Annotated in this window: 53 protein-coding genes (2 of these 53 cut by a window edge); 8 read left to right on the top strand and 45 right to left on the bottom strand. The window is 46.0% G+C overall.

Annotated features, from left to right (window positions below):
- Together BS614_RS16375 and BS614_RS16370 are read left to right on the top strand one after the other, a co-directional pair.
- A protein-coding gene (locus BS614_RS16375; RefSeq protein WP_036670584.1) for a Gfo/Idh/MocA family oxidoreductase crosses the window boundary here: on the top strand, nt 1-1158 show its 3' portion. Its footprint begins 132 nt before the window's first position; 1158 of the gene's 1290 nt are visible here — the last part of the coding sequence; its start codon lies beyond the left edge, outside the window; the stop codon is at nt 1156-1158.
- Between the two features lie 171 nt (nt 1159-1329).
- Complete coding sequence (locus BS614_RS16370; RefSeq protein WP_074094738.1) at nt 1330-2985, top strand: MGH1-like glycoside hydrolase domain-containing protein; 1656 nt, start codon at nt 1330-1332, stop codon at nt 2983-2985.
- Nucleotides 2986-3159: 174 nt separating this feature from the next.
- Here the strand turns inward: BS614_RS16370 and BS614_RS16365 are convergent, their stop codons facing one another.
- Nucleotides 3160-3504, bottom strand: coding sequence for a hypothetical protein (locus BS614_RS16365; protein ID WP_074094737.1), 345 nt, complete (start codon nt 3502-3504; stop codon nt 3160-3162).
- Between the two features lie 123 nt (nt 3505-3627).
- On the opposite strand from BS614_RS16365, the gene BS614_RS16360 reads away from it, so the two are divergent.
- Nucleotides 3628-4050 carry a hypothetical protein gene (locus BS614_RS16360; RefSeq protein ID WP_036608832.1) on the top strand — a complete coding sequence of 141 codons (423 nt, stop codon included), beginning with the start codon at nt 3628-3630 and terminating at the stop codon, nt 4048-4050.
- A 199-nt stretch (nt 4051-4249) separates the two neighbouring features.
- Here BS614_RS16360 and BS614_RS16355 read toward each other — a convergent pair whose 3' ends face one another.
- The 14 genes from BS614_RS16355 to BS614_RS16290 all read right to left on the bottom strand — a co-directional run bounded on the left by BS614_RS16355 (nt 4250) and on the right by BS614_RS16290 (nt 24324).
- Entirely contained in the window at nt 4250-7423 is a 3174-nt protein-coding gene (locus BS614_RS16355; protein WP_074094736.1) for a bifunctional cytochrome P450/NADPH--P450 reductase, read from the bottom strand.
- A gap of 298 nt (nt 7424-7721) precedes the next feature.
- The gene (locus BS614_RS16350) at nt 7722-8276 is read right to left on the bottom strand and encodes a glutathione peroxidase (RefSeq protein WP_074094735.1); all 555 of its coding nucleotides are present in this window, start codon (nt 8274-8276) and stop codon (nt 7722-7724) included.
- Between the two features lie 215 nt (nt 8277-8491).
- Nucleotides 8492-9217, bottom strand: a complete 726-nt coding sequence (locus BS614_RS16345; protein WP_074094734.1) for a LutC/YkgG family protein — start codon at nt 9215-9217, stop codon at nt 8492-8494.
- On the bottom strand, nt 9207-10727 hold the full coding sequence (locus BS614_RS16340) for a LutB/LldF family L-lactate oxidation iron-sulfur protein (RefSeq protein WP_074094733.1): 1521 nt from the start codon (nt 10725-10727) through the stop codon (nt 9207-9209). The genes BS614_RS16345 and BS614_RS16340 overlap by 11 nt, the downstream gene beginning before the upstream one ends.
- Nucleotides 10724-11452 carry a (Fe-S)-binding protein gene (locus BS614_RS16335; RefSeq protein ID WP_074094732.1) on the bottom strand — a complete coding sequence of 243 codons (729 nt, stop codon included), beginning with the start codon at nt 11450-11452 and terminating at the stop codon, nt 10724-10726. The genes BS614_RS16340 and BS614_RS16335 overlap by 4 nt, the downstream gene beginning before the upstream one ends.
- A gap of 232 nt (nt 11453-11684) precedes the next feature.
- Nucleotides 11685-12446 (bottom strand): DeoR/GlpR family DNA-binding transcription regulator, encoded by a 762-nt coding sequence (locus BS614_RS16330; RefSeq protein WP_074094731.1) that lies wholly within the window; start codon nt 12444-12446, stop codon nt 11685-11687.
- Between the two features lies 1 nt (nt 12447).
- Entirely contained in the window at nt 12448-13941 is a 1494-nt protein-coding gene (locus BS614_RS16325) for a rhamnulokinase (protein WP_074094730.1), read from the bottom strand.
- Between the two features lie 235 nt (nt 13942-14176).
- The gene (locus BS614_RS16320) at nt 14177-14692 is read right to left on the bottom strand and encodes a DUF2500 domain-containing protein (protein WP_244898143.1); all 516 of its coding nucleotides are present in this window, start codon (nt 14690-14692) and stop codon (nt 14177-14179) included.
- Between the two features lie 110 nt (nt 14693-14802).
- Nucleotides 14803-16605 (bottom strand): oligoendopeptidase F, encoded by a 1803-nt coding sequence (gene pepF / locus BS614_RS16315; RefSeq protein ID WP_074094729.1) that lies wholly within the window; start codon nt 16603-16605, stop codon nt 14803-14805.
- Nucleotides 16606-16925: 320 nt separating this feature from the next.
- Nucleotides 16926-17285, bottom strand: coding sequence for a winged helix-turn-helix transcriptional regulator (locus BS614_RS16310; RefSeq protein WP_036608849.1), 360 nt, complete (start codon nt 17283-17285; stop codon nt 16926-16928).
- Between the two features lie 267 nt (nt 17286-17552).
- Nucleotides 17553-18116, bottom strand: a complete 564-nt coding sequence (gene hxlB, locus BS614_RS16305) for a 6-phospho-3-hexuloisomerase (protein ID WP_074094728.1) — start codon at nt 18114-18116, stop codon at nt 17553-17555.
- Between the two features lie 4 nt (nt 18117-18120).
- Entirely contained in the window at nt 18121-18753 is a 633-nt protein-coding gene (hxlA, locus tag BS614_RS16300; RefSeq protein WP_036670570.1) for a 3-hexulose-6-phosphate synthase, read from the bottom strand.
- Nucleotides 18754-19125: 372 nt separating this feature from the next.
- Nucleotides 19126-22674: an S-layer homology domain-containing protein gene (locus BS614_RS16295; protein WP_074094727.1), complete on the bottom strand. Its 3549-nt coding sequence runs from the start codon at nt 22672-22674 to the stop codon at nt 19126-19128.
- Nucleotides 22675-23241: 567 nt separating this feature from the next.
- Nucleotides 23242-24324 (bottom strand): lactonase family protein, encoded by a 1083-nt coding sequence (locus BS614_RS16290; RefSeq protein ID WP_074094726.1) that lies wholly within the window; start codon nt 24322-24324, stop codon nt 23242-23244.
- A gap of 214 nt (nt 24325-24538) precedes the next feature.
- On the opposite strand from BS614_RS16290, the gene BS614_RS16285 reads away from it, so the two are divergent.
- Nucleotides 24539-25468: an AEC family transporter gene (locus BS614_RS16285; RefSeq protein WP_062833986.1), complete on the top strand. Its 930-nt coding sequence runs from the start codon at nt 24539-24541 to the stop codon at nt 25466-25468.
- On the opposite strand, the gene BS614_RS16280 is transcribed toward BS614_RS16285, so the two are convergent.
- The 5 genes from BS614_RS16280 to BS614_RS16260 all read right to left on the bottom strand — a co-directional run bounded on the left by BS614_RS16280 (nt 25446) and on the right by BS614_RS16260 (nt 29474).
- Entirely contained in the window at nt 25446-26036 is a 591-nt protein-coding gene (locus tag BS614_RS16280; protein WP_074094725.1) for a DUF2062 domain-containing protein, read from the bottom strand. The two genes, BS614_RS16285 and BS614_RS16280, sit on opposite strands and share 23 nt — an antisense overlap.
- A 58-nt stretch (nt 26037-26094) precedes the next feature.
- Complete coding sequence (locus BS614_RS16275) at nt 26095-26553, bottom strand: OsmC family protein (RefSeq protein WP_074094724.1); 459 nt, start codon at nt 26551-26553, stop codon at nt 26095-26097.
- Nucleotides 26554-26573: 20 nt separating this feature from the next.
- A complete protein-coding gene (locus BS614_RS16270; protein ID WP_036608860.1) occupies nt 26574-27341 on the bottom strand; it encodes a DeoR/GlpR family DNA-binding transcription regulator in 768 nt (255 codons plus the stop codon).
- A 137-nt stretch (nt 27342-27478) separates the two neighbouring features.
- Entirely contained in the window at nt 27479-28609 is a 1131-nt protein-coding gene (locus BS614_RS16265; RefSeq protein WP_074094723.1) for an NADH-dependent flavin oxidoreductase, read from the bottom strand.
- A 187-nt stretch (nt 28610-28796) separates the two neighbouring features.
- Nucleotides 28797-29474 carry an SOS response-associated peptidase gene (locus BS614_RS16260; protein WP_036608866.1) on the bottom strand — a complete coding sequence of 226 codons (678 nt, stop codon included), beginning with the start codon at nt 29472-29474 and terminating at the stop codon, nt 28797-28799.
- Nucleotides 29475-29702: 228 nt separating this feature from the next.
- Between BS614_RS16260 and BS614_RS16255 the strand changes: the two genes are divergently transcribed.
- Nucleotides 29703-30224, top strand: a complete 522-nt coding sequence (locus tag BS614_RS16255) for a zinc metalloprotease (protein WP_074094722.1) — start codon at nt 29703-29705, stop codon at nt 30222-30224.
- Nucleotides 30225-30268: 44 nt separating this feature from the next.
- A complete protein-coding gene (locus tag BS614_RS16250; RefSeq protein WP_074094721.1) occupies nt 30269-30940 on the top strand; it encodes a hypothetical protein in 672 nt (223 codons plus the stop codon).
- A gap of 138 nt (nt 30941-31078) precedes the next feature.
- On the opposite strand, the gene BS614_RS16245 is transcribed toward BS614_RS16250, so the two are convergent.
- The 10 genes from BS614_RS16245 to BS614_RS16200 all read right to left on the bottom strand — a co-directional run bounded on the left by BS614_RS16245 (nt 31079) and on the right by BS614_RS16200 (nt 43172).
- On the bottom strand, nt 31079-32989 hold the full coding sequence (locus BS614_RS16245) for an AraC family transcriptional regulator (protein WP_074094720.1): 1911 nt from the start codon (nt 32987-32989) through the stop codon (nt 31079-31081).
- Nucleotides 32990-33224: 235 nt separating this feature from the next.
- Entirely contained in the window at nt 33225-34313 is a 1089-nt protein-coding gene (gene msrB, locus BS614_RS16240; protein WP_074094719.1) for a peptide-methionine (R)-S-oxide reductase MsrB, read from the bottom strand.
- Nucleotides 34314-34329: 16 nt separating this feature from the next.
- Nucleotides 34330-34911 (bottom strand): redoxin family protein, encoded by a 582-nt coding sequence (locus BS614_RS16235; protein ID WP_074094718.1) that lies wholly within the window; start codon nt 34909-34911, stop codon nt 34330-34332.
- An 18-nt stretch (nt 34912-34929) separates the two neighbouring features.
- Nucleotides 34930-35655 carry a cytochrome c biogenesis CcdA family protein gene (locus tag BS614_RS16230; RefSeq protein ID WP_244898341.1) on the bottom strand — a complete coding sequence of 242 codons (726 nt, stop codon included), beginning with the start codon at nt 35653-35655 and terminating at the stop codon, nt 34930-34932.
- Between the two features lie 34 nt (nt 35656-35689).
- A complete protein-coding gene (locus tag BS614_RS16225; RefSeq protein ID WP_074094716.1) occupies nt 35690-36730 on the bottom strand; it encodes a sensor histidine kinase in 1041 nt (346 codons plus the stop codon).
- Nucleotides 36727-37431, bottom strand: a complete 705-nt coding sequence (locus BS614_RS16220; RefSeq protein WP_074094715.1) for a response regulator transcription factor — start codon at nt 37429-37431, stop codon at nt 36727-36729. Before BS614_RS16220 ends, BS614_RS16225 begins: the two co-directional genes overlap by 4 nt.
- 77 nt (nt 37432-37508) lie before the next feature.
- Complete coding sequence (locus BS614_RS16215) at nt 37509-38042, bottom strand: hypothetical protein (protein WP_074094714.1); 534 nt, start codon at nt 38040-38042, stop codon at nt 37509-37511.
- A gap of 166 nt (nt 38043-38208) precedes the next feature.
- The gene (locus BS614_RS16210) at nt 38209-40758 is read right to left on the bottom strand and encodes a beta-mannosidase (protein WP_074094713.1); all 2550 of its coding nucleotides are present in this window, start codon (nt 40756-40758) and stop codon (nt 38209-38211) included.
- Between the two features lie 246 nt (nt 40759-41004).
- Entirely contained in the window at nt 41005-42036 is a 1032-nt protein-coding gene (locus BS614_RS16205) for a LacI family DNA-binding transcriptional regulator (RefSeq protein WP_074094712.1), read from the bottom strand.
- Nucleotides 42037-42224: 188 nt separating this feature from the next.
- Complete coding sequence (locus BS614_RS16200; RefSeq protein WP_074094711.1) at nt 42225-43172, bottom strand: DMT family transporter; 948 nt, start codon at nt 43170-43172, stop codon at nt 42225-42227.
- Nucleotides 43173-43337: 165 nt separating this feature from the next.
- Here BS614_RS16200 and BS614_RS16195 point away from each other — a divergent pair, with 165 nt between their 5' ends.
- Nucleotides 43338-44213, top strand: a complete 876-nt coding sequence (locus BS614_RS16195; protein WP_074096866.1) for a LysR family transcriptional regulator — start codon at nt 43338-43340, stop codon at nt 44211-44213.
- 40 nt (nt 44214-44253) lie between these two features.
- On the opposite strand, the gene BS614_RS16190 is transcribed toward BS614_RS16195, so the two are convergent.
- The 6 genes from BS614_RS16190 to BS614_RS16165 form a co-directional block, all read right to left on the bottom strand.
- The gene (locus BS614_RS16190; RefSeq protein WP_074094710.1) at nt 44254-44451 is read right to left on the bottom strand and encodes a hypothetical protein; all 198 of its coding nucleotides are present in this window, start codon (nt 44449-44451) and stop codon (nt 44254-44256) included.
- Nucleotides 44452-44480: 29 nt separating this feature from the next.
- Nucleotides 44481-44963: a tetratricopeptide repeat protein gene (locus BS614_RS16185; RefSeq protein WP_074094709.1), complete on the bottom strand. Its 483-nt coding sequence runs from the start codon at nt 44961-44963 to the stop codon at nt 44481-44483.
- A gap of 196 nt (nt 44964-45159) precedes the next feature.
- Nucleotides 45160-46017, bottom strand: a complete 858-nt coding sequence (gene cyoE, locus BS614_RS16180; RefSeq protein ID WP_074094708.1) for a heme o synthase — start codon at nt 46015-46017, stop codon at nt 45160-45162.
- Between the two features lie 156 nt (nt 46018-46173).
- Nucleotides 46174-46740, bottom strand: coding sequence for a hypothetical protein (locus tag BS614_RS16175; RefSeq protein WP_083669781.1), 567 nt, complete (start codon nt 46738-46740; stop codon nt 46174-46176).
- Nucleotides 46741-47576: 836 nt separating this feature from the next.
- Nucleotides 47577-48695, bottom strand: a complete 1119-nt coding sequence (locus tag BS614_RS16170) for an IS110 family RNA-guided transposase (protein ID WP_074092907.1) — start codon at nt 48693-48695, stop codon at nt 47577-47579.
- A 241-nt stretch (nt 48696-48936) separates the two neighbouring features.
- Nucleotides 48937-49290, bottom strand: a complete 354-nt coding sequence (locus BS614_RS16165; protein ID WP_074094707.1) for a DUF3243 domain-containing protein — start codon at nt 49288-49290, stop codon at nt 48937-48939.
- Between the two features lie 246 nt (nt 49291-49536).
- On the opposite strand from BS614_RS16165, the gene BS614_RS16160 reads away from it, so the two are divergent.
- A complete protein-coding gene (locus BS614_RS16160) occupies nt 49537-49746 on the top strand; it encodes a hypothetical protein (protein ID WP_074094706.1) in 210 nt (69 codons plus the stop codon).
- Between the two features lie 121 nt (nt 49747-49867).
- Here the strand turns inward: BS614_RS16160 and BS614_RS16155 are convergent, their stop codons facing one another.
- The 9 genes from BS614_RS16155 to BS614_RS16115 all read right to left on the bottom strand — a co-directional run.
- Complete coding sequence (locus BS614_RS16155) at nt 49868-50785, bottom strand: NAD(P)/FAD-dependent oxidoreductase (protein ID WP_074094705.1); 918 nt, start codon at nt 50783-50785, stop codon at nt 49868-49870.
- Between the two features lie 388 nt (nt 50786-51173).
- Entirely contained in the window at nt 51174-52805 is a 1632-nt protein-coding gene (locus tag BS614_RS16150) for an S-layer homology domain-containing protein (RefSeq protein WP_244898142.1), read from the bottom strand.
- A 94-nt stretch (nt 52806-52899) separates the two neighbouring features.
- Nucleotides 52900-53499, bottom strand: a complete 600-nt coding sequence (locus tag BS614_RS16145; protein ID WP_074094703.1) for a nitroreductase family protein — start codon at nt 53497-53499, stop codon at nt 52900-52902.
- 148 nt (nt 53500-53647) lie between these two features.
- Nucleotides 53648-53902 carry a hypothetical protein gene (locus BS614_RS16140; RefSeq protein WP_036609033.1) on the bottom strand — a complete coding sequence of 85 codons (255 nt, stop codon included), beginning with the start codon at nt 53900-53902 and terminating at the stop codon, nt 53648-53650.
- 135 nt (nt 53903-54037) lie between these two features.
- Nucleotides 54038-54901, bottom strand: coding sequence for an AraC family transcriptional regulator (locus BS614_RS16135; RefSeq protein ID WP_244898141.1), 864 nt, complete (start codon nt 54899-54901; stop codon nt 54038-54040).
- Nucleotides 54902-54966: 65 nt separating this feature from the next.
- Nucleotides 54967-55515, bottom strand: a complete 549-nt coding sequence (locus BS614_RS16130; protein WP_074094702.1) for a glutathione peroxidase — start codon at nt 55513-55515, stop codon at nt 54967-54969.
- A 105-nt stretch (nt 55516-55620) separates the two neighbouring features.
- Nucleotides 55621-56100 carry a GyrI-like domain-containing protein gene (locus BS614_RS16125; RefSeq protein WP_074094701.1) on the bottom strand — a complete coding sequence of 160 codons (480 nt, stop codon included), beginning with the start codon at nt 56098-56100 and terminating at the stop codon, nt 55621-55623.
- A gap of 128 nt (nt 56101-56228) precedes the next feature.
- Nucleotides 56229-57125 carry a carbohydrate ABC transporter permease gene (locus BS614_RS16120; protein ID WP_244898140.1) on the bottom strand — a complete coding sequence of 299 codons (897 nt, stop codon included), beginning with the start codon at nt 57123-57125 and terminating at the stop codon, nt 56229-56231.
- 16 nt (nt 57126-57141) lie between these two features.
- Nucleotides 57142-57671: the 3' portion of a carbohydrate ABC transporter permease gene (locus BS614_RS16115; protein ID WP_074094700.1), read on the bottom strand. Its footprint extends 352 nt past the window's final position; 530 of the gene's 882 nt are visible here — the last part of the coding sequence; the start codon falls outside the window, past its right edge — the gene reads right to left on this strand; its stop codon occupies nt 57142-57144.

The following is a 57671-nucleotide window of genomic DNA, read 5'->3' as shown; positions in this document are numbered from 1 at the left end:
AACTACGCAAATCAACTATTGAAGGAAAAGTACGAGTATCCTGAGGTACCCACTTATCCTGCAGATCAGTTTGATCAGATGATTGAGAACGAGAAACCTGACTATGTCATTGTAACGAGCGTTGACCGCACCCATCACAAGTACATCATTCGTGCGATGGAACTGGGTTGTGACGTTGTCACCGAAAAACCGATGACCATCGATGAGGAGAAATGTCAGGAGATTCTGGATGCTGTCAAGCGGACTGGCCAGAACGTAAGAGTCACCTTTAACTACCGTTATGCACCGCACCATACTAAGATTCGAGAACTTATTCTGAATGATACCATCGGGAAAGTTACTTCCGTTCACTTTGAATGGCTGCTGAATACCCGCCATGGGGCAGATTATTTCCGCCGTTGGCATCGGGACAAGCGTAATAGCGGCGGACTGCTTGTGCACAAATCTACCCACCACTTTGACTTGGTGAATTTCTGGATTGGTTCGCAACCGGATACCGTGTTTGCATTTGGTGATCTGATGTATTACGGCAGAGAAAACGCAGAAGAACGCGGTGTAACGCAATTCTACAACCGGGCAACCGGCAACCCGATCGCAAAGGATGACCCTTTTGCACTGCATTTGGATTCAGACGCACATATGAAGTCCATGTATCTGGATGCCGAATCGGAAGATGGTTACCAGCGCGATCAGAGTGTATTTGGGGATGGCATCAACATTGAGGATACAATGGGTGTTCTTGTGAAGTATCGGAACAAAGCCATTCTGACCTACTCCCTCGTTGCCTACCAGCCATGGGAGGGTTATCGCATTGCCATTAATGGCACCAAAGGCCGGATTGAAATGAACATTGTGGAGCAATCCTATGTCAATTCATTGGGTGACAAAAGTAAAGAAGGTGCTTTAATCGGTAAAACGTTGCGGGTTCTTCCAATGTTTGATGCGCCATATGAGGTTGAAGTGGAAGAGAAAGCAGGTGGACATGGCGGAGGTGACCCGGTCCTGCTGAATGATCTGTTTGGAGAGCCTGTTGAAGATCCGTTCCATCGCGCTGCTAACCACGTGGACGGTGCCAGATCCATTCTGACGGGTATTGCTGCCAATCGCGCCATCGCCACGGGTTTGCCTGTCAATGTTAATAATCTGGTTCGTTTCTAAGTCTCCCAGGTCTGCACTACATTATTAATTTCATTTAAAGGCTGCGCATATCACGCAGTCTTTTTTTATATTTTTAACATTAATCTGCACACAAGCTGTCTCCGACTTCTATAACGGGACCGTTCGTATTTTTGAATCGAATCAATAAGCAGACGCTACAAGGAGGAACATATGACAGAAGAGATACTGAATCGGCTGCGCAACATTTCGATGATGGATCAAGTTCAGCCAGTTAAACCGGAAGATCAGCAGTTATTACAAGAATGGCATGCGTCGGGTATCCGGTTTGCGGCATCGGGCGGTCAAATGGAAGCTACGTATTATGCAGCTGTGGAGAAATTGCTTGCTTGCATCCTGCCCATAGGAGACAGCAATCCTATTTTACAAGAAGGTGGCATCTATCTCGGATGTTGGTTAGAGAGCACAGGTACCATCAATGCAGAGCTACTGTCTCGCCTGCTGCCTTCGGTATCCGAAACAACGTACCTCGCATTTGCCAAGCAGCAAAGAGATGATGGATTGTTCCCGTATAAACTCACGGCAAACGGGCCCTCTTTCCGGCAAATCCAGTTGGTCACTCCACTGGCACGCAGTGTATGGAACCACTATCAGCTTCATAGCAATCATGGCAAGCAGTCGCCTTTCCTGAACACGATGTATAAGGCTATGGTTCGTTACGATGAGTGGATTGCACACAACCGTAATACCCGAGGAACTGGCTGTGTAGAGGCCTTCAGTACGTTTGACACCGGACATGACTTATCCCCGCGTTTCTGGCATACTCCGGATACACCTTATATGAATGATGCTTCTGCCTATCATCCGGATTCTCCGATTCTGCCTTTTCTGGCACCGGATCTGACCGCCAATATCTATTGTCAGCGCATGTATCTGTCCCGTATGGCTGAAGAACTGGGAGTATCGGGAACGGATTGGAAAGCAAAAGCCGAGTCTAGCCTGGAAAGTCTTTTCCGTTATTGTTACGACGAACAGGATATGTTCTTCTATGATCGGGATCGCAATGACGAATTGGTCAGAGTCCAATCTGATGTGTTGCTCCGCGTAATGGCCTGCGAGGTGGGCGACCGTGAATTATTCGATAACCTACTGCGTCGGTACCTGTTAAATACAAGCAAGTTTTTCGCTAAATACCCGTTTACATCGATCTCAATGGATGATCCCAGATTCGATCCCTTTTCCTCCTATAACAGCTGGGGAGGGGCATCCAATTTCCTGAGTTTGATTCGGGCGCCACACGCATTCGAGTATCATCATCGATATGTGGAGCTAACCTGGGTAATGCAACCAATCTTGTCCGCTCTATCCAAAGATAAGCGATTTAGTCAGGTACTAAGCCCATGGACGGGAAAACAAGGTTTTACCGAGACGTACTCGCCCTCCATCCTCTGTCTCCTTGATTATGTGGAGCGATTATGCGGAATTATGCCTGTTGGATCGAATCAGCTTTGGTTTACCGGACTGCTCCCCATCGATATGGATCATGGCGAGATCGTATCTGGTAACACGGCTTATAGCCGAAAAATCAACGGATTAGGATATGAATTGGTCAACACGCCTGATCGCATGACGGTATATCTGGAAGGCAAGGTTCATCTGGACGGCCCGTCAGGGATTCGACTGGTGACGGATCATAGTGGACATCTGAAAGGCATCATTGGAATGAGCGTTCGCACCGTCGAGGGGAAGCTTTACTATCAAGGAGAGCGCATTCCGATTCGGGTCAAAGGAAATGAAATGCAGCGTTATGCTGATGGAAATTTGAGCACCGAGCGCGATATTGGCATCATCTATCCTACGTATCGTTAATTGTTTGTATGCAAAAAGCGCAAGTTGCGGAGGTTTACTGCCCCTGCACTTGCGCTTTTCCCTTTTGCGGGTTTACATCTCTTTATTTCTTATTCATAAGGACACAAGATAGAAAAATTGACTACCACTTCGGAAATCATTCTCTCTCTGGTTACAGAGGAGATGAGTTTCACCTTACACCTTACGGTTCCACGCCGGGTGACGATAAAATTCAATCGTATCAATATAATTTACCGTGAAATGCTGTTCCACATCCGACAAGTTCAACAGTTTGCGGTCGATTTGCTTCATCCCCATGACCACATCATGCCTTAACAGGTCCATCGCAATTTTGCCTACAAACCCGCCTTCCATCTCTTTATGTTTGGCACGGAACTCTTCATTGTAGATCAGTTCAGGCGTGAATGCCGCTTCAACGAATGCATTAACGAGCGTAAGCTCATTGCCATCCATCTGTACTGCCAGATAATAATTGCCACGCTCATCCTTAATGAGGTCTTTATACATTTCTACGATCATGTGAATCACTCCTCTATTATAAAAGAAACCCCGTTAGCCTTAACGAACATGGGCTATCAAACGTACACCTTCCTACCCCGTTCCTTCATATACTAGGTACAAATGGCGAACGGAGGAATACTTATGAGCTGGCAGCATCTCCATACTGGAAAAACACTTCAGCAGCGCCTGGCAGAACTCCAGGGGCACCTTGCAGAACTGAATACTCCACTCTCCGGGTTGGAACCGGGACGTATTCGTCGTGTCTATCCAAGGCAGTTTATCAAAGTAAACCGGCAGTTATTCATTCCACTCAGTCTGAATTCCATTCGGGTATTTGATATTCCTCGAACACGGCGAGGCGTCAGAGTGGGAATCCGTACGACTTTCCCTTCCAGGAATGCATTTAACAATATCAGACTTGTGGGCGTGGGACTGGATTATCTTGAACTCCAGGGAAAAGGCAGAGTCCCTTCCCGTATATTATTTCCTCTCTCCAGCGTCGAGTCGATCTATCGGCCAACCACCGGAAGAAAAAACCTGAAACGGCCTTGTAGGCGGAAGTAAAGCTGGTTCTTTTCGCAAGCCATACAATGGTTCCCAAATGTCTGCATACGGGTGCTCCCTTCCAATATATAATTATAACCCATGCAACCACTTATCTGCTGAAGAATCATTTTATGTCAAAAAGCGGTGAGAACAGAACTGCTTCTGTATCTCACCGCTCAGCCAGTTACGGATCAAGCTGACCCTTCACATGTGTACATCAGATGCCTGTCCATACATCCTTGGCATAACGACCTTCCTGCTGAAGCTGATTAAGCCAATCTTCTGCTTGCTTCGCGGATTTGCCATGTATATCAGCGTATGCCTGCTGGAGTGTGGCTTCCACATCAGGTGCCATCTTGCTGCCATCACCGCAGATATACAGATGCGCACCCTCTTCAAACAAAGGAATCAGATGACGGGCATCGTCTCTCATCAGATGCTGTACATAACATTTCTCCTCCCCGTCTACACGGGAGAAGGCCGTATGAAGTTTCACAAGCCCTTCTTGCTGGGCTGCTTCCAATTCATTTTTGTACAGATAATCATGCTCGGGATTCCGGCATCCAAAGTACAGGTGGGCTTCGCCAACCTCACGACCTTGTTCCTTCAATACGTGCCTTGCCTGCAAGAAACCTCGGAATGGAGCAACACCTGTACCCGGACCTACCATGATAACGGGAACCTGTGCATCCTCCGGCAGTTGGAACCCGGATTCCGGTGTCCGCGTGAACATGACGATCTCGTCACCCGGTTTCAGGTTAGCCAGATAGTTGGACGCAATGCCTTTGTATTCTCCCTGTCCACTCCATGCTGGGGCGCGCACAACACTGACCGTAATACTCGCTTGATCGGGCTGAACACGCGGTGAACTGGAGATCGAATAATATCTGGCTTTTAGTGAAGGCAATAATTCAAGGAAACGCTCAAACGGCAGTTCACATGCCTCATATTTCACCAGATAATCCAGCATGGAGATCCGTTTATTCCGCACTTCATCCATATACACAGATTCATCAAGCAGCGCTTCAAGTTCTTTCTTATGCGGTGGACATACGGTGTATGCTGCCATTTCTCTCAACTGCGCACGAGTCGTCGCCTCCTGAAGCTCAACGCTATGACTGAGCAGATCATAGAGGTTCACCGGTTGATGCAGCGGCAGATGCGCGGCACTGCGACCGGATGCATCCAGAACGAGATGCTCCGTTCCGGTGAATCCATAACGACGAAGTACACGTTCCACCAGCTCCGGTGGGTTCTGCGGCAGAATGCCCAGGTGATCGCCTTCCTTGTAGGTTATGCCTTCAGGCAATTTGATCTCCAGGTGACGTGTGCTTCGTTCACTTCCCGCGTCGTGAAGCTCCCTGTTCTCAAGTACTTCTGCCACATGTGCATCATACGTATCCGCAAGCGGTGTTACGGCGAGCCCGCTGACAAACTGTACAGACAGTGAACTGCGTTCGCTATTGGAGCTTGTGTTCAGTTTCAGTCCCATCGTTCGTGCGAGATCCGGCCATAATTGCTCTGTCCAATCCTCCACCTGTTTCTCAAAATCACCGCTGGCATCTGACTCACCCAGCGGTGATAACCGCTCTGCTCCTCTGGAAGATAACTGTTCATCTATTAAACGCGGAATACGCTGATAGGTGCTGGCCCAGTTGTGGTCACCGCATCCAAGAACGACGAAACGCACACCTTTGAATTCATTGGCATCCGCATGTTCAATCCACTCGACAAACATCTTGGCATTACTTGGCGGCTGACCGTTATAGGATGCACTGACAATAATGACGGCGCCCTCCTTTGGCAGTTTGCCAACACGATCATCCAGCGCAGCGACCTCACTCCGGAAACCCTGATATCTGGCAGTATCCGCAATTTCACGAGCAATGCCTTCAGCGGTACCCAGATTGGAACCGTACAGAACTAGCATCGGTGTGTGGTGGGCATTCGCCGCATCCGGCTCCGTTCTTTTGGCAACCGGCTTTGGTTCTTCTACCGCTACACCCGGAACGGCCATGACTGGTTGCCCCCCACGCGCACGTACACGAATTGTGAAGTTATCCGGTTTGAGCGTCAGCGTTTCTTTCACCTTTAACTGATAATCAGAATGATCTATGAAGTCAAAATGCTTCAACACCATGCCCAGTACCAGCGTTGCTTCCTGAAGTGCAAACTGCTGACCAATACAGGCCCGTTGACCGTTACCAAAAGGTTTATAGGCATCATGCGGCACTTTGCTCGGATCTTCGAACCGTTCCGGGCGGAATTCCTCTACGTCGTCTCCCCATGCTTCGCGGTCGCGATGCAGCTTGGGAATAAGTACACTGACGCTGTCTCCTTTTTGCAAAGGATATTGACCCGCAAGTACCGTGTCCTCTTTTGCATACAGAGAAAATGCCGGGGCCGTAGGCCATAAGCGCAATGCTTCATTCAAAACCATACGAACGTACTTCAGATTGCGAACCTGGTTGTACGTGGGAACCGGATCTTTCAGTATCTGATCCACCTCAGCTTGGGCTTTAGCCAGCGTATCCGGGTTCTTCATCAGATAATAAACGGCGAAGGATAACAGTCCACTTGTGGTCTCATGTCCAGCAATCAGGAATGTAATAATCTGATAACGGATGTTCTCATCATCCAGCGTTTCTCCTGTCTCCGGGTCCTTGCCGCTGAGCATGTGGGACAACAGATCATCTGCGCCTTCCTGCGGTTTCTCTTTGCGTTCGGCAATAATGTGATCCACCAAAGAGAACATGGAACGGATATCCTGTTCAAACTGTTTCTTTTTGGTGATCATCAGCTTGTCTTGCAGACGCAGTCGTTGCAATGAACTCATGGATTCATCCAACGCACGAACCATGCTCGTAATGAATGGATGAGGTTCTTCCCGATAGAAGCTGTTAAACCGATAGTTGAACCCACACAGGCCAATCGTGTCGAGCGTAAGACGTGTCATATCATCCGGGACGTTAACCGTCTCATCCGGGTTCAATCGTGACCATTTCTGAACCAGCTGCACAGCCAGATCAATCATTTTGTTGTGATATCCCTGCATGGCACGTTGACTGAAACTTGGCAGCAGTACGTTATGGGCTTTTTTCCAATTCGGCTCCTCGGTCCAACTCGTAAATAGTCCATCTCCTGCAAAAGCACGAACCTTCGCAAGGGGTGCCCACACACGTTTGTCGAATTTGGATTCATCTGTTACCTCGGCGACCAGTTCGTGACCGGAAATATACAATTCACTTCGCCCGGGGTACTCCATACGAAAGATCGGTCCATATTCTTCAGCCAGTTTCACCAAGGATTGCACCGGCTCTTCAAAGTTCAATTGCGGCAAATTGCCCAGTGGGCCAAATGTTTTTGGTTGAGGCACTGAAATTGGTGGCATGACGCTCACTCCTTCTTTCCAAGTTAAGAGTTCTACAACTAAAAATAATGACTGGATTTACAGACCCGATTACACTTACTCTTCAGATCAACAGATTCAAGTTATTTTTTGCACATTTTCATATTTCATCCAGATAACGATAAAACCATCAAAGAACTAAATGACCAGAATGGTATATTGGTCATTTTTGATTAAAAAAAATGGAGGACTTCGTTATCTTCTTTTACCCTAACATTTCCAGTTCTAATCTTCAACAGTCCCAAAGTCATAGGACCTCAGGACAGGGATTACGATATACTTATGATTTCTTTAACAGAATCTGAATAGCGGACTCCATCTCTAATGGAGCAACTGTCGTTTCATAACGGCCATGGACGTTTCCACTGCGGTCAATCAGGAATTTGGTGAAATTCCATTTGATCCCGTCTCCTTGGTACAATTCTGGATGCTTCTCCTTCACAAAAGTGTCCATCCACTGACCTTGCTTCGTGTCCAGATCATAACCTTGAAATGGCGCTTCTTCAATCAGATAACGGAACAATGGATGCATCGATTGCCCCACAACCTCAACCTTCTCGAGGATCGGAAAGGATATCTGAAATTGACTTCTGCAATACTCGGCTACCTCAGCGCTACTGCCAGGTTCTTTGTCGTTAAACTGGTTGCACGGGAACGCCAGAATCTCCAGCCCCAGATCACCATATTTCTCATACATCTGCTGAAGTTCACTGAATTGACGGGAGTAGCTGCACCGACTTGCTGTATTCACAATAAGTAGCACCTTCCCTTTAAAAGCAGAAAATTCACCCTCGTGTCCCTCCATAAACGGAACTTGGTAAGAAAATATACTCATCTGTACTTCTCCTCCTCTTTCTCTTTTGTATCTCATATGAATTCTCTCTTGAGATGGATTATACACCTCCATCATTAATAGGTGAAATATATAATTAATATAATTTTAATAGCTTTTAACTATAGCAAAAAAAATAAAAAACTGCCCTCTGCAGTCAAATACTGCATCTCGGACAGTTATCAAAATCATGATGTGCCATCACGCTCAACACATCGTTAACCCATTATTAAACCATATACAATGCCTGGTCCGTGTACCCCAATGGTTAAATCATTTTCAATATCGGAAGAGCGGCTTGGCCCGGAAATAAAGTGGATGCCTGCCGGAAGATTCTCTCTTCCCACTTCATCAAATCGATCCAGCGTCTCACCCAGTCTGGTGTACAGTCGATCCACTGGAATAATGATGATGAGTACCGTAGGCAAGAGACTGACCGAACGACCTTTTTCCGGTGAAGAAAGAACAGTGACCGAGCCTGTGTATGCTGTTGCATAATCCGCCATAACCACACCGATATCAGCCTCAGCTGCCCGAGCCTTCCAGTTCTCATCCGCCTGACTATTCCACACTGAGATCTGTACATCCGGAAGCTGCTCTTCCAATCCGAGATCCTGTAACGCCTGTTCATTCTGACGAATGATATACTTGGCACTCAGTTCATGAGATTTGTTGGCTATAAATTGAGATACTTCCTCCATGTTCTGAACCCGGGCAATGTGTGCGCCTACACTTACAAAGTTATCGGTAAATGCTTGAATACGCTTCTCTTCATCCCATTCCAATTCAGTCCAAAAGTCAGGTGCTCCCCGAAAGGGTTGGGTCGGCGCATGGCGTTGCCTTGGTCTTCTCAATTTCGAAGCAATGTCATTCATGAACTGCTCCTGTTTCTCCATGGACTTCTTCTCCAATTGTGCAAGCCATTGCTGATGTTCAGTGACCATGCTTAGTACCCTCCCCCTCTTCTCGTTCACGAATAATCTGCTCCATGCGACTGCGAACGGAAGAATCCATGGCCGGTTGCTCCTGGTTCAGTTCCTGATCCAGTTTGTTCCATTGTTGCCGGAAGGATTTCTTGGCGAGGCTTGGCGCAACCCGATACTTGTTCCAGCCTTTGAGTGGACCCAGCTTGAGAGTAATGCCGTTGTTGCGTACAACTGCCTTCTGCCCAATCTGTCCCAGACGTATGGCCGCACTGAAACGTTTGGAATTGGAAACCACGGCGGCAAAACCCTTCATACCCATGCTTTCCATTTTGTTTCCATGGCCGTCTTCCACTTTACGCCTGCGTAAATAAACGAGCATATCATGCAGCGGAATTTTGACCGGACATGCTTCATAGCAGGCCCCGCACAGACTCGAAGCACCCGCAATATCGTTCCATTCATCAATGTTGCCATTGAGTGCAGGTGTCAGTACCGCGCCAATCGGACCACTGTATGTTCCACCGTAGGCATGACCTCCAATATGGCGATATACCGGGCAAGCATTCAGACAAGCACCACAGCGAATACAATTCAGCAGCTCCTGGAATTCAGGATCACCGAGCTGAAGGGATCGACCGTTATCTACGATAATAATGTGCATTTCATCCGGCCCATCCGCATCCGCTGTACGGCGAGGACCTGTGATGCCTGACATGTACATCGTGAGTTTCTGACCTGTTGCAGAGCGTGGCAACAAGGTTGCCATGACCTCCAGATCCGTCCACGACGGGATGATCCGCTCCATGCCCATCAGTGTAATCTGCGTTTTTGGAACAGTGGATACCATACGGGCATTACCTTCATTTTCGAACAAAACCATGGAACCTGTCTCTGCAATCGCAAAATTGCAGCCGGTCATGCCGATATCTGCTTCGAGGAACTTCTCGCGCAACTTTTTGCGAACAAATCCGGCAAGTACCGTTGTGTCCGGCTCCAGAATTTCACCCGCTTCCTTCGATAACAACTCTGCAATCTGGTAGCGGTTCTTATGGATGGCTGGAATGACAATATGAGAAGGGGCTTCACCTGCCAACTGTATGATGTATTCACCCAGATCGGTCTCAATGGCTTCAATGCCCGCCGACTCCAATACATGATTCAGGTGCACTTCCTCCGACACCATCGATTTGGACTTCACCACCGTAGAAGCCTGCTTGTGCGCCGCAATATCCAGCGCAATCGCCGCTGCTTCCACCGATGTATCTGCAAAATGAATATGAACCCCGTTCGCTCGGGCATTATTCACAAATTCATTCAGATAATAATCCAAATACGCAATCGTATGCAGACGAATCTGACGGCCACGCTCCCGCCATTCATCCCAATTCCCATGTTCTTCTGAGGCAGACTTCTTTCCGTTACGCAATCGTTCTGTCGTGAATTTGACCGCTTTACGCAGAAAATCATCGTTCAAGGCCAGTCCGGCACGTTCTTTGACCGTAGTATCCATAACTCCCGGTTGGCTCATCCTGTTCGCACCCCCTCATACAGTAGTTCCGCCAGATGCATCACACGCACCGGTTCATTCCGATAACGCAGATTACCTGCGATATTCATCAGACAGGCCATGTCCAGACCAACCAGCACTTCAGCTTGTGTCTCTTTGACATGATCAACTTTCTCCGTCACCATCGCTCCCGAAATATCGGACATTTTAATGGCAAACGTACCCCCAAACCCACAGCAATCCTCAGCGAAAGGAAGCGGAACCAATTCCAGTCCTTTCACCTGAGAGAGCAGCGCCATCGGTTCATCCTTCACACCAAGCAGACGGCTGCCATGACAGGATGGATGATAGGTTACTTTGTGCGGAAAACGTGCGCCCAGATCGGTTATCCCGAGTACCTGAACGAGGAATTGAGTAAACTCATAAGCTTTGGCTTCCAATCGTTTTGCCTTCTCCAACCATACTGGTTCATCCGCGAACAGCTCGGGATAATGATGAATCATGTACGTACACGATCCTGAAGGACATACCACAAAATCACTGTCGTCAAACGCTTCAAGAATCGTTTTGGCCGCTACCCGAGTCTCATCCCAGTACCCGCTATTGTAGGAAGGCTGACCGCAGCAGGTCTGCACCGGCGGAAAATCCAGCCGAACGCCATGAGCGGCGAGCAATCTGACCATGGCTTCCCCCACTCGGGGATAGATGGCATCGCTGAGGCAGGTAATGAATAAGGAGACCTTCATAATTACACGCTCCTATTAACTGATTAGTAGATAAATTGACTAAGAATATTTACACTGGACACTCCGATGACAGAATAACCTTCCGATCGCTGTTATCCCCAGATTTTTTAATTTACTTTTTAAAGGGTAAAATCCGGGGATAAAGGCGCACGCTTCGCTTCTTCAAGTTATTTCTGTCCTCTCCGTTTCGTGTAAATGTTTAGTTCAATTAATATAAGTAAATTCTAAAATCTTAAACTGTAATAATCCCTATATCGTATCCGCTCAAACGTTCTGTCTGTTCAGCCTCCAATGGCTGATTGGTAACAATCATATGGACTGCATTTAACCCGGATACTCGGGCAAAAGCACGGACACCAAATTTACTGGCATCTGCAAGTAAGATGACCTGATCGGATATGCCAACCATCTTCTGCTTCAGCCTTGCCTGGAGTTCATTGGATTCACTGATTCCTCCACCTTCGAGATGTACACCTTTGCACGACATAAACATTTTATCCACGTGATACGTTTCCAAAGAACGCTCCGCCAGCGGCCCAACAAAAGATAACGAGCGCGATGCCAGCTGGCCCCCTGTTGAGATGACCTCAACCTTGTCACGGTTGCTGAGTTCAGTAGCGATTTGGATCGAGTTGGTTAAGACCGTCAGTGGGAAATCCGGCATGTTCGCTGCCATATAACCTGCCGTTGTGCTCGCATCCAACAGAATGCGATCACCCGGATTAATCATCGCCAGAGCCGCTTGTGCAATCCGTTTTTTCTCTTCCGCATGGGTTGTCTCCCTGATCCGGTAAGGGATCTCCGGTTGATCTTCCTTCACACTTACTGCACCACCGTGAGACCGGCGCAGTCGTCCTGCCTGTTCCAGCCGATCCAGATCCCGCCGGATCGTTTCCTCCGTCACCCGGCAGCGCTCACTAAGCTCGGATACACGCATACTGCCCTTTACATTCACCATCTCCACAATCCGGTCATACCGCTCGGCTGCCAGCATGCTACACCTCACTCCCCGCTTGTGAATTAGATGAAGCCGTCACACGCAGAAATCTGCCGTAAGCATCTTCCCAGATTGATCCGTCCTGCGGCTCATACACAGTTACCGGAAATGAATCACGAATGGCCTTACGAGCTTCCCAGATATCTTTAAAATCTCCGCTCGCCATCCATTGCACAGCCATATTCCCGATGGCACTTCCCTCTGCCGGACCTGCCCATACCGGCTTGCCAATGGAATTTGCAGTCCACTGACATAACAGGCGGTTCTGGATGCCTCCACCGACCATATGCAATCCGTTGAACTTCTGACCCGACAATTGCTCCGTCCATTCCAGAACTCTTCTATACTTCAATGCCAGACTCTCCAGAATTGCCCGGGCAATAGCCCCCTGATCCGCTGGTACCACTTGCCCTCTATCACGACAATACTGCCGTATACGCGTCGTCATATCTCCTGCTAGCATGAACAGTTCATCATCCGTATCAAACAAACTGGCAAATGGGGGTGCCTGTTCCGCCTTTGCCAATAACGCATCATAGCTAATTCCCTGCCCCTGGCGCTCCCACTCCCGCATGCTTTCCTGCAAAATCCATAGTCCCATAATGTTCTTCAGCAGACGGAATGTTCCGCCCGCCCCGCCTTCATTCGTGAAGTTCAAAGCCAGACTCTCTGCACTAATTGCCGGATGATCTATCTCCGTCCCCATCAGGGACCAGGTTCCACAGCTCAGATAGGCAAATGAACGTTCCGTTGCAGGAACAGCCACAACGGCTGAACCCGTATCATGCTCCGCAACAGCGATCACGGGAATCGGGGACAATCCCAGATCATTACAGATACTGCTTCGCAATTGTCCAACACGGGTACTTGGCAGCACGGCTTCACCAAACAGTTTCTCCGAAATACGAATATGCCCCAGCAACTCACTATCCCACTGCCCCGCTGATGGATTGTATAATTGTGTTGTGGTTGCATTGGTGAACTCATTCACCGCTTCCCCTGTCAGGAAATAACGTAGCAAATCCGGAATCATGAGAAAACGCTCTGCTTCATGAAGTAACGGGGAACCGCTGCGTTGAAGCGTGGCCAATTGATACAGGGTATTAAAGCTAAGAAACTGTATCCCTGTACGTTCGAAGATTCGCTGAGAGCTCAGCTCTTGGCGTACCTGATCCATCATGCCGTTAAACTGTGTATCACGGTAATGATACGGGTTACCCAGCAACTCACCATTACTGCCAAGCAAACCAAAATCAACGCCCCAGGAATCGATCCCCAGACTCTCCGGATTTTCCCCCTGCTGCTTCACAAGGGTAAGCCCTTGCAACAATTCATGATGCAATCGCAGAATATCCCAGTGCATCCGCTCGCCAACCTTCACTGGTTCATTCTTGAACCGATGAATTTCCCTCGTTTCGATCCCACGATCATTCAGATGTCCCAGTAGCGCTCTCCCGCTCCCAGCGCCCAAATCATAAGCCAGCACACTCACCGCGCTTCACCAACCTTTCGAACCAACCCTATTTTCCAAACACTATCTCTTGATTCAGTCCGTAACCCTGTACTTTATTCTGTATTTATTGTTTGTTTGTTTTTGTTTAATACTGTTTAACTTTATTTTACGAGTATATCACCATTGTAAGCGTTTGAATACCCTTCGGTTTTTCTTTCTTTTGGGCATAGCAAAAACGACTCTCTCCCACCTGGGAGGAGCCGCATTTCTTTTTTTACGTATAAAATTGACCTTTGCTTACCCCCGACTGGGGCTGTACATCTCTCTCAAAATGCTTGAAGCGTGTCCCCTGATATGTCAGCATCCCTCGATCATTTTCCACCATCATGCCGTAATGGTTTCCGCCAACAATTAGTTCAGTGCGCTCCCCATTGTCGAATTCAAATGTAACATAATACCGGGTAGTCGCACTGCTATCGCCGCTTCCACCTGAGACTTCCGTTCGTTTGGCCACCACTGTTGAATGCAGGGTTAACAAGGCTGCTGCGTTATTTGACATCCCTGAGCGTATGCCTGAAATAATAACAAAAACAATAACTCCCGCAATGATGAGAAATATGCCGCCAATGAAAATCGAGGCAAATGCATTCATTGTAGCAAACTCATTAAATCCCGAAAAAAAACCACCCTGATTACCTTCAAAACCTGGTACTCCATTCATGTCGTCAAACACACCAAAGCCGTCTACGCTTAATTGGCCCATCGATGAGGACACGCTCGTTAACGCCATTCATCATCGTTCCTTTCCCCTTGCAAAAATAAGATGCACCGCCCCCACGCAAGGAAGGCGGTGCATGCAGACAACCCGTTCTGCCTTGTCCGTATACTATATGAACCAGATCAGGAATACAGACGTTCAAGTTCGTCGACCAGACTGCCGACATAAGCAACCGCAGAGCGAATCGGCTCAGGTCCGGACATATCCACACCCGCAAGCTTCATTAACTCCTGTGGGGTGAGACTTCCACCAGCTTTGAGTGCATCAAGCCAGCGATCTACCGCAGGCTGTCCTTCTTCCCGAATCTGCTGTGCTGCCGCGGTGGAAGCCGTCAAACCTGCTGCATAGGTATACGGATATAGTCCCATATAATAATGAGGCTGTCTCATCCACGTCAGCTTGGCCCCTTCATCAATTACCAGATCAGGTCCCCAGAATTCGGAAAGGATGTCTCCTTTGAGCTGACTTAACGTCTTCGCCGTAATTGGCTCATCATTGGTTGCGCATGCATAGACCCTACGCTGCAATTCACCTTCCAGCAGATGTGTAACAAAGTTATGGTAATACGTATTCAACAGTTGCAAAATGACCCAGCGACGCATTCTCGGATTATCGGAACGCTTCAATAAATGATCTGCCAGCAGCATCTCATTCATGGTCGACGGTGCCTCAATGAAATAAAGAGATGGCCGTGTATTCGTGAGCCGTTGGTAACGTCCCGCAAGCATGAAGTGGCCTGCATGCCCCACTTCATGGGCAAGTGTAAATGCTCCGCGCATATTGTTTGCCCATGAAATTAAGATATAGGAGTGTGAACCATATATAGAGGAGCAAAATGCCCCTGTGGATTTGCCTGCATTATCTGCGTAATCCACCCAGCGATCACTGAATGCGCGCTCTACGATCTCGCCGTACTCCGGCCCAAGCACATCAAGTGCTTCTCGAATGAGTGTGCACGCCTCATCATATGTAATGGCAGGGCTGAATTCAGGATCAAGCGGCGCCTTCAGATCACAGAACATTAGCTTGTCCAGACCCAGCTCACGTTTCTTAAGAGCTGCCAGTCTGCGCATATGCGGTGCGAGTTCCTGCTGGATAATATCCAGAATATTATTGTACATCTCTTTGCTCACTTGCTGTGGGCTAAGAAGCATATCTGTAACATCGTCGTAACCACGCAGCCTGGATAAAACAACCTGTTTCTTCACTTCGGTTGCATAACCTTCTGCGAACGTATTTTTGTAATCATTTAATGTCGAGCTGAATGCAGCATAAGCAGAACGGCGCAGCTTTGTATCGGATGACATCTCATAATTATTTTCATAGAATGACCAGGACAGTGGACGATTATTGTCCTCTCCATCAAGAGCATCGTCAAACGTCATGTCTGCCAGTTTACCGCGCAGATAGATACGGTATGGCGAATCCAGTACCTCTCCAAGTGAAGCGAGTACCTTCTCGGTCTCAGGCGTAAGCCGATGTGCTTTTTCTCGAATCAAACGCTCCAAACTGCGCGCATACGGCTCCAATCCCGGAAGTTCTTGAATATAACGCTCTACAGTTCCATCCGGCAGATCAACGATCTCCGAATTGACAAAAGACAAGGACGACGACAGATTTGATAGGATATCCCCTGCCTTGGCTGAATTCTCAATATTCACCGGATTGGTGCTGTCCTCTGACTGCTTCAAGCGGGCATAAGAAGCCGTCTTGGCGATCCGCTCCTGCAAAGCTTCACGCGCATCCAGACAAGCCAGCAATTGTTCAGTCCCTTCGCCCAGACGCCCTTTGAACGTTTCGATCTGGGCAGCAGCCTGAGGAAGTGATCGAAGCTCCTGCTCCCACTCTACATCGGTTACAAACAAGTCTCTCAGATCCCAAGTGGTTTCTGGGTTTACCTCAGCACGTGTACGTATTTTTTCCATCTTTAATTGTCATCCTCCTTGCATTTTCCAATATCTCTCATCGTATCATATTCTGCTCATCTATACATGACAATGATTACTCCTTATTACTCCGCTGGCAGAATAGCCTTTCGATCGCTGTTATCCCCGGATTTTTTGATTCTCTTTTTTAAAGGTGAAAATCCGTTGATAAAGGCGAACGCTTCGCTTCTTAAGTCTATTTCTGCCCGCTGCGTTTGGAGTAAACTATTGATCCACTGTCCAAAATTTAAAAGTAACTAAAAAACCGCTGGTTTATGGAAGTATCCATTTACCTAGCGGTCATTCTGAATATAACTTATTTAGCTTTCTTTCCAGATTACATTTTCGCCATAGTTTTTACCCCAGTTATACATCGCATGCAGGACGGGCATCAGGCTTTGACCGTGATCTGTCAACGTATACTCCACCCGAGGAGGTACCTCTGCATATACCTTGCGCTCAATCAGTTTGTCTTCCTCCAGCTCACGAAGCTGGTTGGTCAGCATCTTCTGGGTAATATGAGGGATTAGGCGTTTCAGTTCACTGAAACGTTTGGTGCCTTCCAGACCCAAGTGCCACAAAATAATCAGTTTCCATTTGCCACCAATCACCGCAAGGGTCAGTTCCTTCTCACAGTTGATTTCTTTCAGATTAATCCGTTCCTTCACTTCGGATGCCATGGCTCCGAGCCCCCTCATCTTCAATCTTATATCGCGTATACTACGCATATCACGGGGACACTTCACACGAAGTAAGCTTTCCGCTCCATGCATGATGTAATAAGTACATTCATTCGATACAGCTATCTATTAATTCTACTACAGCCTGGTCGGGATGCAAAGTTTAAGTGAAAATTACGAATAAAACCTATACACATAAATGACTGTGCATCGCAGAAAAGACCAGAACCCTTTACAATCAAAGGATTCCGGTCTTTCATCTATTCACTATTCCAGGTTCGCGTGGCGGCCAAACATATCCGCTCCGGTCATACCCTTCATTTCCATCATCGTAAGGATGAGAGCATCCATGCCGATTAACAGTCCTTGTTCGAACAACGAGCCCATCGGCTGAATGGTTACTGCGGCTCCGGAAGTTGCTGTATCCTCTTTGGCTGAAGCCGGAAGACTCACTACCGTAGTTGCCAATTGTCCAATCGTGGACTCTGGCTTAATCGTAATGAGACCAACAGGTGCACCAGCTTGACTAGCCTTTTGAGCCATGGCTACCAGACTGCCTGTCTCTCCTGAGCCAGAGCACAGCAAGAGGAAATCCTTCGAGCTGATCCCAGGTGTTACGGTCTCGCCCACCACATATACACGAAGCCCCATCTGCATCAGTCTCATGGCAAAAGCCTTTCCCATAAGTCCTGACCGGCCTGCTCCTGCTACAAAAATCTGTTCCGCAGCCAGAATGTGCTCAGCCATCGCTTGCATCTCTGCATCGTCGATCTGGCTTAACGTACGTTCCAGCTCCTTCAAGATGTCAGCTGCGTACTGTGTTTTGCTCATCTGCTTACCCTTGTTTAACGAGACGTTGCATTTCAGCTGCAACTGCCGCTTTGTCTGCTTGTCCTGTGATACCGCCACCCACAATAACCAGATCCGGTTGTGCTTTGATCACTTCTGGTAATGTTTCCAGCTTGATTCCACCAGCAACAGCCGTTTTAGCGTTTTTCACAGCAGCTTTGATCGTTTGCAGATCTTCGAACGGGCTTTGTCCTTCAGCTTGCAGGTCATAACCTGTGTGTACACAGATATAATCTACGCCAAGCGCATCAATTTCACGAGCACGTTGTTCAAGGTTAGGCACGTTGATCATGTCCACAAGAACTTGTTTGTTTTGTTTCTTCGCTTCTGCTACTGCACCTTTGATCGTACTGTCATTGGTTGCCCCAAGCACAGTGATTAGATCCGCACCAGCTTCAGCTGCTTTCATGATTTCATAACCACCAGCATCCATGATTTTAAGGTCTGCAAGAACTTGCAGATTAGGGAATGCTTCTTTCATTGCTTTTACCGCGTGCAAACCTTCATTAATAACGATTGGAGTACCAATCTCAACGATATCAATATATTGTTCAACCTCTTTAACCAGTGCGATACCTTCAGGGATATTTACCAAGTCAAGCGCCAATTGCAATTTCATCATTTATTTCTCCTTTGTTGTTCAAGTATGATTTGTTCCTGTAAAAATAATAATCAGATATTTAGCCTGCACCAATTGGTCTGTTCAGATGCATGCAGTGTTTGTTTTGGCTACTCACTCATTGTAGACCCTGACTATCCATTCAGGAAGTACGCACTTTGAAGTGGGGTAGTTACTTGGGCGATACTATTGATAATTGTTCGTTGTTAGGTGAATATAATTGAATTAATTTCTTTTTTTAGCCACACGAAGCCCTTCTCAAAGAAAAAACCGTTATCCTTTTTACGGATTAACGGTTTCATTCGAGAACATCACTAGTTTATTATACGCAAAGTGACCTAAATTAAATTGTTTTTTGTCTCTGCTATAAGACTATTTATTCCATTGGGTTAAATTATAAATAATCATTGCTGCTTCTTCCCGAGTTAGATCTCTCTTCGGCATAAACTTTTGATTAGGATATCCTTTCATAATCGATTCTTGAGATACCAAATCCACACCAGTCCATGCCCACAGAGAAACCTCATTATTATCTTGGTATGGAGTATAGGAGGATACTACAGCACCTTTGTTCAACAACACATTTGAAAGCATACTTGCCGCCTGTTCTCGGGTCACATACGCTGTTGGATGAAGAAATCCACCATCAAATCCTTTTATGATTCCATGCTGGAATGCAGAATAAAGTTCTGCAGCATACCAAGCTTTTGGATCTAAATCCTTCAAAGTTCCATCCAGAGGACTTGACAAGTTGTAACCCAGAGCACGATTCAAAAAAATCGCAAACTCCGCTCTTGTTACTTTTTTATTTCCCTTGAAAGTGCCATCAGCATAGCCATTGACTACCCTGTTATTCGAAAGTTTTATAATGGCTTCTTTAGCATAACTTTTTTGAATATCTGAAAATTTCGACATTAATTCCTCTTGAGGTTCTACAACGTTAGGGTCGACCACTGTTGTAGTCCCTGGAACACTTACACTTGGTGAACTATTCGTTCCATTGTTGCTTCCAGTATAAGGTGTTATCACACCTCCACTCCAAGGAGCTATATACGGATCAGGAATGGTGGCACCACTTCCATCTAATGGTGTTGTTACTTCCAACGAATCTTTAGCAATTACCTGTTCCGTACCATCTGCTCTCACCACAACTGCAATTACATCATAACGATAATTCATATTTGGACTAACACCGATTTCAGTAAATTGTAACTTTCCGTTTACAGTTGTCACAATGCCTTCGTCACGAGTTTCTCCTGTAGCCGAATTGTAATATGTTTTTCGGTATGTACCGTTACCAAGTGGCTGGTACTTTGTTTGAGGATTACGCTCAACATAATGAACAGCCCCCTCTACTGCTTGATACTCAAACGTAACTGCTCCTTGTAAAGGTTGACTTGGCGTGATGATTATCAACGTAGGCAGATCGGATGTTAATACCTGCGCTATGTTAGATTCAATACGACCATAGTCATTGACAGCTACTACTTTATAAGTGTGATCTTCTCGTGGACCCACTTGATAATCTGTCATCTTATTTATAGTGCCTGACCAAATTTTTCTCGTACTATCTTGGTAGACCTCATAAGATGTAGCTCCTTGCACAATGTTCCATTGTAAGTCCACTTTGTCATGGTATACACGAGTGGTTTTAAGAGTAATGTTACCCTGTGGTGCCTCGCCGACACGGGGCTCAATTGGCACGGTAATTGTTGTCTCTGTTGCTGTGCTTCGCTCATCACCATTGATGGCAACTAACTTATACATATATGTCTCACCAGGGATTACGCTTAGATCACTGAACCATGTAGATGTTGTTTCTGTAATTGGTTCATTGTTCCTAGTCAGCACATAGTAATGTGCGTCTTTTACTGAATCCCAAGTTAAATTAACATTGTTGTATTTCAGATCCTCTACTTTCAAGTTAGGCGGGTAAGTTAAATTAGCCCGTGTTTTTCCAGAAATTAGAGCCCGATCACTATTCACATAACCTTTACTAGCTACAATAGAATAGTTAAAGATAGTATTGGAAAAAAGCTCATTGTCCTTAAACGAAAGTTTTTCTCCTTCATAAATAATGAGGTTTCCTCTCCTCAGCGTATATCGCTCTGCACCAAGCACTGCGTTCCAGGAAAGGGTTATAGCATCTATTTCTACGGAGTTCACCTTGAAATTCAAGGGCTTTTCCACAACCTCTGGCCCAGGGTTCTCAACAGGGGACCCATCCGAAACACTCACGCTGACAACCCCTGAAAGATTACTATCCTTACTACCATCGGAGGCGATGAGATAATAACTATAAGTCCTCCCGGCTACAGTATCCTTATCCGTATATTCAGTGATCCCTTTTGCTGAGACCTGCGCAATCTCTATACCATCTCTAAAGATCTTGTAAATTTGTGCTGCCCTAGTAAGATCCCAACTTATCCTTACTTGTCCTGCCTTACGATCTCTTACGATAGGATCATTGGGTTTTTGAAGCTCATCCAAAACCATTGGCAATGATACTACATAATATGGATTGGCCTTTGTACCGTTGCCCCTTACAATGGCATTGGGTTGCAAATATCCTTTAAATTTGAAATTTTGAATCTTTTCAGCAGAGGTAGGGCTTATTTGACGACTAGGTGGAGCATTTTCTTTCCTTGTATCCCCTGTATATGCCGAACCTTGATTACCAGACGGTTTACTGATATCTTCTAGTGTGTTTGGATTAATGAATGCAAGACTGTTTACAGTCGCTCCATAGTCTGTAGGTAAATCTGAGTACAATAACATACCTCGAAAATCTTCTAAATCCTCTTTACCAATAACACCCATCACTGAACTGTACTGATAAGCAAACTTACCTTCGTTAAATGTATTGACTTTCCAAGTATGAGGCATAAATGCAATTCCTGTTGTCAATTGATCTTCCGATGATTTTTTTAATATCCTTAGGGTATTCCCTAAACTATTACTATCTGTTGATTTTAAATCTACTCTCCACTTTGCTTGTTCACTAGGTACATCAATGTAACTAGAAGTAGAATTCGTTGATATAACCATATTGTTATCAACGACATACCACTTTTCAGAAAATAAATCTATTACATCTCCATAACTAGCTTTTATATTACCGAGAGTCAAAGACTTACTAGCAGGAGGAGTTACAATAAATTCTAACGATCCATTCATAGTTGCATCTTTCCAATTCTCCCATTCCACTCTAATATGGTTTGCTTCTCCAGGCCTAAGGTTCTCGAGAAAAACATATGAATCAGACGCACTACTCAAATAATTGCTAAAGTTATCATTCACATACACAGTACCCGAGATGTTAAGGGGAATCTTTAGCTTATAGAACATCATAATCTTAGTACTGTTTAAAAGACTCCATTTTAAATAATCAAAACCACTAGTAGCTCCCAGATCGCCAGATGCTTTATAGGATGAATTGTAAATTGAGACAGCTTTAGTCGAAGCGATAATTGTTCCATGTCTCCCTTTAATATTTTCTGACTCCGCTATAACAGAAATATTATAGACAGTCGCTGGTGTCAGATTGTATTGAGTGTATGTAGTATTTGTACCTTCATAAACAGTGACTTCATCTATCGTTACGTAATATTTGTCCGCTCTAGGAACTTCATCCCACGATAAACTAATGCTATCTTCTCCTGCATCGACCAAGATATTTGCTGGTTTCTCTAATGGCATTTGTGCTGTAAGAACATTGTTCAAAGCCAATATTTCTTTAGGTAATTGAACGCTTGTTACAGTTCCTGTAAAGGGCTGTGTTGATTTAAACAAAGTATTTAAAGGTTTATTCTTCGAAGCCAAATCTGATTGGGCGAACGCTTCTACACTATTTTCACCCCAAATTACTATACTGCTACAAACCAAGCTTATAGTTAAAACCAAACTTAATAACTTTCTCAACTTAATTTAGCCTCCCCATATCACAATAATTCGCCTTTAAAAATATTGCAGATTAACTTTTATTAACCTCAACCTAACACTTCCAGCAACGCTTGCTCCCCCTTTCTAAACCTATTTTATATGTATAATAATTACTTCCACTCAATTAAATTAAATTATGCGCCTCCTTAAATGAGTCTTTGAACCTACTCTATATGTCACTTAATGAATTAAAAGTCCTATTAATCATAAGGTGTAATGTAATCTCAAACAACATAATTTTTCCCTTATACTTTTTCTTCACATTTTAAAGTTAAGTGAATGTTTAATTCTCAAAAACAAAAACTATACCACCTGGAGTAAATAAAGACTCACATCCGTATGCCGATTTAGTAAGTAGCGGAATTGGAAATGTTAGGAGGGATAGTGTCCCTCTAATTTTATAGTTACTAATTAAGTATGTAAGTTAGGTATCAAAATAATAATGGGATCAAATTCATAATTTTATTTATCCTAAATATCAAAAGACCTAGCCATACGACTAGGTCTCACTCTTCGCTAATTTCAACTTAGGTTGAAATGACTGAATTACAGATATACAGGTTTCACGCATACCGGCTTGGATACACCTGTGCTGTGACCTGTGTATTTCAGACGTCCGCTCTCCTGATCTACCGTGAATGTCACGAGGTTGTTCGTATCGCGGTTAGCTGCGATCAGCAATTTGCCGTTAGGTGTCAGCGCAAAGTGACGCGGATGCTCACCTTCTGCAGATACATGCTCAACCAGTGTCAGGTGACCTTTGTCTGCATCTACTGCAAATACAACGATGCTGTCATGTCCACGGTTAGAACCATATACATAACGTCCATCATTGGAAACTGTGATTTCTGCTGTTGTATTCTCTTTGCCATCATATCCATCAGGTAGTGTGGATACTGTAGACAATTCAGTCAACGTGCCCGCTGCTTCATCATATTGGAACGAAGTAATGGAAGAATCCACTTCATTGATGACATAAGCGAATTGACCATTCGGGTGGAACGCCAAGTGACGTGGGCCTGCTCCCGGATGTGTTTTGGTTTCACTGTGTAGCACAAGTTCATTTTTGTCTGCATCAATGGAATAGATCGCGATGTTATCTGCGCCCAGATCCTGTACCATCATGTATTTACCATCCGGGCTGAAGAATGCGGAGTGAACATGTGGCTTGTCCTGACGTTCAGGATGCGCACCTTGTCCTTTATGTTTCTTCTCGTCCAAAAGCGCTCCAACTTCACCGTTTTCCGTCAAGGCTTGCAGACCTACCAGGCCACCGTGGTAGCTGGACAGGATCAAGTATTTACCGGAAGGATCACGCTGGATATGACATGGTGGAGCTGAAATGGAGTTATTCCGGTTCAGCAACGTTAATTTTCCTGTAGAAGGATCAATGCTCAGAGCTACAGCTTCAGACATTTTATTGCCTTCAGCTGACGCTGTTTCACCAATCGCATACAGTTTGTTACCTTCAGCATCCACGTTGACAAACGTTGGGTTTTTCACACCCGCGATGCCGTCAAGCTTGGACAAGCTGCCTGTATCCTCATTCAATTCATATGCATAAATGCCCTCATTTTCCGCTTCGGCGTAAGAGCCGGCAAGTACGAGCAAGCGTTTTGATTCACTCATTACAGTTTCCTCCTCTATGTGTATGTAATCTTGTTGCACCTCTTCTATAATAAATCTGCAATATCAAAATAGCAATCCGCTGTCGCTACCCATCAGGGAAATCCTTAGTTAAGCAAGGCGATTACTACACATCATCATACTGAAATCCATTCATATGAGATGCATCTTCTGCTATGATAAGATAGGTTTTTCATCCAGAAGGGACTGAATTGTATTGCTTCACTCATTTTTACTCACGTTATACCATGTGTTCTTGCCGATATCACTTCCCGTGATTGGGGGTATTCTGTTAAAACGCTTTAAGAATTGGGATACCCGGTCGCTCTCGACCTTTTCCCTTTATATTTTGAGCCCTGCGCTCATCTTCAATACATTGCTGCATGCAGAGATTACCTGGACGGACGTCACCAGCACGTTCTGGTTCTCTATTATTAATCTGATTGCTCTGTGGGCCCTCGCCGAGCTATTAAGCCGGGTTTTCCGTCTGGGTGCAAGCGAAAAAGCGGGTCTCACCCTCGTCTCCACGTTTACGAACTGCGTGAATTACGGGCTCCCGCTTGTACTGCTCGCCTTTGGTCAGCTTGGACTGGACAAGGCTTCGGTCTACGTCATTGGACAGATGATCATTGTTAATACGGTAGGTATCTTTTTTGCCGCGCGATCCGAATTCACGGTGAAAGATGCGATCCTATCCGTTTTCCGCATGCCATCCATCTATGCTGCTGGCATCGCCATTGCGCTGCGTGCGTCCAATCTGAGCCTGCCTGACGCACTCGATGGAGGCATCTCCATGCTGGCTGCGGGCTACTCGCCTGTCGTTCTCGCCATTCTGGGAGCACAGATGCTCAGACCTAAAGGTGCAACGGCACCTTGGCTGCCCAATGTACGCCGAGCCTTCTGGACCGGACTTGTGGTCCGTCTCGCAGCTGCGCCAATCTTGTCCTGGCTGATACTGACCGCTCTTCAGGTCGAAGGTACGTTGTTCAGTGTGCTGCTGATCCTCGCATCGATGCCGACCGCAGTGAACGCCGTTATTTTGGCTGAACAGTTCAATGCTTCTCCGCAGTTTGTATCTCGCTGTATTCTGTGGACCACCGCTGCATCCATGTTGATGCTGCCCATTATGATTGTGATGGCTTCCTGATTAATACCGGAGGTGATACCGAAGCGATATCCGCTTGTCGGCGTTTCTCCAGCCGGCGTTCATAACGCCGGTTGAGCGCTCTGACGTAGAAGAATTTCACGACAAAGTACGAAATCACACCCAGAATAACACCAAATACGGACATGCCTGCCAGAATATCCAGTCCACCAAGCAACAATTCACTCACGGCCGACCAGTTCCCGCGAAACAGCTCCATGAATGCACTCTCATGTACCGGTCCCTGTCCCATGCTGTGAGCAGGCAATATCCATGAGCCAATTTGTTTCGCGAGCGGCATCAGGATAATAGGTAAAAACGTAAGTTTCCCGATCACATTACCAACAATGGCTGCTGGCACCGAACCCCCAGACAGTCGCACAATCGGATAAAATACGAGATAGATCAGGGAAGCCGTCGAGATCACGATCAGTTCCAGTCCAAACCCTATGGCAAATCCGGTAGATACTTTATGGGCACCTCCGGGAGCACGTAACAATTTGAGAAAATTCAGCTTCATAACACGTGTTAAACGTACCCAGCGGTTAGTCTTGCGCTTCTGTGTGTTCATACCGAATTACTCCTTATTTTACACAAATGACAACTTGAATCGTCTATTCTTCAGTATATCACACCGCGTTAGCACCTGTAGTAACAACGACCGGCTGTGTCTCCATCTGGACATTACCTGCCACCGCTCGGGAGATCATACAGGAGGATTCAGCCTTATGCGCCAGGCGCTCAGCCTTGGTCAGATCCGCCTCAGAGGCATCTGCGCTGAGCACAATCCGGGGTCTATGTACGATCCGTTCGTACGTAAATACGTTATTTGTAACATCTACCGTTGCTTCCGATTCAAGCGTCAATTCATCCGGCGTAATATCCGAACGCTCCAGCATCGCTGCCAGCGTGATCAGGTAACAAGTGGAGGCTGCACCCAGCAGCATCTCGTCCGGGTTAGTTCCCGTACCGGGTCCGCCCATCTCCTGCGGAATCGATATGACCGTTTTTAACCCACCTGCATCGATTGTTCCCTCACTGTTACGCCCACCATTCCATACCGCTTTCAGATGAAAAGGATGTTTCATGACATTCATTCCCTTCTTGTTTACACACGTATACACGTAATATTCTGCTCAATCAATGCGCTAACGTGCTCTTCATCTACGCCCTGATCTGTAATCACTTTGCCCACACTGCTCATCTCAGCAACTCTGGTAAACGCCTGTATGTTAAATTTGCTGGAATCTGCAAGTAGAATGACCTCATCTGCAATATGGATCATTTTCTGCTTCACCAAGGCCTGTAATTCATTGGATTCACTGATGCCTTTGGTCAGATGTACTCCTTTGCAAGACAGAAACACTTTGTCCACATGATAAGCATCCAGCGAACGTTCGGCCAGCGGTCCTACAAAAGACAGTGATTTCGAAGCCAATTGCCCACCTGTGGCAATCACACGAATCTGCTCTTTGTTACTCAGCTCAGCGGCGACCTTAATCGAGTTGGTTAATACCGTCAGTGGAATGTTCGGCAATCCTGCCGCCATATACCACGCCGTTGTACTTGCATCCAAGGCGATCCGGTCGCCGGATTCCACCATTTTCACCGCTTCGCTTGCAATTCTGCGCTTCTCTTCGGCGTGGGCTACAGCCCGTTCCGGATACGGAATCTCCGACTGTAACTCATCCTTGTATTTTACGCTGACCGCCCCGCCATGGGACCGTCTGAGCCTGCCCGCCTGTTCGAGCTTGTCCAGATCACGACGAATCGTTTCTTCCGTCACCCCGCAGCGCTCACTAAGTTCGGTCACACGCATGCTGCCTTGCGTATCCACCCATTCCACTATTTTCTCATACCGTTCAGCTACGAGCATATTCCTTCACTCCAAACCGTTGATTATCCAGTTGATCCTGTTCATCCATCATACCACAGAGCGATGACAAGAAGAATCTGGACCATGTGCAAAAAGAGGGAGCTTTCGCCCCCTCCATTCCAGTTCTGAAGTGTATGTTATTTATCTTCTGCCATAGGGAACCAGCCTGGCGTGTGGATGATTGCATTCCACAATCCGTCAGGGATAACCAGACGTTCCTGATCCGATTTGGTCAGAATCGTCTCAATATCTTCTTCCCGTCCACTCTCAATTTTCTCAACCCAATCTGGTTCAATAATCAGCTCACGTCCAATGGCAAGCAGAGGTACTCCTGTTTGAAGCGCCTCAGCGGCCTGATCTGCCGTATGAATTGAACCTACGCCGATCACAGGCAATTTGCCGTTCACACGATCCAGGATGAATTCCATTCTCGAACGCGTGTCTGCTTCGCCACGTCTTGGCTTGGACCAGAACTCGTTCACAGAGACATGAAGGTAATCCAAGTTTTTATCTTTAAGCGCATCCACCAGTGCATACGTATCTTCCATTGTGAGTCCCGGTGTTTCCGGTTCTTCCGGGGAGAAACGGTAACCAATGATGAACGGCAGTTTGGTATGTTCGGCAGCCACTTTCTGAACCTCATCTACTACAGCAAGCGGGAATGTCAGACGTTTCTCTACACTTCCGCCCCAACGGTCTTCACGTCGGTTGGAATGCGGGGAGAAGAATTGCTGGATCAGATAACCATTAGCACCGTGAATCTCAACACCATCAAAGCCAGCTTCAATTGCACGACGTGTCGCTTCACCAAAGTCTTTGATAATCGAAGTAATCTCGGCATCTGTCAATTCTCTTGGTTCAGGAGATCCTGGACGCTCACTTGCAACCGCACTAGGAGCAACCACTTGACCCGCAGGTACAGCTTGTTCAGGAGTCAGACGGCCCGCATGGAAAATTTGCAATACGGCTACGGAGCCCTGTTGTTTCATGGTATCAGCCAGTTTTTTCAGACCAGGAATGAAGCGGTCGTCATATACGCCAAATTGAGCCGGGAAACCAATGCCTGTCTCTGTTACATGCCCTACAGCCGTAATTGACATGCCCGCACCACCGGTGCGACGTGCATAATAAGCAAGTTCAGCGTCGGATATCGTACCATCAGCATTCGAGGACATATGAGTCATGGGAGCGAGCACGATACGGTTTTTCAATGTAATGCCAGTCGGTAGTGAAACTTGTTCAAACATCTGGTTAAACTTTGGATTCATTCGTGGTTCCCTCCTGATTATAAATATCTCTTTTAATAGATATATGAATATATGCGTTCACTTACTGTAATGATTATAGTTACGTTTCACTGCAATTGCAACTTTTCATTTTCAGAAAGGAAAAAAAGAGCAGAGTGTCTCCAGACTCTCAGCCCTCTTCATTTTCTTCACATCATCCAAAAGATACTCAGAAACTCCGAACGTAAGCCAGCTTCTGATCCATCTCTTCTACGCATTCGTAACAGTCGTGTTCATCGTTAGCGACCATTGGGGTGACTGGATACAGATTCATCTCTGTACTGTTATACGATTTCAATAGCGGTAACAACTGAGTCACCCGTGTATTAGCCGGGTCAAGCCAGGTGTTGATCTCTTCTTCGGAAAGGATCGCTGGCATTTTACTGCCAAACTCGCGTGTAACCATATTTGCGCCTGTCATAAGCATCGTGCAGGTACGAAGCGGCTCTTTCCGTGTATCTCTCCACACCTCATATAACCCAGCAATCCCAAACAGGCCACGATCCGGCATAACAACACGAACCGCATAACTTTTTTTGCCCTCTTGCCGCCAGTAATATAATCCATTGCAGGGAATAACGCAGCGCTTGGTCTCTACCAGTTTGTAATAGGAAGGATTCTCATGCACTGTCATAAGATTTGCGTTAACGGCATCGCGACCCCAGAATGGAATGAACCCCCACCGGAACTCATCCAATACACGCTCACCATCCTGATGCAAAATAATCGGCGTATGCTGGGTTGGGCTGATATTGTATCGGTTTTTGTAATAATACATCACTCGCTGAATCTTGAAATGATCTCTGACATCGTCTAAATCGGCTGCCAATGAAAAACGGTTGCACATGTTCAAGCACTACCTTTCCCTATGAGAAGTTGAACGTATTGTTTGTAATTTTAGGGAAATTATTCATGAACATTGAACAGAAAATGACTTATTTTGACACCATTAGGGTCTGATCAAGGTATATTTCATGTTTTTCACGACAAAAACAACGACCTCGGACTCATTTCAACTCCAATATTACTTGTTACTATAATAGAGAATAAAATACATTTATTGGAGGTTTTAAGTATGAAAAGGAAGTTTTTGATGAGCATCATGTTGTTCTCAGCGATTGCGATGTTTGGCAGTACTATCTATGCTGCAACCTTTCTAACCTACGGTTACCCTAGCACCACCATCCCCATTCGTACGTATAATTACGCCGCCGCATGGCAGACTCCCATGGACGCATCCCTTACCAACTGGAACAATGCAGGTGCCAAAGTTAAATTCACCAAAACAAATAACTCCCCAAACACCATCACCGCAGGAAACTTCAATAATACAGCATATGGTGTCAACTACGCCTCCGTCTCCGGCAGTCAAGTTGTAAGCTTCCGCATCGAACTCAATGCATCCACAATCACCCCTGACGCGACCAACTTATCCAACTTCATTCAAAGCGTATTTGTCCACGAACTCGGACACTCCATCTGGCTCGGTGACAACCCAACAACAAGCAGTCCTTCCATTATGTCTTACTCCCGTAACCGCAATTCCATGACCCAACCTCAAACTTTTGATATCAATAACGTAAAATCCAAGTACTAATCCGCTACGAACTTATCCCAAAAATCCAAGGAGGATTCCTGTCCATGAACAAAAATCGAGTATTAACGCTGCTTCTCTCTTCCATTTTCATTTTATCTGCTGTTGGATGTTCTTCTGTTACACCTACCGCGTCCCCATCCGATGCACCCATGACCATTATTGCTTCTGAAGATTACCCGAGTTATGCCAGCATTGGCGACCTGTCCGAGAGAGCAAATACCATTGTGAAAGGTAGTGTTGTTGAGACTCGTGTGGAAGCTTTAAACGATATCGTACAAGTTACCGATGCTGCCAATGAAAACGAGTTAAACCCCGCGTCCGATCCGGGCGGAGAGCCATCTTCTTTTGACAAAATCTATACGATCCACACGATTCAGGTCGCTGAATCCTATAAAGGCGGTTACACTGCCGGGGAAAAACTTGAAGTGAAGCAACTTGGCGGACAACTTGGCAACACCGAGATTATTAATGATGACAACCTCAAGCTGATTCCTACCAAAGACTATGTACTCTTCCTGGAAACGTATGAAGACACCCCTGCCAGCATGCTCAACTCCGTTCAAAGTCTCTACGTGATTAAACCTGCCGCCAAGTCGAACCAGCCAGGTCAGCAACAATCACCGTCAGAAGTCATTGTGAGTGCAAATCCCGAGAATGACCTCACACTGCAACTGGAGGATCTGCAAGAAATTCAGAACGAACAAAAGAGCGAATAAACTCTTATACGGTAATCACACCACACTGTTATTTCATCTCCGTACAGGCAGCTAATCCCCTCTACTGTTCAGTCCTACATAAGAAAATGAAAACCGTGCTGCTCAGCAAACTGGGCGGCACGGTTTTTCTGAAGTTCCTTATTTAGACGGTGTATTAAGTCCAATAATCCACTCAGCCAGATCCTGTGTCTGTTTCAACAAGGCGATAGGGTCACGGAACCAGGATTGTTCTTCCGTCCATATGTACACATTTCCATTTTTGATAGCAGGCAATGAACCCCAGATCGGATCTGCCTGAAGATCTTTTAGCTGAGAGTTACTGGTCAGCACAATGTAATCTCCGGCATACTTCGAAAGCAATTCTATGGAGAATTCATGGTAGGCGCCCTGCATCAACTCGGATGGAATGTTCTTTGGCGCTTGCAATCCAAGCAATTCGTAGATGTTACGCCCTCCCCGGCCCGACTGATTGCCAAAAATGAAGACTTGGCGATCATATTCCTGCATAACGGAGAATGTAGCGTCAGCTGGAACAACGCTCTGCACCTCCTGCTTGATTTTGGCAATCTCCTCATCAAAATCAGCAAGCCACTTCTCTGCTTCCGCTTCTTTGCCAAGGACTTTACCGAAATAGTTTACTTCATCTTTCAGTGTCGGGAATGTGATGGATGCGATCGAAACGGTTGGAGCAATCTTGCTGTATTTCTCATAAGCAGCCTTGTCCGGATTCAATGTAATAATGAGATCAGGTTCCAGTTCCATCAATTGTTCAACGGAATCCCCTATCGTTTCAAGACCATCCATGTGACCTTCCAGATAAGGACTGTTCATTAGAAATTGGCCTCCACCAATCGGTTTGACACCAAGAGCAAGCACCGTTCCCAGATAATCAATGGCAGCAACTCGCTCCGGATGTGCAGGAATCTCTACCTCACCAAAGGTCGTATTTACCATTTGGGTTTCCACGACTGCCGGTTGTTCGGGTTCAGCCGCAACTTCGGATGTTTCTGCCCGCTGCTGGGCTGTTCCACAAGCACTCAATGTGAGTACAAGCGCAAGCGACATGATCGCTGATTTAAAATGGTTAAACATGTTGATTTCCTCATCTCCCTCATATTGATAATGATTATCATCATCAATTAAAGGATAACGTTCATCCCCTCTTGTTACAATGGATTCATTTGTTGCATTTAATGTACTTTCTGAAACTGATTTCGAGTTTTCCTGCTGCTTCAACCGATATTGCCCCGGTGTGATACCGGTCTCTTTTTTGAATATACGATTGAAATAAAACGGGTCCATATAACCGACATACGCAGCAATCTCCTGTAATGAAGCTTCTGTGGACGCAAGCAGACTCCTTGCCTCACTCATTCGTAACCGAATCACATATTCTGTCGGTGTACATCCCGTCTGTTCCTTGAATTTGCGTGATAAATATTGCGGACTGTAACTCAAGGACTGGGCAAGCGAATCAAGTGAGATGGATTCCCGGTAATGAGCTTTGATATATCGCAAAACCTGATCGGTAAGCGAAGGCTGTTGAACTTCGTTAAACATGCGACTCCGCTGTAACAATACAAGCTGTACCAGTTGAAAAAAATACACTTTGACTTGAATTTTGCCCACTCGCTCCTGCCCTGACCAACATTCATGTATATTCCGCACAAGCTCACGTAACTCAAGTGTATGATCCGGCACTGTCGCCCAGGACTCTTCAAACGGATTACGCTGGTTCAACATCATTCGGTACTCCACAAGCACGTTGGAGGGCAAGGTTGATTTGTACAAAATCAGATGTACCTCCGTAACCCCTGTCGCTTCAAGTGTCAGACGTCTTCCTTTCCCCCCATGCAGCAGCAAGAACTGGTTTGTCGTCCATACCTCTTCATCCAGCGAGACCTGACCCCTGCCTTGAACATACACATATGCACTGGTTGGTAACACATAATTGCGTATGAACTCGTGTGTTGCGAGCGATATAAAACGCACATCAAGCACGCGAACCTGTACCTGATCCCACAGCTTGATGTCATTCTGAATTCCCATATAAACTCCCTCTCCTAAGCGATCAAACACACACAATACCTTGGCATTGTGACTAAAAACCCACCTATAATTGATAATGATTATCAATTATAGCAATGATGGAACCATCTTTGAAGCCTACCTCCGTTTTTGTTAGATGCCTCAGAATAAAAAACGGTCGGAATCCCTCATAGAGAGATCTCAACCGTTCTAAATTATGGCCTTATTACCGTTTGATAAAGTCAGCTGCCCTTCTCTACTCGACAAAAGACAATAAGTATCCGTACCGTTCTTCCTCCATCTTGTCTAACGGAATAAACCGGATCGATGAACTGTTAATACAGTAACGTTTGCCGCCGCGATCTTCGGGACCATCATCGAACACATGACCGAGGTGGATGTCACCTGCCCGGCTTCGTACCTCCGTGCGTTCCATCCCAAAGCTCGTATCCGTTGTATAGGTAACAACCTCAGGTACAATCGGCTTTGTAAAACTCGGCCACCCGCAACCGGAATCGTACTTATCCCGGCTGGTGAATAACGGCTCTCCCGTTGCAATATCCACATACAGACCGGGCTCCTCATTATCCCAGTATTCGTTACTGAACGCATGCTCCGTATCATTGTTTACCGTGACCGCATACTGTTCGTCTGTTAATCGTTCCTTTAATTGTTCATCTGTTGGACGTGGATATTGAGCCGGATCAACTCCAATCTCCAGGTCATCCAGGACAGTCATATCAATGTGACAATATCCGCTCGGATTTTTTTCCAAATAATCCTGATGGTACTCCTCCGCCAAATAATAATTCTGCAGAGGCATTACTTCCGTTACAATAGGTTGGTCATATTTTTCTTGCTCTGCCTTTACAGCCTGCTCGATAATTTTGGCATCTTCAGGCAACGTATAATATATTCCAGTCCGATACTGAACTCCACGATCATTGCCCTGCTTATTCAAGCTGGTAGGATCAATAACTCGAAAATAAGATTCAAGCAATTTCTGCAAAGATACTTGTTGCGGATCATATTTTACATGAACGGTCTCCGCAAACCCCTGGTCCCCGCGAATAACATCCTCATAGGTTGGATTCTCTCCTTCACCGTTGGCATAACCGGAAGTCACATCCTGAACCCCCGGAATAAGAGCCATATATGCCTCCACACCCCAGAAACAGCCTCCTGCCAAATACAGGTTACTCAGGTTTTCCTCGGAGACACTCGATGCCTTGACAGGTTGAGTGGATATCGAAGATGAAGCTGAATGGCTCTCAGCCCTGTTTCCACAAGCAGATACAACTATCGCGATAACAAGGAGGCACAAGCCGAGCAGCGTCCTTTTCATGACACTTCCTCCCTTCTCACAAAATCTCTTGTAATGATTCCATGATCTGTTCATTGGATGCATGCCCTGGCTGCGATTTCGTTAAAATACCATCAGAGCCAATATAAAAGGAACTAGGATATGCTCTTACGCCAAATTTCTTGGCCCATACACCTTTCTCATCCAAAAGAACAGTTATGTTATCATACGGCTGTTGGTCAAACCATTTGGTAAACGCTTGGGAGGATTTCTCTCCTTTGTAGTCTGGCGTCACAATCGTAATGACTTGAAAATCATTGTTTTGACCAGCCAGATTGTTCAGGTCTTCCAAACCCGCAAGGCAGATGGAACACCAGGAAGCCCAGTATTTCACATACACTTTCTTGCCTTGAACATCAGAAAGTCCAACCGTGTTTCCTTTCAGATCACGCAATGAAAATTCAGGAGCCGTCTCGCCCTTGTTCATCATGGTTGACGAACTCATATCGGATGTTGATGCTGGGGTTGATGATGACCCCGTTTGTTTTGTATCTGTTTGCTGTGATCCACATGCGCTCAAGATCAATAGTACTCCAGTGAATACGATTACAGATACCATCCATTTCCGTGCCGTCTTCATACCAAATTCCTCCAATGATTATTGAAACCAGGTCACCAAGCTGTTTAGCCGGTCTGTCATTAACAATAGCCCCATGACAATAAGAATACAGCCGGAAGTTATTTTGATGACGCCCATGTACTTGTATAAACGACGTATCCGCTTCATAACATATTCCGAAAAAACGGACAGAATCAGGAAAGGAATCGCTAATCCAAGGGTATACAGGAACATGAGAAACCCGCCGTACAGTGGAGAGCCTTCTCCTGCGGCGATACCAAGAATGGCCGCCAGCACAGGCCCGATACAAGGCGTCCAGCCAAAACTAAACGTCAGACCCAACAGGAACGCTCCGACATACCCTCCCCGTTTGGCTTGATCGTTTGACAGCTTTCTCTCCCGTTCCAGCCAGGATAGTCGGATCAAACCAGTTTGATAAATCCCAAAAAGCACCACGATGGCTCCGCAGATCGCAATAAACACAGGACTTGAGATCAAATTACCAACCATGCTGGAACCAAAACCGAGTAAAACAAATACCAGGGACAGCCCAAGAACAAATAAAAATGTCCGCAAAACAAGTGTGGACCGCAACCGAACCGAATGGGTGTCAGGCTGCTGCTGATTCGTACCGTTGACCATGCTTCCGGATAGATAAGACACGTATACCGGGATCAGTGGCAGAATACATGGCGCAAAAAACGATAACAATCCTGCACCAAAAACCCCGAAAAGAAAAACCAAATCACTGGTCAAGTCATTCACCACCTGAATAAATACTACGTTTGATTAACCAAGGTTAACGACTGACGTAGATCGGAAGCGTGAACCAGAAGCAGCTTCCTTCTCCTTTTGTACTCTGAACCCCGATCTCGCCACCATGGAGTTCCACAATTGATTGAGCGATGGCAAGGCCAAGCCCGGCCCCCCCATTACTCTTGCTGCGTGATTTGTCAATTCGATAAAAACGTTCAAATATACGCGAAGTCTCCTCCGCTTCAATGCCTTCCCCTTCATCCGTAACTGAAATTCGTATAAACGGCCCCTTTTCGTCGGCAGCCAGAATGATTTTTCCTTCAACAGGAGAGTATTGAATGGCATTTTGCAGCAAATTGGAAAGGACCCGCTTCATTTGTGCAGGCATCATGACCGCGGCTGGTAATTTATCGGGCAAATCGATTTCAACGTTCAGCGTTTTCTCGGCGAGGTGAAACGAAAAACTCTCCAATGTACTGAGCAGCAACTCATCGACGTGACAAGGCTGAGGGTCAAATACCTCCCCTTGCGCTTCCAGGCTGGATAATTCAAACAAGTCTTGAATAAGCCCTCCCAAACGCTTCGTCTCAAGTCGTATCGTGTTCAGGTAACGTTGAAAGGTTTCTTTATCCTTAATGACATCATCCTCCAACGCTTCGACGAATGACTGAATAGATGCCAAGGGAGTCCGTAAATCATGGGATACATTGGCGATCAACTCTCGTCTCGCGGTTTCTGAGTGATGCAGATGATCAAAGCTTTCCTTCAGCTTGGAACTCATTTCATTAAATTGCTGTGCCAGAAGCTTAAATTCCTGCGTACCGATGAGAGGGACTTCCGTATGGAAATCCCCTTCGGCAATTCGTATAGTCTGCTGTGTAATACGCGCAATTGATTTCTCTAATGGCTTAGTCAGCAAATATTGAAGAATAAACGAAAGTAAGCCTACCCCTGCCGTTATAGCCGATAACCAATACAATTGTTCAATCGTAAGCAGCATTTTGGAATAACTGATGAACAAACAAATTAATAATACGCCAATGCCTGTGAGACTGGACAACACCAAGTATGTGCGAAGTTTCATGAACTACCACCCGCAAACTTGTAGCCTATACCCCAAACTGTTTTAATATATTTTGGATCAGAAGGATTCTGTTCGATCTTCTCTCGTAGTCTCCGAACATGTACAGTCACCGTTGTTGTATCTCCCTCATAGCTAAAATCCCAAATCTTGCTTAACATCTGATTACGGGAGAACACCTGACCCGGGTGACTTGCCAGCAAATACAACATCTCAAACTCTGTAACGGTCAATTCAATGGCCTGCCCGCTAATGTGCACTTCACGCTTGGTAAAATCAATGGTAAGCCCTTCATAATTGATCGTATATTCAGATGTTGTAACAGGTGATGCCTGCGCAGTTCGCATTCTCCGCAGGATTGCCTTCACACGCAAAACAAGTTCTCTCGGACTGAATGGTTTGGTCAGATAATCATCCGCCCCCATCGTCAGTCCCATCAGACGGTCCTGCTCCTCCCCCCGGGCCGTCAGCATTACAATGGGCACATCCTCAGTTTGCCGAATCTCGTTGCAAACTTCCCAACCATTCTTATGTGGCATCATCAGGTCGAGCACAATCAAGCTTGGCGTTTGGCTGTGCCACAGCTCAATAGCCTCCAAACCGTCCTTAGCCGTCACGACAAGATAACCTTCCCGTTCCAGATACCTGCGACAAACGTCCGTAATATTTGTATCATCATCGGCAACCAGTACACATTCATTCAAACGAACCCACCCCATATTCCAGAAAATACATTTGAGCCAATCATATCATATGGTGATGGCAATGCTTAGCCCTTAAATTACTTCATTCCCATGGCGGGCATCATGTATTGTTTAATTACAGACTCAGCCGCATACGAATTCCCTTCATGGATGACAGGCATCGATTTCAAGTTAACTTGCATACCGTCTACCATGATTTTTTTCGATCCAATCCACAATTTAATCGTTTTCCCCGCAGGCATCATCGTTTCTTCCATCATGGTGTCGTCTTTCATCTTCATGTCGTCTTCCACCATGGTGTCGTCTTTCATCTTCATGTCGTCTTCCATCATTTTGTCATCTTTCATCTTCATGTCGTCTTCCATCATGTTGTCGTCTTTCATCATCTTGTCGTCCATTTTGCCCATATACATCAGAGTTACAGATCTATCCTTGCTGTCCCACATAATGCTGTAATCATACATTTTCGCCGCCTGTCTCAATTGAACAAGCTCCATGCCATCCTTTTTAATCGTTTTCATATCTGCAGCACTTGCCAATCCAGAAAAGGCAATAGACATCATCAATACCGCTGCTACCATCACTTTTTTGCTCTTATTTGTTTTCATCATTCTTATCACTCTCCATTCGTTTATTACTTACATGGATTACAATAAGCAAGACAGCTTACGATTCTCTAAGCGAAGTATTACGAAACCATTACGATATATAAATGGAGTCAGGTTTCAATAAAAAAACGGTTGAAATCTCTCTTACGAGAGACTCCAACCGTTTCTTCTAGGTCAAACGAATAAAATCAATCATGGATCGAACCTCGATCGGCCCCGGATTTGATATCACATCATTAGACTGCAATCCCTCTCTGGAAGTGAACTGCACCTTCACCGGAATGCCAGGAATCAAGTCGAAGAAGTTATCCGAGAAGACACCCTCCACATCCGAAGATAGCCATACCTGTTTAGCAAGCACGTCACTTTCCAGTACCAGATGAACGCCGTTCTCATCCGCTCCTCCGCTTACATTGATGTTTGCAGGCTGCAGAGCAAGGTCTTTGGACGGTACAAAATAGTGTTCCTGTACGATATTCGCCGCACCTTCCTGTTTCAGATCCAGGCGCAGCAGCGTGTTAGCTGTATCATGACCTTCAAGCCATTCCACGTTACGTAATGACAGCACTCGATCACCTGTATTAGATGCCAAGGTCACGTCATGTGTTTCATCACGATGCACCGTTCCATCGAACCCGAGCAAACGAATCTGTAACTGCCCTTTTACAGGTTGTAATTGATCCGAGATGATATATATATCTGTTGTATCTTCTTTTGTTCCATCTACCGATACCAACACATCGCTGAAGCTGCGTTTCGCATAATATTGCAATGCTTTCCAACGACCAAGGTAGTCCATACCTGCCCATGAAGCCACCGGCCAGCAGTCATTCATTTGCCAGTAAAGTGTGCCCATACAGAATGGTTTGCGGCGACGGTGCGCTTCAATGGCTGTCTTCATTGCTTCCGCCTGAAGCACCTGGCTCATATACAGGAACGATGGGAAGTCCTTCGATTCATGCATGTACATATCCATGTACTGTTTGATCAGACGATTACCTGCCCCATTCTTTTGATGAGCCAGCATGACTTCCGACTCCAGAGCCAGATCCTCTTCTTCTGCGTAAGTGCGTACTGACTTGTACTCCGGGAAAGACTGGAATCCGTATTCACTCATGAAACGACCCACATGTACGTTGTAGTTCTCGAATGGTTCTACATTGTGCCACACGCCCCAGTAGTGGATATCCCCTTCAGCTGTGGATGGGTGCGCATGCTGCGTCTCATCCCCTGTCAGGGATACCAGTGGTGAGGAAGGCCAGTAATCCACACCTGGCGCATACGCTTCAACGACTTCTGGCAGCAAATCATGGAAGATGGCTTCGTAATCGGCCCAGATGCTTTCACGCTGCTCGGCAGTAAATTCCTTTTTCCAACCCCAGCCACCATTCTCAACATAGTGAGCCCAAGCCGAATCAATCTCGTTGTTCCCACACCAGAGTGCAATACTTGGATGGTTGCGCAGACGTTTCACATTATCAATCGCCTCATGTCTCACACTGTTCAGGAACGCTTCATCTCCTGGATACATGCTGCATGCAAACATGAAGTCTTGCCATACCAGGATTCCGTATTCATCACATAGTTCGTAGAACACATCCTGCTCATAGATTCCGCCACCCCACACGCGCAGCATATTCATATTGGACTCGGCTGCGGATACGATCTCATGACGATAACGTTCATGGGTAATTTCGGTGATGAAGCTATCATTCGGAATGTGGTTGGCCCCTTTGGCAAAGACCGCAACACCGTTTAGTTCAAAATAAAAGGATGCTCCTGCCTCATCTTTGTCACGTACCAGCCGAATGGAACGAAGCCCAGTCTTCACTGTAGATTCAGCCACAGCTCGCTCACCTTGAAGCACTTCGGTAAGGAAGGTGTACATATGCGGATCACCAAGCCCACGGCTCCACCACAGTTTTGGTTCATCAATGGAGATTGGAATCTCCACAGTCTGAGTTCCAGGTTGTAGCGATACGGATCTTTCCCATCTCTGTCCATCTGCGCCGATACGAATAATCGTATCTACCGCTTGGGATGTCTCGACTTCCACAACAGCCGTTAATGAAGCTGAGGTAGCGCTTACTTCATTTTGCTGGATATACACATCATTGATTCGTACCTGTGTCCAGCCTTCAAGACGTGCTTCACGCCAGATCCCACTGGTTACAAAACGTGGACCCCAGTCCCAACCATAGTGATACGGGGCTTTACGTGCAAAAATACTTACTCTTTTGTCGCCAAGTCCGCCAACATCGGACTGATCATTGGATGCCGGTAATGCATATCCGAGCTTCTCCAGCTTAGGCAGATCTTCCTGAATTGGAGACCGAAAACGTATTCGGAGAATGTTCCCGTTCCCCTTCAATACAGCCTTTACATCTGCCTTCCATACTCGGAACATATTATCTGCTGATAACACATGCACCTCATTCACATACACATCCGCATATGTATCCAGACCATCAAATACCAGTTCCAGATGTTCCTGAGAGAACAACGTTTCGGCAACGTCAAATTCCGTCTGATATTCCCAATCTATCTTATCAATCCATTGTACTTCCTTCTCGTTTGTTCCATAAAAAGGATCTGGAATCTTGCCCAGCTTCAGCAAATCTGTATGCACACAGCCGGGCACCTGAGCCGGCATCCACTCTTGATCTTCGCAAGCCTTGAACGTCCAATTCTGAAAAACATGTGATTGTATTGTGCTCATGACAGCCTCCATTGTTGTTAGAGTTGGTAAATATTATTTTGTTAGGTTTTGTTATTATAAAAACAAATAACTTACAAAACAAAATTAACACGATATGCTTCATGTAGTCAATCTGTTTTGTAATTTAATTTGTTAAATGGTTTCTGCATATCAAAAAGACATGAAGCTCTAACCTCTCCATGTCTTTCACCTCATTTCATTTACCCGTATGACATTGTTAAAATGAGCCCGTAAATTCATATCCCATTACAGTATACTCGCGTTATATTCATCACGAATAATTAATTCCGAATAGATCAGCTTGCGTTCATAAGGTTCATCCAGGTGTTTGATCCGCCACAATAGCTGATCTACTGCTCTTGTTCCCAGATTCTCTTTGTTAATATGTACCGAAGCAAGAATGGGTTCATCCGTCTGCGTATTGTCAAATCCGGTTACGGCACAGCGTTCGGGCACCTGAATGCCTCGACTTTGGAGTGCCTGAATGACAATGACAGCTGTATGATCATTTGCGCACACAATAACTTCAGGGATATCCTCCAGCTCCATTTCAGCAATGGATTTCCGGATCTGATCATACTCTGGTCCCAGCAAGCCTTCTTGCTGTTTCCCCTCCAACTGTTTCTCTTCCAGCACCGTACGATATCCAAGCCAGCGTTCTCTAAAACTTGCCGCATCGGGCAGTTGCCCGGCAAACTGGAATCTTCTATACCCTTTTCCAACGAGCATGAGAACCAGTTCTTTCATACATTTCATATTGTCCGTAAAAACCGAGTCTGCGTATATGGCAGGGTCTTCATGATCCACCATGACAAGCGGAATACGCAGTCTGTAAATCTCCAGCAATACCGATGTCGAGATGGTGCCCACGGTAATGACTCCGCTGATTGCTTCGGGATTAAGGACCGAGAACATCCGATCTGAAGAGGGTTCTGTCAGCGTTAAAATATCCATCCCCTTCTCATTCAATCTCTCAGAAATGCCATCAAACACAGGCCCCCAGTATAAGGAAGCTCGATTCTGAGAACGAATGTTGGGAAACAAAATCAATATGGTACCTTGTCGCTCCGCTTCTGGCTTCATCTCCGTTGATATCTGTGTCTCGCCCGGATAACGCTTAGGCTCAGTTCTGAAATACCCAAGCTGCCCCGCTGTTCTGACAATCATCTCGCGTGTATGCTCACTCACACCAGGCTTGCCCGTCAGCGCACGGGAGACTGCGAATTTGGACACCCCCGCAGCATCCGCAATTTGCTGCATCGTTACTCTTTTGGCCATCCTACTCACCCGTTTTTCCTAATTTTCCATTCAGTGTAGCATAAAAAACAAAAATCAACAAAACAAGGTTATGTTATTCTATTTTTGTTAGGTAGTTGTTTATCTGTTTCACAAGGTGTAGGACATAACCAAAAAAGGCCCTCTCCCCACCTTCATAGAAGATGACGAAAGGACCCTTTGTCCGCCAATTATACGCCTGGTGCTCCCTGATCGCCGAGTTCCGACTGTAAAACCGAGCGTTTTCTGCGCCAGAAGATAGGCTGTGGAAGTTTGATCTCTGTGATCAGAACACCAACCAACATCAAAGCTGCTCCCGCATACCCTTGCAACGTTAGCGATTCCCCTTGAAAGGTAAATGCAAAGGCTGCTGCAAACAGTGGTTCGAGTGAAAAAATCAGACTTGTTCTTGTGGGAGAGGCATGACGCTGCGCGAGTGTCTGCAGAATATACCCCAAGCCGCTACACAAAACACCTAACCCGAGAATGGCTGCCCAGGATTCAGCCGTATCGGGCATACGTGGCGTTTCCAGCATAAATGTAGCTGCAATTCCCCACATCGCTGCAACACCTAATTGAACTGTCCCCAAAGTTAGTGGATCATGCTTCGGTGTGAACTTGCCAGCAATCATTATATAGATGGCATACACAAGTGCTGCTAGTATGCAGAGAATATCTCCCGTGTGCAGACTAAGCTCATGTTGAAGCGTCAACAAGCCAAGCCCGGTAACGGCAACCAGGATACTGAGCGTCAATCGTTTGTCCGGCATACGATGATGCTGGATCGTCGTCAGGATCGGTACAAAAATAACAGCCAAACTTATCAAGAATCCCGCTTGGGATGTCGTTGTTCGTTGCACACCATAGGTGATGAATACAAATGCAGCGAATAAAGCTGTCCCCATAATAGCGCCTGCCACAAGTGTTCTGCGATCCATGTTAAACAACCGCCGATGAAAAAGAAGCCCTGCCGCAATAAAGGCAATTCCAAAACGAAATGCGACCAGATTCAATTCTTGCATGGACTCCAGGCCCGATTTCATAAACAGATAGGAAGATCCCCATATAACCGTTGCGAGCAGCATCTGTATGTCCGCTCTTCTTGTTGTCTGACCTTGATTAACCTGTACACCATTCATCTTGCTTCAACCTTCATTCTATGTATTCTGAGCTGTGTGATCGTGCGTCAAACTAACTCGCCTTGGCAAGTATAAACGATCTCTTTGCATTATAAAAATGAATATTTATAATGGATTATATGAAATAAATTCATGCATCAAAAATGGAAAGGAACGGAACCATTCATGTCACTGATCAAATACGAAATATTGAATACCGTTGTGGAATATGGCAGTCTCACCAAAGCGGCAGAAGCGTTGAACATCACCCAATCCGCAGTCAGCCATGCCATCGCCAGTCTGGAGACAGAATGTGGTTTTTCCCTGCTCCATCGCAGCCGCTCCGGTGTACGGGTTACCGCTGAAGGGGAACGCATTCTGGGATACACACGTGAGATTCTGCGCTGGACGGAACTCATGAACCAGGAAATCTCCCTCATTCGCGGCGCTGAGATTGGTACGGTGCGTATTGGTACCTTCGCAAGTGTCTCCACACAATGGTTGCCGGGCATCCTGAAACAATTTCGCCTGCGTCATCCCGGAATTGAGATTAAGCTGTGGGAAGGCGATTATGCTGAGATTGAGGGCTGGCTAGCTGGAGGTGCCATCGATCTCGGATTTCTATCCCTCGGCGATTCATCACCTTTTGAGACGATCCCATTACAAAAAGACAGGATGATGTGCATCCTGCCTCTGGATCATCCTCTCGCCTCAGAGGAGTCTGTTTCGTTTGATGTTTTACTGGAACAACCCTTTATTCTGCCCAAGTGGGGTGGAGATAACGAGATTGAACGACTGATCCGGCAGCATGCGGCCAAGCTCAATGTCGTCTATGAAGTAGCCGAGGATCAAGCCATTATGGCGATGGTCCGTAATGGCCTCGGTATCAGCTTGCTTCCGGAAATGGTTCTTCAAAATCATACCCATGCACTCGCGCTCGTTCCACTCTCTGGAGATCCTTATCGTACGATTGGCATGGCCTGCCCATCTTTGGGCAATCTATCGCCAGCTACGCGACGTTTTATAGAAGAGGTGCAACAGTGGCTCGGCCAGGTAATGTAAATTTGGAGAACTCACTACCTGTCGTCATGATCGACTTTTTCTATCCATTACTCACAAATTGGATAACACCAAAAGTTAGCAGCAGTACAGATATAATCGCAATCGTGATGCCAAAACCAATCAGGAAGCGCACGCCAGGTGAGCGTTTGCCCTGCTGGCTATCTCCCAGGTTATCCAGCTTTTTCTCAATTTGATCCAACCTTTCATTTACCTGTTTCAGATCTTGATTGGAGTTCATTCATCCATCCCCTTTTCTGTGTATTCGATCTATTCCCACACCCGGTCGAGCTGATCTGCGTAGTAACGGATGGCTCTGTTATAGTCATTGATTCTCTTGTCACTTGATGTGTCCGCGAGTTGCACGAGTAGTCTTTGCATCGCTTCTGCATGTTCACCCAGATTGTAGAGCACCATGGCATAGAAAACTTCAAATTCCCGGTACGCCGAGAATTCTTTCATCCCCTTTTCAAACCAAACCTTCGCCTGCTCATACTGCCCAAGCGTTCGATATGTGCTGCCCAGCCCGAGTATCGCCCCTGCTCTGTCCTCACCAGAAAGACCAAGACTTAGTGCCTTCTCATAATGCGGGACAGCTTCCCGCTCCAATCCAAGCGAATCATGTGCCCAAGCCAGCTGATACCAGACATTCGCATTCTCGGGTTCCTGGACTGTAATCTCTTGCAGTAGTTCAATCGCTTCCTGCACCTTGCCTTCTTGTCTCCATCGCACGGCCTGTTCCAAATTACTCATGCTGTCACTTCCCATCTTGCATTATAAATTCCACTTATATGATTCAATTGTTTTATTATACCAAAAAAGCACCCTAGAGAATATGTTGTAACAACTCAAGGTTGTCCAAACGCTATTCCATCGTGTGCTTTTTCATTCGATGCAGCCAGCTAGCTTAAGCTAAAATCTCTCTGAAAATGATCTGTTCATCACCTAATTAAGACCATACCGTATTCGCTACCATGACAATAAATACGAGCATCAAATAGTTCACCGAGATCAGAAAGTTCACTTTTGCCCACTTCTCATCATCTTGTGTCTTCAGTCCGCTAAGTGTATGCACAAACCAGATCAGTCCACCGACCAAAGATACAATCAGAAATACCAGACCTACGTAGTTGTAATAATACAACAGGAATACGGCAGGAAGCAGCAGAAAAACATAAGGAATCATCTGAAACTTGGTGCGTTTCACCCCTTTAACCACTGGCAACAACGGGAAGCCCGCAGCACGATACTCCTCTACCCGGCGAATACCCAATGACCAGAAGTGTGGTGGTTGCCACAAGAATAATAGTGCAAAAAGCAACCAGGCACCTGCATCAATCTCATTGGTTACAGACGTATAACCGATGACAGGCGGCATCGCTCCCGCAATTCCACCCAGCGACGTGCTCCACGTTGAACTGCGTTTCAACCACATCGTGTAAATCACGATGTAAGCGAACCACCCAAGCAGTGCCATCCACCCTGATAACGGATTCACCAGGAAAAATAGTACTGCTAGTCCCACAACACCAAGGATAATGCCATAGCCAAGTACAAACCCTGGCTTCAGATGGTTAATGTAATCCATCCTTTTTTTGGTGCGCTCCATCTTTTGGTCCAATTCACGATCCCAATAATTGTTGATAACACAAGCTGAAGCAATAACCAAAGTTGATCCAATCACGACCATGAGAAGAGATAACCAGTTGATATCCCATTTTGAAGCTACCCAGAATCCTACCGCCACCGCAAACACATTTAACCTTAGAAGTCCGGGCTTAGTTAATGCAATCATGTCTTTAAGCATGAGGCTCCTCCTGAACTATGTAAAAACGCCATTCCAATAATGATACATGTACCTACCATTAATTACAATCGCTTTCATGAATTTGTCATAACCAAAAAGCATCCCTCACCGTTCCAATGAACAGGAGGAATGCTGGATGATGAATTTCATCTTATTTTATGGAATGTATTGTTGCACAATTTTAGTCACTTTTCCGTCCTGCACCGTCAGGTGATAAGGGAATACGGAGAGATCAAGAATACGGGTATTCTCATACAACGATTCGAACTTGGATAATGCCACAGGTTCATTCCACTGAATGTCTGCGCCCTGCATCGTACCATCCCGATCATACAACTGCATCAATACTTCAGCATTGGCACTAACCTCAACTTGTTCCTGCTCTTTGCTATCGTTGACAATATAGTAACCATCTGGAGCACCGTCTATACCTGCTTCAGGATTGCGCTGTGCAAAAATCGCATCGGCCTCTTCACCCTGATACCAGCCAATCTTGTCCACTGTCATAAACAATTTGCCGTCTTCTATATGCATACCTTCAACATAGGCTGTAAACATCTCGGAGTTTGCAACTTGAGCTTCTTTCGCAGAAGGTTGTTGAGCGTCCGTACTACCTTGAGCATTCGCAGGGGTAAGTAAATATGTAGTCAGCACAATCATGCCAAGTAAAGCAACAACTGCACCGATCATTCCTAGTTTCCATTGTTTTGTCGCGTTCTTCATAGGTAACATCTCTCCTTAATATGAACGTTACTATTCCTTAACCGGAAGTCTTGCTTCTCAAACGCTCATGTGAACTATCGATTCCAACGTTCTTTCTTTTCCTATCATACTTCGAACAGGGATTATAAAAGTATCAGCCAGATTAAAAATAGTTACAATGTGCGTCATCACTCCTGTCTGTAGTCTCCGTAAACGGCAATAACCCCTGAAGGCATCGCCATTCAGAGGTTATTTACTAGGGTGCGTTTTTTAAACTCAGGCAGGCAAGTGATACGTTGAAGGATGTCTGTGTCCCAAACATCTGAAGTCCAAGCTGCCTAGTCCTGACGAATGGTCCAGATAACTAAGGAATCGAGGACGTCTTATTTGGCCTTCTGGCGCTCCTTTTATTTTGTAAGGAACATGAGACACGTTATTTGCCAGAATTCCCTGAATACAAGCTATTAACGGCTGTTTATACCAATATAGCGTGTATCAGATTCCTTAGATTGCTGCGGGACTTTCAAACCCTTGAATAAGACGTCACAGGTTCGTTGCTATGAACGTTTTTGTCAAGCCCATCACAAAAAGCTGCTTTTCCCCGAAGCCCTAAGCGCGGGAGTCCATATGCGAGCGACGGTTGGCACGCTGCTATCCGTGGGTTGGTTACCACATGGTATGCCTTCGTCAAGGAGAGCTTTTACAAGCTAGCCACGCACGTTCAGCCCATTAAAAGCCTAGTGCAAACGAACCTCGTACATTCTCTCCTGAACCTTCCATGAACTCCCGGGCCTAAGGCTCCGGAGTTTTCCCCTTTTTCCTTTTAAACCATCCGTCTCTTCAAGATGAATAACAGATTACTGAGCGTTCGGTAGCTCCAACGTTCGGGCGACCGCCCAAATGAACCCGGTCAGTTCCCTGGCCACCGCGGTGACCGCGACATTTTTGTGTTTGTTTAATCCATAAACTAAACGGCGGAATTTTCGGTGCAGCCGTTCCTGAGCTTTCCAGGAAATGAGCTGTATGTCCGCAGGCAGACCTTCCAAACGGCGGGCCAAGTCCCCTTTAATCGCAGGCCGATGGCGGTAACTCCATGCCGATTCAATCAAGGTGCGACGCAATCGTCCATTTCCCGCTTTGGTGAGCGAGCCTCGTTGGGTACGGACTCCAGACGAATGCTCACGCGGAACCAGGCCCAAGTAAGCCATGAGCTGAGCAGGGGAACGGAAACGGGCAAAGGAACCAATCTCCGCAGCAAGCGTGACGGCCGTGAGAAATCCAATGCCACGCAGAGACTGTAAAATTTGAATCAAATCGGCTTTAGAGCTGGTCGCCGCCTCTTCAATCAAGGCTTTTTCCAGTCGACCGATGCGTTGCTCGATCTCGTCCATGGCATGAAGGTACTCCGTAAACGCAATCTGCATAGGCGCATTCGGGAAGGTCAGTTGTCCAAGCCATACGCGATATTTTTTCGTCCAGCGACGTTTGATTTGTTCAGGCGGATGGATCTGGTGACGCAATAAAAATTTGAGCACGCGTTGACGAGCCCGGTGAGCATCTTCTTTTGCCGATTCGCGTGCCCGAACCAATTCACGAAGCGCCTCATCTTCACGTGCTGGAACGTAAATCGGCGTAAGCTCGCCTGCACGGAACAGACGTGCCAGTTGCTCGGCATCCCGTCGATCGGTTTTCACGTGATCGCCGGAGCGTTTGGGGATGAGTGAAGGGGCAATGACGACACAATGGGCCCCCATGGATTCGATCCAGCGGTAGGTTTCGTATCCTGTAGGACCGGCCTCATAACAAAACGAGAGGGAGCTTGCCGGACCCAATTCTTTGATGAGTTTGCGTAAGGCAGCAGGCGCATGAGCAATGGTGCCGTAATACCGCGGCTTGTCTTGACCCTCGTCAGCAATAGCGACAGAAATTTTTTCTTTGGATACATCTAAACCAATGAATTTTGTGGTAGACTTCATAGGGATAGCTCTCCTTTGCTGTGTAGCTCTGAAATGGTGGTCTTCTTACTGTCCATTTTAACCTACGATGTGCAGCAATATGGAGGGCTATTTTTTGCGGTTACGTTCATCATAGCTAGCGCTCCCTCTATCTGCCCTGATCCAGATATGTTCAAGAGTTACGCTCCAGCTTTTGGCAGGTATTTGGCAGGTTTGAAGACCAGCTCAAAGTATTTCTTATGCTTAGGCATAGATGCTAATCTTAATGATTGGGTGTGGAGCTTTGTGCCAAACGAACGAGCATATGAGCCAACATGTGACGTTCATCTTCCTTGCCGACATTCCACAGCTCCTGAAGTAGTTTTTCTTCACGATTACGAGGTTCCTCCCGAGCTGCCAGATAATCTGCTACTTTCTCGGCAATTTTGGCCATCTGCTCCTCACTTAGTCCAATCGATTCTCCCATGTCAATTCGCTTACCCAGGTATTCTTTGAACGCATCAAAGTTCTGTAGAATCTGTTCTCTTTCTTCCGGCGCAATCTTCTCAATTGCATTGTCCACCTTGTCAGTTGAAACTTGGCCATCTTTATGGATTACATGATTTTCTTCATTCATTTGAATAACCTCCTGCATAATAGTGGTTTATTGGTTTCAAGCTTTAAACTTAATACTCAATGGTTATCTATAATATAAACGTATTGCAGAAGTTTAATCAGTACGTTCAATTCTGTATATATCTTCTATATATGAGCAAGTACACGTTTCAAAAGAACTACAGCGGTTAATCGTTTACATATACGTAACGGTGTTTGGATATGTTAATGAACACCTTATACAATATCGAACCAGGAGGGATTCCCCATGCGTGATAAAACCAAACATGAGAAGACAAACGATGAACTTGAACCAGGAGTGAATACCGTTATCCATCCAGACAAAAATAATCCCGGACCAACCGATATGATCGAAGGCGTGGTTGGTGATATCGTGGACAACATTCGCAAAGATTTCTCCCATGACTCGAAGGACGAGAAGTCTTCTTCCAAATCAACGGATTCATCAGACAAATAAGTGTAATCCTTTTCTCCCTAGCAAAAGATAACTCAAAAAGTCCTCCTGCCACATGCATGGCTTGGGAGGACTTTTTGGTAATGAACAATTGAATAATCAACCTCATATCTGGAGGTGAAATTCATCGTGAATCCTTGGTCATCTGCTGTAACGCCTTATGAATCCAGATCGCGGCAATGGAACCTTCACCCATCGCAACGGTTGCTTGTTCTGCGTGCAGGCCCAGATCCCCGGCAATCCACACATTAGTCGCTGCCTGCAAGCTGCGCGGATCGGCTTCCACATGTTTATTATCTGCGATTACAGCTCCAAGCTGCTCCGCCAGTTCATAGTGTACCCGGTTGCCTCCAAATGCGATAAATCCACGCTCCGACTCAAAAATCTGTCCATCTTCGGTCAGAACACCGGTGATATGGCCATCCTCAATCTGTTGTACTTCCTGAACAGCCGCTTCCAGATAACGAACGCCCGCCTCTTTCATGCTCCGATGCAGCTCTGCAGATATGGGAGCCTGCTCATGATTGATATATAACAGATCATTCGTACGCTGAATTAAAATCATCGCCATATTGGCACCTGGTTCGCCAGATCCCAATAGTACCGTACGTTGATCCTGAATCTCATAACCATCGCAATCAGGGCAGACATACACTGTTCGGCCCAGCGTAGGGGTTAGTCCCGGAATGTCCGGAACTCTATCCGTGAGCCCCGTTGCCAATAACACGGTTTTGCTCCTATATTCAGTTCCTGAAGTACCGAATAATTGAATATGTTCTCCATGACGTCCTGCTTTAACAATACGGTCTTTCTCAAAAGATACACCGGTTCGCTCTGCCTGCATCCTGCCTCGTTCTCTAAGCTCTTCACCGGATACCCCATCGGGGAAACCGAGGATATTATGATAAGTCCGGCACAACGTCGATCTGCCTTCTCCCGCGTCGATCACCAACACCTGATGAGCTGAATAACGTCCAAGCTGAATGGCTGCCTGAAGCCCTGCGAGCCCTCCACCTACAATTATGCAATCAACCTCTCGCATGCTCCTTCTCCTCCTGAACTAATACATTGAACTAAAGAATATTTACACTGGTCACTCCGATGACAGAACAACCTTCCGATCGCTGTTATCCCCAGATTTTTTTAATACCTTTTACAAAGGGTAAATCCGGGGATAAGCGTATGCTTTCGATGCAGCTTTCTTTCAGAAAGCTTTTAGGCGCACGCTTCGCTTCTTCAGGCTTTTTCTGTCCTCTCCGTTATTGTGTAAATGTTTAGCTCAATATATATATATTTTGTCCTTATATACATTAAACCGTTCAGCCAAGCTTAAACGATTCCTCATATTGCTTATCTTATACCAAAATAAACAGACCCAAACCATCCGCCAGAATCACGGTGAGTTTGGGTCTATAAAGATTCATGATTGCTTAGAAGTTATATGATTCAAATCGCGATGCATTCGAAATGGCGTTCCATACATCCGCTGTTTCGCCGCCCATATACCAGTAAGCCAGTCCAGCAATTTGCCGTTGCTCACTCATTAACACTTTGGCTGATAACGAACGACTGTCCTCTGCCCATATATATCTTGGCTTACCATTACTGTTGTACCCGATAATATATTGAACCAGACTTGCATCCCATCGTCTTACAGATCCCGTAGCATGCGCACGCATTCCCTGGTCTGCCAGTGTAATGTCCCAAGAACTGGTTGCCGGATTCACGGAAGACCAGTCTCGTGTATATAACGGAAGGGCCAAAATTGTTTTGGCACGTACCACCTCGGAGAGCATGGTATCCAAAGCCTTTTCCACCCATGGAAGAGACGCCACTGATCCTGCTTTCGGATCACCGTTCCAGTGTTCCTCGTATCCCATCAGCACCATATAATCGGATACAGCGCCCAGTTTGGCATAATCAAATGCATCCGTCCAATCAGTACCCAGGTCGGGCGAAACGTCCACGGACACTACAGCACCGAGTGCGTGCAACGTAGCCGTCAAAGAGGTCACAAATGCCGTCAGACCTTCACGATCCGCAGGATCAACATTCTCGAAGTCCACATTAATACCGTCCAGTTTATAGGTTTTGACATAAGCGGCTACCTGTGAGATCACTGCAGCTCGGTTGGCCGAACTGGATAACATCTGATGGGTAAGTGCCGAATCCGAACGATTACCGAGCAATGGCCATAGCTGCCTGTCGGTGGCGGATGCCCAAGAGATCAATGCAGGGTCCGCGTGATCTGTTACATTCATACTGCTATTCAGGAAAAACCAGCGTGGGACGAGCGTATTGACCTCAGATTGTTCCACTTGTTTCTTGAATTCAGCTGTAGTGGAGTTATATTGCCAGCCCAGCTGAACGCCAAGTTCATCCCCACGTTGTAACTGCTCAGACCATGTTTTCTTTTGTAAAATGGCATCGAGCATTACGGCTGCTTCTTCTCGCGTTACCTGGTCATGTGGTCGGAACACACCTCCACTTCCCCGCATTAGTCCAAGTTGATATACCGTCTGAACATAAGGACGTGCCCAGTCCGAGATATCTGCTGCGTCGAAATACGTTGAAGATAAGAGCGAGGTCTCTACGGGTTGTTGTTTTAACATTCGCACAAGGAGGGCAGCCGCTTCTTCGCGCGTAATGGAAGCATTAGGCTGGAACGTTCCCTGACCCTTGCCCTCCAGAATAAAAAGATTCGTCATGGCAGCAACGTTGCCGTAATACCAAGCATTCATGCTTATATCCTGATAGGGATTTATATTATTTTTAACGGACTTCAAACCTAGTAATCTCACAGCAAACGTCGCAAATTCTGCACGAGTAACGGCTTTCTTCGGTTCAAACGTAGTCTCTGACGTACCGGCAGCAATGCCTTTTGCCACCAGATGTGTAATGGCATCCTTGGCGTAACTGGTGTGCGTATCCTGAAACTGTTGCTGCACGGTTGCAGCCTGAACAGTAGAGCTGTATCCAGCCACCGATCCAAGTGTTAATAACCAGCATAAAACCATTTTCCATATCCGTTGGTTCGTTATGTCTTTTAATCTATTATTCACATCAAAAAGCCTCGCTTCATTGGATTACGATCAACTATCATCGTATCAAATTGAAGCGAGGCCGTATGTGGTTAAATGTTGGGAAATGCGAAGCTTACTTGTGTACTTTTACGCGCTCTTCAATTGGTTGGAATTCTTTCTCACCCGGTGCTGCCGTTGGTTTACCAAATGGCATCTGAGCGATCAATCTCCAGTTCTCAGGAATGCTCCATTCTTGCTTCACTTTCTCGTCAATCAACGGGTTGTAGTGCTGCAAAGATGCACCCAGACCTTCTTGTTCCAGAGCAGTCCAGATTACCAGTTGCAACATACCGTTGGATTGGTTAGCCCAGATTGGGAAGTTATCTGCATAAGCTGCAAAATTTTGTTGAAGCTGTGCGATCGCATTGTTATCTTCGAAGAAGAGAACCGTACCATATCCACTGCGGAATCCAGTCATTTTCTCTGCTGTGGATTTGAAGGCTTCTTCATTACCTACCACTTCACGCAAAATTTCTTCTGTGTGATTCCACAATTTATCATGTTGTTCACCGAGCAATACAACGGCACGGGATGTTTGTGAGTTAAAGGAAGTTGGTGTATATTTCACCGCTTCTTCTACGATTTCCTGGATTTTAGCATCCGAAATTGTAGATTCCTTGCTGATTCCATAATAAGATCTTCTGTTTTTCAACGCATCAAAAAAAGTTGTCATTCTTATTCGCCTCCCAAAATTTTTTTTCAATTGCCAACATAGTAACTATAATATAGTAACATACATTAGTCAACAAACTAATTTATTTTCACTAAATATACATTCACCGAAAACATTTCCACAAGTTTGCCCAACACAGCAATTGAAATTATCCTTCGCCCGTCTTTTTACGATAATCCGCCCGGTATTTCTCTTCCGTAGACGAGTTACTTTTTGTCTGATCTTTATTCTTCTCTTCCTGAGCTTCCATATTCAGATCTTCCATCGGAATTGGATCTACAGTCTGTTCTTCTTCATGTCGGTCAAGCAGACTTTCGTGCTCTGTCTTATATTGTTCAGGATTGTCACGGGATTGTTCCTGTTGGGTATCGTTGTTATTCTGATCCGGTGTGCGCTGTTTCATTCATATTCGCCTCCTCTGGGTTCATTACCTTTCTTTACCTGTTCTGCGTGTCCTCTAAACACAGTGGGATGCATTCTCAAACGAAAATCAACAAAAAAAGCCAACCAGAGAAGCTGGTCAGCTCAAAGACGACTTCTATGATTGGCGATGCAATTGGGTACGGTACAGATCAGGCGAACATCCCACACTTTGTTTGAACATGCGACTAAAATGCGAAAGGCGTTTGAAACCGGACAATCGACTTGCTTCTGTCACGGTGATCTCAGGCTGAAACTGAAACAAAAGCTTCGCCTGATTGATACGACGGTCATACAGGTATTTGAATATCGTCAAACCTGTCATTTCCTTAAACATGCCTGCCAGATATGGCTTGGACAGATGTAATTCCAGTGCCAGATCATCCAGACCAATGTCCTTCATATAATGGGTATCCACATAACGAATGATGTGTTGGACATGCCGCTCCCTCTCCGATGAGGGAAGTTGTTCCTGGACATCACCCTGGCAGATCTCTGCTACAAAATACAACAGATCACACAGTCTGACATTCATTCGCTCTTGCCTGAAAATGCTCTGACTTTGAGACAGACGATGAAGATCATGCAATAGAGCTTCGAATTCAGAGCGGTTATCTCCCTTCAGATTGACCCGGCAATTTCTGAGTTCTTCAAATGGTCTCAGGACCTCAGCCATACGGTCCGGATGCAGGCTGCTGCGGATTGCAGACGGATCAAAATGCAGTGTGCTTCGCTCATAAGCACTACCTGGCTTCGGATGTGGTCGATGAAGAGTCAAGCCATGCATTAACACCAGATCACCCGGCTCCAGGTTATATACCCGGTCTCCTATGATGTAGGTACATTCTCCATCATGAAAATAATAAATCTCATAATGTGGATGTGAGTGGAATCCATCTGACTTGCCTGGGTTAAATATGCTGGTGGATCGGTAACTATACTCCAGTGAAGCACTAAATTGCATCATGCTCGGCACATTCATGCACCTCCTGTTCGGAAGAGGGAAACGATTTGTGTCATGCCCCTGTAGGATATATGAAAGTGAAATTATAGAAGCTGTTTAATACTCTCTTGAATCTCGTCGATGGAGTCGATAGGTTCGAAGCGTCTGACCACACGCCCCTCTGCATCAATCAGGAATTTCGTGAAATTCCATTTGATTGCATCGCCGTGTAACCATTCTGGTGCCTTCTCAGCCACCATTAATTTCAATAATTTGGCCTGTATATCTGTTTCATCAAAGCCAGTAAAAGGCCCTGATCTTTTCAAAAATTCGTAGAGCGGGTGCGCCGCTTCTCCATTCACATCCAGTTTGGAGAACATCGGAAATTTCACACCATAGTTAATCTGACAAAAGGATTCCGCTTCCGAACTGCTTCCAGGCTCTTGCTCTGCAAACTGGTTACACGGGAAACCAATAATCTGAAGTCCTTGATCCTTGTACTGGTCATACAGCTTCTGCATGTCATCAAACTGGTGCGTATATTTACATTTACTTGCGGTGTTTACGATGAGCACAGGTTTTCCTTCATATTGATAGAGCGGGAAACGCTCTCCACTGGTTCTGGTTACGGTAAAGTCGTAGATGGTTGGCATAAGTCTAGTGCACCTCGCGATAGTTATGTAGTCATACAGCATCATATGTCATTGTTAATTATATACGAAGTTTGAACTATTGTATTGCGGAAAGATTGCCGAGATTTACGATTGCAAAGCTACATATATATCAATCTCAATGCTGGTACTTTCCGGTTGATAACGCTCATCCCAAATTTCAAAATCATAATCTTTGGGTTCATGTCCGTTCTCACAGATCCACTGTCCATAGACATAATCGTATGTATCACCAATCTCTGACTCAATCCCTCGATGCGTGGACGTCACATATTGGCTGTCAGGGACGTCATGACTTATCATCTCTAATGGGACATTTTCCAAACTGGTTACTTCATATCCTATTAAATGTGTGAACTTATCAACCTTTGCGTTGAAATCCTCTTTCATCGGATACATCTGCATCAACATGACATTGTCATTTTTTCGATGTTGAATTTCATTTTTTCTCTCAACAAGCTTATGATAGTCGCTCTTGCCCAGACCCGATTCAAACTCTTCTATAGTCGCTTCGATTGAGTATCCTACAATGTGAAAAGCAGGCAAAGTGATGACTTTCATTTCCATAAGAATCTCCTCCAATTGATAAACTCAGATCTTGGATTAATTCTCCCTTTCAACAGATAACCCTTCTGCCGCGAAAATCTCTTCGTTCAGCAAAAGGGTTATTATATGGGATCACAGTGACAGCAGACTCAGCCCTTCACGGCACTTCCGGCCACGCCCTGGATAATATAATGCTGTCCCACCAGGAACACGATGATCATCGGAATAATACCTGCCGTGGCAGCGGCCATCATGCCGTTGTAATCCACATTGTTCTCCAGAATAAAGTTCTGCAGTCCGAGTGGCACGGTGTACAGGTCTTTGTCGATCAGGAACACGAGCGCATTTTCATAGTCATTCCAATGCCATGAGAAATCGATGATCGCCAGGGTAGCCAGCGCTGGCTTCGCCAAGGGCAGAATCAGTCTGAAGAATATGCGCAGATGACCGGCACCATCGATGAACGCGGCTTCCGAGATCTCTGAAGGCACTGATAGGAAGAATTGCCGCAACATAAACACCCCAAAAATCGTGAACATTCCAGGCAGGATCAAGGCCCAATGCGTATTATATATGCCAACCCACTCAAACATCAGAAACTTTGGTACAAAGAGCACCTGCGGTGGCACCATCATCATCGAGAGATAGATCAGGAACAGTGTCTCCCGGCCTTTGAATTGAATCCGTGCGAAGCCATAGGCTGCAAAAGCCGAGAGAAATACAGCTCCGATCGTGCTAATTAGCGATATTTTCAACGAGTTCAGATAATATGTGGCAAAGGTATCCGCTCCACTCCAAACCTTAATATGATGCTCCCAGTTCAGGCTGGAGGGTATCCACTGGATGGGATAGGTGAATACGTCCGCAGGAGATTTGAACGACGTGCTGATCATCCAGATGAACGGCATAACCATCAGCAGGGCAAACCCGGACATCAGAAGTGTCAGTATGATTTTTCGAATCTGGCTCAAGGACTCCATGCGGACTTTAACTTTAGGTGAATGTGGAGCTGTGGGCTTCGCATTCGCGGCAATTTGTTTCTCCATAATGATCCCTCCTCTCCTAGTAGTGAACCCAACGTTTCTGACCAAGCCACTGCAATACAGTGAAGACCATAATGATGGCAAAGAGCGCCCAGCTAATAGCAGCAGCATAGCCCATCTCGTAGTAGCGGAAGGCATTTTGATAAATAAAGAGCGACAGCACGGTTGTACTGTTCCCCGGCCCACCCTGGGTAATCGCTTGAATGATACCAAAGTTTTTGATCGTCATAATCAGCCCAGTGATCAGCAGCAAAAAGGTCGTTGGACTCACAAGCGGCCAGATCACTTGGCGTATCGTCTGCCAAGGACGGGCTCCATCTATCCGTGCAGCCTCAACCAATTCCTCCGGAATTTCCTGCAAAGCGGCCAGATAAATAATCATGTTGTAACCCAACATGAACCAGATCCAGATGATATCAATCGCATACATGGACCATTCGGTTGTTGATAACCAGCCGGGAGGGTTCGTAATACCGATTCCGCGCAAGAAGCCATTAATCGGTCCCGACGTTGGCTGGAACAGAAGCATCCAGACAAAGGCGATGGCAA

It is taken from the genome of Paenibacillus xylanexedens (assembly GCF_001908275.1).
GTDB classification, from domain to species: Bacteria; Bacillota; Bacilli; order Paenibacillales; family Paenibacillaceae; genus Paenibacillus; species Paenibacillus xylanexedens_A.
The sequence above is the reverse complement of the archived record's forward strand: the minus strand, read 5'-3'. Positions and strand labels throughout refer to the sequence as shown.

Coding starts and splice junctions, on each gene's coding strand:
- BS614_RS16370 (WP_074094738.1), top strand. CDS start 1,330: ATGACAGAAGAGATACTGAATCGGCTGCGCAACATTTCGATGATGGAT.
- BS614_RS16365 (WP_074094737.1), bottom strand. CDS start 3,504: ATGATCGTAGAAATGTATAAAGACCTCATTAAGGATGAGCGTGGCAAT.
- BS614_RS16360 (WP_036608832.1), top strand. CDS start 3,628: ATGAGCTGGCAGCATCTCCATACTGGAAAAACACTTCAGCAGCGCCTG.
- BS614_RS16355 (WP_074094736.1), bottom strand. CDS start 7,423: ATGCCACCAATTTCAGTGCCTCAACCAAAAACATTTGGCCCACTGGGC.
- BS614_RS16350 (WP_074094735.1), bottom strand. CDS start 8,276: ATGAGTATATTTTCTTACCAAGTTCCGTTTATGGAGGGACACGAGGGT.
- BS614_RS16345 (WP_074094734.1), bottom strand. CDS start 9,217: ATGGTCACTGAACATCAGCAATGGCTTGCACAATTGGAGAAGAAGTCC.
- BS614_RS16340 (WP_074094733.1), bottom strand. CDS start 10,727: ATGAGCCAACCGGGAGTTATGGATACTACGGTCAAAGAACGTGCCGGA.
- BS614_RS16335 (WP_074094732.1), bottom strand. CDS start 11,452: ATGAAGGTCTCCTTATTCATTACCTGCCTCAGCGATGCCATCTATCCC.
- BS614_RS16330 (WP_074094731.1), bottom strand. CDS start 12,446: ATGCTGGCAGCCGAGCGGTATGACCGGATTGTGGAGATGGTGAATGTA.
- BS614_RS16320 (WP_244898143.1), bottom strand. CDS start 14,692: ATGGCGTTAACGAGCGTGTCCTCATCGATGGGCCAATTAAGCGTAGAC.
- pepF (WP_074094729.1), bottom strand. CDS start 16,605: ATGGAAAAAATACGTACACGTGCTGAGGTAAACCCAGAAACCACTTGG.
- BS614_RS16310 (WP_036608849.1), bottom strand. CDS start 17,285: ATGGCATCCGAAGTGAAGGAACGGATTAATCTGAAAGAAATCAACTGT.
- hxlB (WP_074094728.1), bottom strand. CDS start 18,116: ATGAGCAAAACACAGTACGCAGCTGACATCTTGAAGGAGCTGGAACGT.
- hxlA (WP_036670570.1), bottom strand. CDS start 18,753: ATGAAATTGCAATTGGCGCTTGACTTGGTAAATATCCCTGAAGGTATC.
- BS614_RS16290 (WP_074094726.1), bottom strand. CDS start 24,324: ATGAGTGAATCAAAACGCTTGCTCGTACTTGCCGGCTCTTACGCCGAA.
- BS614_RS16280 (WP_074094725.1), bottom strand. CDS start 26,036: ATGAACACACAGAAGCGCAAGACTAACCGCTGGGTACGTTTAACACGT.
- BS614_RS16275 (WP_074094724.1), bottom strand. CDS start 26,553: ATGAAACATCCTTTTCATCTGAAAGCGGTATGGAATGGTGGGCGTAAC.
- BS614_RS16270 (WP_036608860.1), bottom strand. CDS start 27,341: ATGCTCGTAGCTGAACGGTATGAGAAAATAGTGGAATGGGTGGATACG.
- BS614_RS16265 (WP_074094723.1), bottom strand. CDS start 28,609: ATGAATCCAAAGTTTAACCAGATGTTTGAACAAGTTTCACTACCGACT.
- BS614_RS16260 (WP_036608866.1), bottom strand. CDS start 29,474: ATGTGCAACCGTTTTTCATTGGCAGCCGATTTAGACGATGTCAGAGAT.
- BS614_RS16255 (WP_074094722.1), top strand. CDS start 29,703: ATGAAAAGGAAGTTTTTGATGAGCATCATGTTGTTCTCAGCGATTGCG.
- BS614_RS16250 (WP_074094721.1), top strand. CDS start 30,269: ATGAACAAAAATCGAGTATTAACGCTGCTTCTCTCTTCCATTTTCATT.
- BS614_RS16245 (WP_074094720.1), bottom strand. CDS start 32,989: ATGGGAATTCAGAATGACATCAAGCTGTGGGATCAGGTACAGGTTCGC.
- msrB (WP_074094719.1), bottom strand. CDS start 34,313: ATGAAAAGGACGCTGCTCGGCTTGTGCCTCCTTGTTATCGCGATAGTT.
- BS614_RS16235 (WP_074094718.1), bottom strand. CDS start 34,911: ATGAAGACGGCACGGAAATGGATGGTATCTGTAATCGTATTCACTGGA.
- BS614_RS16225 (WP_074094716.1), bottom strand. CDS start 36,730: ATGAAACTTCGCACATACTTGGTGTTGTCCAGTCTCACAGGCATTGGC.
- BS614_RS16215 (WP_074094714.1), bottom strand. CDS start 38,042: ATGATGAAAACAAATAAGAGCAAAAAAGTGATGGTAGCAGCGGTATTG.
- BS614_RS16210 (WP_074094713.1), bottom strand. CDS start 40,758: ATGAGCACAATACAATCACATGTTTTTCAGAATTGGACGTTCAAGGCT.
- BS614_RS16205 (WP_074094712.1), bottom strand. CDS start 42,036: ATGGCCAAAAGAGTAACGATGCAGCAAATTGCGGATGCTGCGGGGGTG.
- BS614_RS16200 (WP_074094711.1), bottom strand. CDS start 43,172: ATGAATGGTGTACAGGTTAATCAAGGTCAGACAACAAGAAGAGCGGAC.
- BS614_RS16195 (WP_074096866.1), top strand. CDS start 43,338: ATGTCACTGATCAAATACGAAATATTGAATACCGTTGTGGAATATGGC.
- BS614_RS16190 (WP_074094710.1), bottom strand. CDS start 44,451: ATGAACTCCAATCAAGATCTGAAACAGGTAAATGAAAGGTTGGATCAA.
- BS614_RS16185 (WP_074094709.1), bottom strand. CDS start 44,963: ATGAGTAATTTGGAACAGGCCGTGCGATGGAGACAAGAAGGCAAGGTG.
- cyoE (WP_074094708.1), bottom strand. CDS start 46,017: ATGCTTAAAGACATGATTGCATTAACTAAGCCCGGACTTCTAAGGTTA.
- BS614_RS16175 (WP_083669781.1), bottom strand. CDS start 46,740: ATGAAGAACGCGACAAAACAATGGAAACTAGGAATGATCGGTGCAGTT.
- BS614_RS16170 (WP_074092907.1), bottom strand. CDS start 48,695: ATGAAGTCTACCACAAAATTCATTGGTTTAGATGTATCCAAAGAAAAA.
- BS614_RS16165 (WP_074094707.1), bottom strand. CDS start 49,290: ATGAATGAAGAAAATCATGTAATCCATAAAGATGGCCAAGTTTCAACT.
- BS614_RS16160 (WP_074094706.1), top strand. CDS start 49,537: ATGCGTGATAAAACCAAACATGAGAAGACAAACGATGAACTTGAACCA.
- BS614_RS16155 (WP_074094705.1), bottom strand. CDS start 50,785: ATGCGAGAGGTTGATTGCATAATTGTAGGTGGAGGGCTCGCAGGGCTT.
- BS614_RS16145 (WP_074094703.1), bottom strand. CDS start 53,499: ATGACAACTTTTTTTGATGCGTTGAAAAACAGAAGATCTTATTATGGA.
- BS614_RS16140 (WP_036609033.1), bottom strand. CDS start 53,902: ATGAAACAGCGCACACCGGATCAGAATAACAACGATACCCAACAGGAA.
- BS614_RS16135 (WP_244898141.1), bottom strand. CDS start 54,901: ATGAATGTGCCGAGCATGATGCAATTTAGTGCTTCACTGGAGTATAGT.
- BS614_RS16130 (WP_074094702.1), bottom strand. CDS start 55,515: ATGCCAACCATCTACGACTTTACCGTAACCAGAACCAGTGGAGAGCGT.
- BS614_RS16125 (WP_074094701.1), bottom strand. CDS start 56,100: ATGGAAATGAAAGTCATCACTTTGCCTGCTTTTCACATTGTAGGATAC.
- BS614_RS16120 (WP_244898140.1), bottom strand. CDS start 57,125: ATGGAGAAACAAATTGCCGCGAATGCGAAGCCCACAGCTCCACATTCA.